The organism is Lunatimonas lonarensis (assembly GCF_000390185.1).
GTDB lineage: Bacteria > Bacteroidota > Bacteroidia > Cytophagales > Cyclobacteriaceae > Lunatimonas > Lunatimonas lonarensis.
Genome location: NZ_AQHR01000114.1, coordinates 57,672 through 102,595 on the forward strand (window position 1 = coordinate 57,672; position 44,924 = coordinate 102,595).

Consider the following 44,924-nt stretch of genomic DNA (forward strand, 5'->3'; position numbering starts at 1 on the left):
AAAAAACCTATTTTATTAAACATCAAATAACGTCTATCCCTAGTTAATGCTTGTCATGTAAGGTGCTGTCTACGAGGCTCAAGTCGATTCTTTACGGCATCAAAAAAGCAAATTTACCTCGTACCATTTTTTGAACACTACCACTCGGTTTTTAGCAATTCAAATCCTTTTGTTTAATATTAATGAATATTAATTAAACATTTTTTCTCCAAATCTCTTTATGGTATTAGGTGATCGCCAAAATTTTATTTTATCATTCTCCCTAACAAAAAATAATTTAACCTATGAACACCCTTTTAACCGCAGATTTGGTTGGTCTTGACAAGATCATCAACAGCGACCCAATTGCTATAACCTTTTTCATTGGGTACATGGCTATGTTTGCATCGGCTGTCTTCTTCTTTGTAGAACGAAGCTCCGTAGATGGGAAGTGGAAAACTTCCTTGCTGGTATCCGGTCTGATTACCGGAATTGCTGCTGTCCACTACTACTACATGCGAGACTTCTACCTGGAGACAGGGCAAAGTCCAACTGCATTTAGGTATGTGGACTGGACACTCACCGTGCCACTGATGTGTGTAGAGTTTTACTTGCTGACGAAGCCCTTTGGAGCCAAGGGCAGCACGTTGTTCAAACTGATCCTGGCCTCACTGGTCATGTTGATTACAGGCTACATCGGGGAAACTTCCGGTATCGAAAACAACATTTTGTGGGGTATTCTCTCCACCTTGGGCTACCTCTACATTGTGTACGAGGTGTTTGCTGGGGATGTGGCCAAACTGGCGAAATCGTCTGATAGTCCGGCATTGGGTCAGGCCATGTTTCTGTTGAAGATTTTCATCACGCTGGGCTGGTCCATATATCCAATCGGCTACATGGTTCTCCCAGGAAACCTGCTCTCGGGTGCATTTGAGGTGAGCAGCATCGATCTCTTCTACAATTTGGCAGATGCCATCAACAAAATCGGCTTTGGCTTGGTGATCTACTCGGTCGCTATCGCAGAAACTGCGAAGGCACGGAAAGCTGTAGTTGCCTAACTTGAAAAAGCTATCCCTGTCCTGTGGGAAGGGATAGCTTTTTTCATCCAAAAACCCTGGCAAAAAACAAACCCTTCCCAAGAAAACCTATGAATCCCACAAAAGCTACCTATGATTTTATAATCAGCGGCTTTGGCTGTGCGGGTATGAGTTTGGTATATTATTTAGCTCATAGTAAATTAAGAAATTGCAAAATCCTCATTCTCGACAATTCGTGCAAGGAAACCAATGACAGAACGTGGTGTTACTGGGCTGAAAAGCCATTGAATATCCACCCGGCTACCGAGCCGATCATTAGTTGGCAGACCATTGCCCTTTCAAACGGAAACACACGCATAGAAAAATCCCTGGAGAACCTGCGCTATTTCCACCTCAAATCCTCCGATTTTTACCTGGCAATCCGTGGCCTGCTCAAAAAGTTCCCCCATATCGAACTCCTTCAAGACAGCGTGGTGGAGTGCGCAGAAACCGATGAAGGAGCCTATGTACAGACAGCGAATTACGGTGTTTTTCACGCCAAAAAAGTATTCAACTCCATACCAAACTTTTCACTGAATCCTTCTTCAAAACCCATTTTAAAACAGGTATTCGTAGGTTGGAAGATCAAAACCACGGCACCCTGCTTCGATCCGCATACTGTAGTCCTCATGGACTTTGTGCAGAACACTCAGAACCAAACTGAGTTCTTTTATATTCTGCCGTTTTCATCCACCGAGGCACTGGTAGAATACACGGCATTTAGCGACCAAGAACTCGACCAATGCCAAATGGAAGGGATGATTGATCGCTTTATCAGAAATGACATTGGCCAGAAGGCCTATGAAATAAGCTTTCGGGAGCAAGGAAGTATCCCTATGACCACTCAGGAACTGTCAGCCTACCGATTTGAACACATCATACCCATGGGCACGTTGGCAGGGTGGAGCAAGCCAAGTACAGGCTATACCTTTTACAATATCCAAAAACATTGCCAGCGGATCGTTTCCTGCCTAGAGGAAGAAAACCTCTCGGGCATGATAACCCTGAAAAGAAAACCCAAATACAATTTCTATGACAACATTTTGCTCAACATCGCCAGAAAATGGCCAAAAAAATTACCCGATGTATTCATAAATCTGTTCCAGACCAGTTCCGGGCCCGAGGTATTAAAATTCCTAAATGAGGAAAGCAGCTTGTCGGAAGAAATCAAGATATTGTCTCGACTGAAATTCCCTATTTTTATAAAATCCCTACTCGAATATGAAAAACACTGATATCTGGGGCAAAGTAGTAGGTTTCATCATTGCGGGCCTGTATTTGGTGTTTTTTGAAGGCAACCAGACCTTTGAATGGATTCTATTTGCCCTTGTTCTTTTTACGGTCGGGATTCCACATGGTGCCCTGGATCATCTATTGGCTAATCCCCATATCCAACGACGGGATCTGACCAGGTTTATACTAAAATACCTCGGGATCATTATGCTCTATCTACTAGTTTGGACTATGATCCCCGCACTTGCCCTGATCTCTTTCTTGATCATGTCCGCATACCATTTTGGCCAGAGTCATTATCTACGTGAAAGGTTGCTGATCGGGAAAGGCTTTTGCTATCTCGGTACAGGGGCGTTTTATCTTGGCGCAATTTTACTTGGAAATTTCGAGCAAACGGAATCCATATTATCGCCGATAGTGGCTATTGGCAGCTTTTATGACGTTGGACTACTGCTACTTGGTACCAGTGTAATTGCTGTATTTTTTATACTACGTAAAAACAAACAGATCCATTACCCCATCTATCTGGCCGAAATGCTGATCCTGGGAACGCTGTTGTTTTACCTTCCATTATTGGTTGGCTTTATCCTTTATTTCGGATTTTGGCATGCCCTTCCGAGTATGTCGGAGGAATATCAATCACTAAAATTTTCCCTGGGCGACAACCGGTTAAGTCAATTTTTCCTACGAATGCTGCCATTCACGGCGGCTAGCATTATTGGGATGGGCATTATACTCGTTATCTTATATCCAACCAATACCACACAGGAGCTGACCTTGCTGTTTTTTGTGTTGGTCTCACTGATATCCGCACCCCATATTTGGTATATGAATGGATTTTTGGAAAGCAGACATTAGGGGCTTGCTACGCTTCGTCAAAGAAGTATTTGTAACCTTTAAGGATTTCGAATTTGTTTTGGTCACGATTCGGCATGTCGGATATTCTCTATCCCCCTCAGCAGTGCATCCGGATTAAAGGAAATACTGTCTATTCCTTGATCTACGAGGAAGCGGGCAAAGGCGGGATGGTCACTGGGTGCCTGTCCGCATAAGCCAATTTTCTTTCCATTCTTCTTAGCTGCTAGGATCGCCGAAGAAAGCATGAACGTAACCGCCTCGTTGCTTTCGTCAAACAAATCCGCCACGATGGCCGAGTCCCGGTCTATTCCCAAGGTAAGTTGGGTGAGATCATTGGATCCAATGGAAAACCCATCAAAGATTTTCGAAAATGCCTCCGCCAATATCACATTGCTGGGTATTTCTGCCATGACATACACTTCCAGACCATTCTTGCCACGTTCCAAACCAAAATCAGCCATAACATCCAACACACGCTTTCCTTCCTCTACAGTCCGGCAAAATGGAATCATCACCTTCACATTCGTAAACCCCAGTTCATCCCGCAGTACCCGGACGGCCTCGCATTCCAGCCCGAAACCTTCCTTGTACCGGTCGTTATAATACCTGGATGCGCCTCGGAAGCCCAGCATGGGGTTCTCCTCGGTAGGCTCAAAGGCCCCCCCACCTATCAGTTGGGCATATTCATTGGTTTTGAAATCACTCATACGGACGATCACCTCCTTCGGATAAAATGCAGCGGCCACAATCGCCAAGTGCTCCGAAAGCGTCTCCACGAAATAGCGCTTCTTGTCCTCGTAGTTTTGGGTGATCGCCGCAATGGCTCGCTTGTCGTTTCCATCCGGGAGCGATGCATACTGTACCAGTGCCATGGGATGAATCCGGATCGTGTTCGTTATGATAAACTCCATTCGAAGCAAACCCACTCCTTCGTTGGGGTAAAATGAAAGGCGAAAGGCTTTAAACGGATCTGCCAGGATAAACATCGGTTTGGTTTTGGTGGGCTCCATCACTTCCAGATTCACTTCCTTTTCAGACCATTCCAGCTTTCCCTCATAAATTAGACCTTCATCTCCCTCGATACATGAAACCGTAATCACCTGCCCATCCTGCAGCTTATCGGTTGCATTGCCTGTTCCGACTATCGCATGAATTCCCAGTTCCCTTGCCACAATTGAGGCGTGGCTGGTTCTTCCGCCCTTATTGGTCACAATGCTGACCGCTTTCCGGAGCATGGCGTTCCAATCGGGGTTGGTAATATCTGCCACGATGATATCGCCTTCCTGCACTTTGGGGGCATCAGCCAGCGACCTGACGATGCACACCCTCCCGCTACCTATTTTTGCACCGACAGCCTTGCCCTTCAGCAGTGGCTTTGCCTTGCTATGTAGGGTATACTCGGTGATGCTCACACCCGTGTGCTGCCCATGAACCGTCTCCGGCCTTGCCTGAACAATAAATAACTCATCGGTGATACCATCTTTTGCCCATTCAATATCCATGGGCATGCCATAATGCAGCTCAATCTGCCGACTCCAAGCGGCCAATACCTCCACTTCAGCAAGCGACAAAGAGAAACTGTTTCGCTCCGATTGGCTTGTCCTGACATTTAGGACAGGCTTCTCCCCGCGCTGCCCATACACCATCTTATTTTCCTTCTCCCCCAACCTCTTGTAGATCACAGATTGCTTGCCGTATACGCCTATAGATGGCTTAAAGGCATAAAACTCATCTGGATTAACCGCTCCCTGAACCACATTTTCGCCCAAGCCCCAAGCAGCGGTCAGATAAATAATGTTGTCAAAACCAGTTTCCGGATCAATGGTAAATATGACTCCTGCACTTCCCTTATCAGACCTTACCATTCGCTGTACCCCTACGGACAGGTAGACATGCATGTGGTCAAACCCATTATCTATTCGGTATTTGATTGCTCGGTCATTGAATAGGGAGATATAACACCGATGCACCGCACGAAGAACCTCCTCCTCCCCTTCAATATTCAAAAAGCTATCGTGCTGTCCGGCAAAGCTCGCCGTAGGAAGATCCTCTGCCGTTGCCGAACTGCGAACGGCCACCGAAATGGCCTTCCCTTCCGACAAAGCGCGAAATGCCTGCAAGTATTCCTCCCGCATGTGACCCGAAAATTTCCCGGTACTGATCAATTCACGACAGTTTTTGCCAACCTCCGCCAGATTGCTCAGCTTTTCGGTATCCAGCTGATCAAGTTGGTGCTGGAGCTTATTAAAAAGATCATTTTCATCCAAGAAGTGTCTATAGGCCTCGGCAGTGGTGGCAAAGCCATCCGGAATTCGAATACCAAATGGCTGAAGGGCATGAATCATCTCTCCCAAGGAGGCATTTTTGCCTCCAACGGAGGACACATCTGTATTTCGTAGTGTTCGGAAGGGTATAGTGTAGGTAGACATGATAGTTTATTTTGGGTTTCTTACGGATGAGTGAATATACGTGTGCAAAAAACCAAAAAACATGATCTATATCAGAGATTAAACTGAATTTCAATCAACCATAGGCCACACCCGGTGATACCCTGCTGCATCGTCGGGATTCAACCGACTTAGCTCGGAATCTTTGCCCTGTTTACCACAGATTTGGGTACCAGGCCTACCATTTCGTTCGATATTATAGTAACTTCACTGGATCAAAAACACAGCAGCATGAAATTTATCGTCATCCTTCTTTTGCCATTTTTATGGATGGGTCTTTTATCCTGCGGGTCATCCGGCGAACGTACCTATCCCCAACGCGAGCATATTACCGAATCTGTCTATGCCTCCGGGTCTATCAAGGCCCGCTACCAGTACCAGGCATTTGCAAATGCGGTTGGGACTGTTCAGGAAGTGTTCGTATCGGAAGGAGACACCGTAAAGGAGGGAACACCCATCTTATCAATCTTCAATGAATCGGCAAGGCTCAATCGCGAAACGGCCGAGCTTAACCGTGCCTTTGCCGACAAACAGATCAATGAAACCAAACTACGGGATCTGGAAATAACGATTGCCTACACCAAAACGAGGTATCAAAACGATTCACTGCTCTTCTCGCGACAACAACGCCTGAAAGAACAGGGAATTGGCACCGCGGTAGAGCTGGAGCAGCGACAGCTAGCCTTCGAAAACTCAAAATCCACGCTGGAAGGATTACACATTCGGCGCATTGATCTTCTTAGAGAACTGGAGTTCAACGAACGCAGTGCCTCCAAGAACCTTGCCATCACCCGCGCCTTGGAAAGCGATCTGATCTTGAAAAGCCAAGTGGCCGGCAAGGTTTACGCCCTTCTCAAGGAAAAAGGGGAAATGGTAAATGCCCAAACGCCGCTGGCAATAATCGGCAGTGCCGATGAGTTTTTACTTGAAATGCAGGTGGATGAATTCGATATAGTAAAGATACAGCGGGGACAGACCATTCTGATAACTATGGACAGCTACCGTGGGGAAACATTTGAGGGAATAGTCACCAAAATAAATCCGTTGATGGACGAAAGAAGCAAGAGCTTTCAGATAGAAGGAATGTTTGTCCGACAGCCCCATGTTCTTTATCCTAACCTGACATTGGAAGCAAACATTGTGATCCAACGCAAAGAAAATGCTTTGACCCTCCCTAGAGCCTTTATAGTCAATGAAAACCAGGTGATTACCTCTGCGGGCGACACGCTGATGGTTCAGTTAGGGATAAAGGACTACCAAAAAGCCGAAATCATCTCAGGATTAGATGAAAAAACCGAGGTAAAGAGACCGGCCCGATGAAATTTTCCTTGATTATAGATATTGCCAAATCCCTGATGGCCGCCCGCCTAAAGCAAACGGCGATCGCTGCGACCGGCGTGGTCTTCAGTATCACCATGTTCGTAGCCCTGCTGGGATTTATGAACGGTCTGAACAAATTGTTGGATGGGTTGATCCTCAATCGCACGCCCCATATACGCTTCTATAACGACATAAAGCCCAGCTCAAACCAGCCCATCGAGCTGGATCAACGCTTTGGCTCCTTTTATAACATCATCCGATCCATCAAACCTGCCGCCAGCCGGTTGAACATTTACGACAACGAAGCGATTATGAGAACGCTGAGAGCAGATCCAAGGGTTCTTGGCGTTGCGCCCAAACTTTCCTCTCAGGTTTTTTATAATGTGGGTACCCTTGACATCACCGGCATCATTGACGGCATAGAGGTAGAGGAAGAAAACCGCCTATTCGCTTTCAGCGATTATGTCACCGCCGGGAATTTTATTGACCTAAAAAACACTGCTAACAGCATCATCTTGGGAAAGGGGGTAGCCGATAGGATCATGGCTGATATTGGAGATGTCGTGCAGGTCACTACCTCCCAGGGCAACCGAATCCAACTAAAAGTCGTCGGTTTTTTCCAGTCTGGACTGGGCGACTTGGACAATGTTCAAAGTTATGCGGCCATTTCAACCGTCCAAAAAATGCTTGGTGAGCCCGCTTCGTTCGTGACGGATGTACAGGTGAAGCTAAACGATTTCACGCTGGCCCCCGACATGGCGGCGGAATACCGTGAAATATTCCAGATTGATGCCGATGACATACAGACGGTAAATGCGCAGTTCGAGACAGGAACACAGATCAGGACCTTGATCAGCTACGCCGTAGGCATCACACTGCTCGTAGTGTCTGGATTTGGTATTTACAACATACTAAACATGATGATATATGAAAAAATGGACACCATTGCCATCCTGAAGGCAATTGGGTTTTCCGGCACGGATGTCAATCGAATATTCATCACGATTGCGCTGACGATAGGTGTGATTGGAGGAGCTTTGGGACTGGTGTTTGGCTTTATGGCGGGTTTAGGTATTGAACGGATTCCTTTTGAAACGGAAGCGCTTCCTACGGTAAAAACCTTCCCAGTAGATTTCAACCCCAAATACTACCTCATCGGTGGTCTATTTAGCTTGATAACCACTTACTTCGCCGGATATTTCCCGGCACGCAAGGCCAGCAGCGTGGATCCTGTCGAAATAATACGAGGCAAGTAACGACAAGTTGGATGATAACAAACCCTGTAAAAATTGGCGGTACTGTTTCAATTTATCTATTGGCCAACGAAAGGGCACTGCCGTCAACGTCAGGCCAAGTCTAAGTTTTAACCCCACAGTCCCAATGAGAGGAAAACCAGTAATTGAAGCCCACGGCATAAACAAATATTTCTACAGTCCCGACAAAACCCAAGTTTTACGCGATGTGAGTTTTCGCGTTACCCGAGGGGAGTTTGTTTCAGTTATGGGGAAATCAGGGTGTGGAAAGTCAACCCTCCTATATATTATGTCTACCATGGACACCGACTATGAAGGGTCTGTTCGTATCGATGAAGAGCTTATTACCGGGAAATCCCAAAACCACTTGGCCGCTATCCGAAACGAAAAAATCGGATTTGTCTTCCAATTCCACTATTTGCTCAACGAGTTTTCTGCGTTGGAAAACGTCATGATCCCCGGTTTAAAGTTAAAACAAAAAAGCCGCCCAGAGCTTGAGCATATTGCCATGGAAAAACTCCGGGTATTTGATATGCAAGACCACGCCTTAAAAAAAGCCAATCAACTTTCCGGCGGGCAGAAGCAACGGGTAGCCATTGCCCGTGCCCTAATGAACGACCCCCTCATTATCATGGGAGATGAACCCACCGGCAACCTTGACAAAAAAAATTCAGATATCGTTTTCAATATTTTCAAGGAACTCGCGTCCGAATTTCACCAAACAATGCTGATCGTTACCCATGACCCTGAATTTGCCATGGGCACCGACCGAGTGATCGAAATGGAAGACGGATGTATCATTTCCCAATAGTCTGAGTGGTGTCTACGTTTGGCTCAAAAAACCAATAAAAAAGGGAGATCCAAAAAACAGACCTCCCTTTTTTCCTTATTCTTCATTCTTGATATCCTGTACTTCTTTTCGGATATCCTGCGCCAAATTCTTTAAATCCTGCATGCCTTTTCTTATCCTAGTACCGGCTGCTTGGTTTTTTTTCTCGTAAAATTTCTCGAAATCCGCCTCCAGCGAGGTAACAAGATCTTTCAGTTCACTAAATCTGCTCATAATCAAAAGTATTAAAGTTGATAAAGGTTATAATAATATGACTTTATTCCCCAAAGGAGGTGGCAAGCTCTGTTTGATTATAGTACCCACTGGCCAGTTTATCTTTAATGGCCTCGAATGCAGTGATTGTCTCCTGTACATCATCCAACGTATGTACGGCCGTTGGAATCAAACGCAAAATAATCATACCTTTGGGAATAACCGGGTAGATCACCACAGAGCAGAAAATATTGTAGTTTTCCCTTATATCCTTGCTCAGAGTAGCTGCTTCACCTACTGTTCCATTTAACACGACGGGAGTAACGGGAGAGGTTGTAGTACCTATGTTGAATCCCTTTTCCTTCAAACCGTTCTGAAGGGCATTTACAACTACCCAAAGATTTTGCTTTAATTCAGGCATAGTCCTTAACATCTCCAGTCGCTTCAGGGTGCCCTCCACATAGATCATGGGAAGCGACTTGGCAAATATCTGTGAACGCATATTATACTTCAGGTATAGAATCACGTTTTCATCACCAGCGATAAAGCCACCAATGCCTGCCATCGACTTGGCAAACGTAGAGAAATACAGATCGACTTCATCCTGAACGCCCTGCTCCTCCGCCGCCCCTGCGCCGGTAGCTCCCATGGTGCCAAATCCATGGGCATCGTCTACAAGGATTCTAAAAGAATATTTCTTCTTAAGAGCGGCGATTTCCTTCAGATTGCCCATGTTGCCGGTCATGCCAAATACACCTTCGGTAATCACCAATATCCCACCACCTGTTTCATTGGTAAGACGCTCTGCCCGGGTGAGTTGCTTCTCCAAACTCTCCATGTCATTATGTGAATAGACAAAGCGTTTGCCTATGTGCATACGCAAGGCATCGATGATACAGGCATGACATTCGGCATCGTACACAATAACATCCTTGCGATCGACCAACGAATCAATCACACTCATGATGCCTTGATAGCCATAATTGAGTACATAGGCCTTTTCCTTGCCCACGAATTTGGCCAGTTCATCCTCCAACTTTTCGTGAAGATCCGTCTGACCGGACATCATTCGGGCACCCATTGGATAGGCAGCTCCCCACTTGGCCGCCGCTTCTGCATCAACCCTTCTTACCTCCGGGTGATTCGCCAGTCCCAAATAGTTATTTAAACTCCAGGTCAATACTTCCTTGCCTTGAAACCTCATCCTTGGGGCTATTTCACCCTCGAGTTTTGGGAACGTAAAATACCCTTCCGAGCGGCCTGCGTGCTTGCCTAAAGGACCCAGGTTAGTCTGCAACTTTTCAAATAAATCCAATGTGGTACTAGTTATTGTAAAACAAAACCAAAATTCAAAATGGCGCAAATTTTAACCCTCAAAACTAATACAAAATCCACTCGGACGCAAAAAAACTGCTAGTTTTAGCCTGTTCTTTCCGTTTAACAGGGAATAATGGTTAGCTTCGCAGGGATGCATTCGGCCCGACCAAAAGGGGCCGTCTTCCAGCCGAACCGTTCCGAAAAATGCCCTTATGAAGATAAAGAAACTATTGGTAGCAAACAGAGGCGAAATCAGCCTCCGCATCATTCGATCCGCCAAAGAAATGGGAATTCTTACGGTTGCTGTTTTTAGCGAGGCAGACCGAGCATCACCACACGTCAAAGCTGCGGACGAAGCAGTCTGTCTTGGCCCTGCAGCCGCTGCCGAATCGTATCTTTCCATGGAGAAAATAATAAGGGCCGCCAAGGACTTGGGGGTCGATGCCATCCACCCAGGGTATGGCTTTCTTTCTGAAAATGCGGCATTTGCCCAAAAGGTACTGGACGCAGGGATACTTTTCGTAGGCCCATCCCCCGAATCCATCGCGATTATGGGTAGTAAGCTTCAAGCAAAGACAGCGGTAGCCGCATACGGCATTCCGCTGGTCCCCGGTACGGACGAACCTATCCGAAACGTAGAGGCAGCAAAACAAATTGCCGGTAAAATCGGCTACCCTGTTTTGATAAAAGCAAGTGCCGGAGGGGGAGGAAAAGGCATGCGAATCGTAGAGAAGCCCGAAGATTTTGAAGCACAACTCGAAAGAGCAACTTCAGAGGCGGGCTCCGCTTTTGGGGATCCATCGGTCTTTATTGAAAAATACATCGATGCCCCCAAGCACATTGAAATCCAGCTGATTGGAGACCAATACGGACATATCGTTTATCTGTTCGAAAGGGAATGTTCGATCCAACGACGGCACCAAAAAGTAGTTGAAGAAGCTCCCTCAGCTATATTGACGCCCGAAGTCCGGAAAAAAATGGGCGAAGCTGCCATAGGCGTGGGTAGATCATGCAACTACGTCGGTGCCGGCACGGTGGAATTTTTGGTAGATGAGCAGCTGAATTTCTATTTTTTGGAAATGAACACACGCCTTCAGGTAGAACATCCCGTCACAGAGTGCATAACCGGCATTGACTTGGTAAAAGAACAAATACGTATTGCCGAAGGAGAGCGCTTGTCCTTCAGCCAGGATGATCTCCAAATCAATGGGCATGCCATCGAGGTGCGCGTTTACGCCGAGGATCCCGAAAACCAATTCTTACCAGATACCGGAACATTGACCACTTATTCCCCTCCCAAGGGCCCTGGAATTCGGGTAGATGACGGCTTCGAAGAGGGTATGGAAATACCCATACATTATGATCCAATGATAGCAAAGTTGACCGTACATGCATCGGACAGGGAGTCTGCCATCGAAAAAATGAAACTGGCTTTGGTTGATTTTAAGGTCTCGGGCATCAAAACAACCATTCCATTTTGCGAATATGTCCTTCGACACCCCGAGTTTATCAATGGGAAGTTTACGACCAAATTTGTGGAAAAACATTTCAAACCCTCTGTACTTTCCCCTTCATTTTCAGAGGAAGACCTACAGGTGCTGGCAGGGTTTGCTGCATTTTGGAAGGAGCAGGCAGAAGTGAAAGCAAATGCCACCCTAACTCCTGTTTCAGGAAAAATGATAGCTAGCAAGTGGAAAAGCCGTAAAGTACAATGATTGAGTCCCCTCTTTTTAACCTGAATACCAGCCACCGAATTGTATTGGCATCTAACTCGCCGAGGAGAAAGGAGCTGTTAGCCGGGTTGGGAATCGCTTTCGATGTTAAAACCTTGGATGTAGACGAACAATTTCCGGCATCCGTAGAGGCTGAAAAGGTCGCTGGTTTTCTAGCAAACAAAAAAGGCGATGCCTATAAACGGCATATTCAGCAAGGGGAAATCTATATTACAGCCGATACGGTAGTGATTGTAGATGGAACAGTGCTGAACAAACCTGAAAACAGCACGGACGCACGAGCCATGCTGCAGTCCCTCTCAGGAAAACCACACACGGTAATCACCGGCGTTGCCATTTTGGACCAAAGCAGAAGAACCCTATTGGAAGATCGAGCAACCGTTCACTTCACTGCGTTGACAGATACGGAAATCGATTATTATATTGATCACTATTCTCCGTTCGACAAAGCAGGCGCCTATGGGATCCAGGAGTGGATAGGATACATCGGTGTGGAAAAAATCGAAGGTTCCTTCTACACTGTCATGGGACTACCCGTCCATTTGGTTTATAAGACTCTAAAAAATTGGTGATCAAAATACTCAAAACGGAACCGAATTCCTCCAGAATCCGCTGACAAATTCCTGCCCTACTAGTAAAACCTTACATCACACTTGGGATTCACCTTTTTAAAATTGTCAACAGCCCGTTGATTAATACGCGTATTAAAACAGACGAGGCGTTCCAGATTGATAAGATGCGTAATTGGTTTAAGTGATTTGACATTTGTGCTTGCAATATCCAGCTCCCTCAGATCATAGAGTGTCTCAAGTCCCCTAAGGCGGCTAATGTTTGTACCAGATAAAATCAATCGCTTGAGCCTGTTGAGCCCGCCGATCGGGCGAAGATCCTCTACACCGGTATTGGATAGATCCAACTCCTCCAAAGAAACCAAATTGGAGAGTGGCAACAGGTCCCTTACCGGAACTTGCGACATCTTCAATGACTGTAGGTTCTCCATGCGGGTCACAGCAGAAATATCGTTCAATGGTGCATTAAAGATGGAAAGGGTACGAAGGTTGAAAAACACCAAGGCAGCCTCTAGGTCAAATACCTCATTGTTTTCTATGATGACCTCTGTCTTCGAGGTCATGTAGTGTAATTGCTCCGAGGTAGGAGACGCGTCCAGATCAAACTGCCCTCGGAAGATCCCCATCCATTGATCATTCAGGGAGCCCCACCAGGCCATCAATTCATCCGTTCGGTAAACGACGGTCGCGCCCGGAAGTAAAACAGCCAACGCTTCCGCTTCCCATTTGGGCACGGCAGTATCATCCAGGTCAATGTATCTCAATTTGGATAGCCCTTTCAACGGCTCCACGTTTGCGACACCAGTCCCCTTTAAAAACAAGTATTCCAATCCGTTTAGCCCGGCGATGGCCTCTACGTTTGTCACCGAAGTTTGACTGGCTCTCAATGTCGTCAGTGTTTTCATTTCAACAAGAGGCGACAAATCCTGAACCTTCGTCTGATCGAACGCAAGGAAGTAAATCTTTTTGAATTTTAAGACAGGACGCAAATTGGTCACCTCAGAACCTGAAAGGTTCAATGAATCGATACCAACAAGTTCTGACAATTCCTCAACCGAAGGATTTTGGAAATTCATGCTCGGAAAAACACTGATAAGTGCTTTATTCCATCCCTCAGGAAGGGTTTCCCACCAGGTTTGGAGATTTTCGACGTTGTGAATCAGCAAGATTCTGCGATTCCGTCGCGCAAACTCAACGGCACTTTCTTCGGATATCGTAGATCTATCGGCGTATATCCGTCGCACATTGGTCGATCCGTTCAGGGCAGCCAATGAGCTGACTTCGGTTCCATTGATATTTATTTTCCACAACTGGGGCAGTTCCGCAAGAGGGCTCAAATCGAGTATATTCGTCCCCTCTAAAACAATCTCCTCTAAGGAGCTTAATTCGGCTAAGAATCCAAAATTAATCAGAAAATTATCTTTCAGATTCAGAGATTTCAGTCGCTTGAGCTCACTGATGTTTTCAACGTTATTGAAACCGCTGGCCTCCAAATCGAGGCTTTCGAGGGCCTTAAACTGGTTAAGTACTCCAAAACCTAGCAATGATGTGTTGGCCAACCGCAAGTCGACGAGATTCCTCAGGTTCAATAAATCATCAATATCCTTTACACCCGTATTGGAAATATTCAAAAAAGTAAGACGGTCGGAATATTTTATAAACTGAATATCCTCCGTAGGTGTGTTTGAAATATCCAAATAGGATAAAAACGTCACGTTGCTGATAGGCGCAAGCTCCCTGATATTTGTTTTACTAATATCTATGTATTTCAATTCATTAAAAGCCTGTATGGGACTGAGGTCTATGATCAGCGGATTTCCCGACAGATCCAATGTATCTAAACTACTGATTCGATACAAATCATCGACCGTGATGGAATCCTGTTCCTGATACCCAAATTTTCGTCTAAGGTAATTGCCCCATTCGTAGGAGAGCGTACTCCACCACTCGGCCAATTCTTCGTCTCTACTCAACCGGGTAGTATAAATACTCGCTATTTTGAGCTCCTTGGATTTGCTGTCAAAATTGATTTCAACAAATCGGTTTTTGGTATTTTCGATTTTCTCGTTGTTGATACCTACCCCTCTCAGGGTTCTATCCATGGCTATCTCAAAAAACAAATCTCCTTTGTCGTTCAGCTTGGGCTTTACTTCCTTCACTTTAAACTGAAATTCGACGTCCTTGAAAAAAAACTCCACATCCTTAAGGTAGGCAGTGATATTTTTATTGGTGATCACCTTTCTGTCAAGAAGAAGATCATCCTCAACCTGAACCTGATCATCACGGAATATCTTTTTGTAACTTTCTCGGATTATTACATCCTTATCCCTGGCAGGAGTATCTTTACTGCCAACTGTATTTAAAAAATACTGAAGAAACCGAACCTGATCCTCCACCTCTTGGGACAGGTCTTTGATTTCTTGCTTGGTAAATCCCTTAATATCCTGTGCGTTCACTCCGGAAACACACCCTAGAATCATAAGGAACAAAAAAAACCCTATTTGCTTAGTTACTGTCATAGATGTATTTCAGTACAACTTCTTTATCCCCTTCGGAAAGTTTAACCAGGTTAGAAATCAACCAGCCAGTATTGAATCCCGGTCTGTTAAATTGGGAAAGCTCAAAATACCATTTGTCGATTTGAAAAAAATGGTATTTAACTTCCTTCACTGTCACAAATTTCAAGTTGCCGCGCTTGATCTCATAAATAAACAAGCTGAGGTAATCTGGCCTGAACTCCTTCGGCGTGTAGGATTCCGGCTTGGGGTCATCCTGCATAGCCTTTCGTAAATTCATAAAACCAAGCTCGTGACTAAGTGGATGCAGGAACTTCTTCTGGTCACCCTTCGGCTTATCAAAGGCATTTTTGAATGGTTCAAACAGAACGTTTTCAATCACCCATTCATACCCAAGCCCCTCAGGCTGCAACTTCAAAAACAATACCACATCTTGAGACCTACCTCCATACGTGAACACGGTTGATGCCTCAGCAAACCACTCTCCGCCATGAAATGTCAGGTACTGTGGGAAGTTATCAGAAGTCACATAGTTTAAGAACTCCCGCTTCAAATCTACGGGAAGATCAGATGTTTCGTTGTCAAAAAGTATGTTGATAAAAGACCGTCTTAAATCCCTGTTACGGTAATTTTCATCACCGGGATTGTAGCGTTTATCCCCCTCCTTGCTTTCTTCTCCGTTAAATCGTCTAAAGAATTGGTTAACCTGTTTGGTAGATGCTGCGAATCTACCGTCATCCTTGATTGCTCCGGGGCTGTTAAAAATCTGCCCCGGAGCACTCTGAAAGGATGAAATAAATAATAATACTAGAATTATTTTTAATCTCATGCTGATGTCTCGGTCACCCTCACGTCGCCAAGCATAACATCCCAGAATTCGATGGTTCTACCGGCGATCTGCGTCTGCTTCTTCTCAACGTAAATGGTTATGTCCTTTTTGGTTGTATCCCTGTAGTTCAATCCAGCTTCAGCAGAAGTACCCTCAAAACGCTGATAGATCGTGATCACACCGACAAATCGGCCATCAGGCTGACGCTCCAGGTCACTAATATAGTGAATATCATACCAGCTGATGTTCACACGATCATAGTTTAACGCCATTAGTCTTTCAAAATACCTGCGGACTTTGTAGTAAGCGATCTCGCTACGGTTGATAGAAGAAACTCCCATTTCCGCATCAGGGGCAAACAGCTCCTCTGCACGGTCCATTACCCTGGTAGCTTCAGAGAATTGGGTTTCTTTACTTCCGATGATACTGATATACTTGCTAAGGTCCTTTACTTTCTCTAGAGCAAGTGAGTCGATTGCCTGCTTTCTGGAAGGACTGATGTTATCATTTTGTGCCAAAGCCACCATAGAGGAAGCCATGAACAGAATTAGTAGGGACAGGATATGTTTTTTCATGATTTCGTGTATCTTTTATCTGTTTGTAGATTATCTTCTTCTTAATTCGAGTTCGGTAACTCTACCACTACCATCTAACCGGATGTCACTGATAAAGTTTAGGTTTTTCTTAGTGTCTTTTAAGTAGTTAAGGTACCTGTCAATGGTGGTAGGCTCATCGTAATCTTTGATACCGGACTCTTCGTGGATAACAATCAAAACAGGGGTATTAGGGTTTGAGAACATACCCAATGCTTCTCTGATCGTATTGTTCGCGCTATTGACGTTAGGCGCGTTCACGATGGAGTTGAAATACCCTTCCAACTTACCTGCTGCTACTTCTTCGGCAGACGGGGTAGGTGCTGCAGGCCTGGGAGCTGGGGCCGGCTCTTCAACGGGTACTGGAGCAGGGGCAGCTTCCACCACCTTTTTCTTGCTCTTACAGGCTCCTAATGCCAATAATCCTATTAGCATCATGGTTAACAACCGATTCATGGGGAAATTGTAACTTCTTCTTTTCATGTTTAGGATAATAGATAGTGTGAGAATTTTAAGTGTTCACCAAATTGGATTTTACTTTTTGGTTTGTTCAACCGCTTTTGGAATAGATGCTGGAATATTACGTAATGATTTAGGGTGGTTTAAGGGTTAGACCCAATTTTTGCGTTTAACGCATGTACCGACAGATATTTGCCTTATCGGCTAATTGAATGTCAATATGTACGCTTTCACGGTGCGAATATATAAGAATCTTTGATATTCGTAAAAACATTTTTCCAGTGGTGAAAAAATGTTTTAATCGAACAATTCAGCCAATTTGTTTTCGAGCGTCATGCCCCGCAAATCCTTTGCCAAAATGTTTCCCTCGGGATCAATCATGTAGGTAGCAGGGATTGCGTTTATCTGATAGGTGGCGGCTGCATCTGAGTTGAAATACTTGAGATCAGACACCTGAGTCCAAGCTAACCCATCTTCCTCAATAGCCCTCACCCACATCTCACGCGTTCTGTCCAAGGAGACGCCGAATACCTCAAAACCCTTATCTTTATACTGATTGTATAAGCGCACCACGTTGGGATTTTCATCCCGACACGGCTTGCACCATCCCGCCCAAAAGTCGATCAGTACGTACTTGCCCCGTAGGTCCGACAATTTCACCAGATTCCCTTCCGGATCAGGCAAGGCTATCTCCGGAGCGGGCTGTCCAATGGAAAGTGCCCTCATTTCGTCCAGCTCCTGCTTCCACGATTGGATCATCTTCATATCCGGGTAGCGGGTGTACAGAACAGAAACCAGGCTGTCCAAATAACCGAAGTCATTGCGTGGATTCAACATCCCCAAACCAGCCAGCGCGGCAAAACTTCCCTCCATCTCATTGATCACGCCTTTTAGACGTTTTGAATGGTTGGATTCGAGCTCCATGGCCTTTTCCTGAATACCTCGAATGGCCTGCTGATCCCTATCCCCCATGGCCTGGTAATACTCGTCATTCAACTGGTTGATCTCATCTTGGTATTGTATGGTCAAGTCGTCTATCTTTCGAAGCATCTTGCTATCCTTGGAACCACCTATTTCCAGTTCCTCTGATTCGAAATCATAGGAAACATGCGCATCCTCATGATAAAGTGCCAACCGAACTGTCTTTGCATCAAACAAATTAAGGTCAAAGAACGTGGGCTCGTCCAAAGCGACCTCGTATTCAAACCGTCCGCTTTTGTCCAATTTTAGGGTATCCAATACAGCAGACCCTTCTTGATTGTACTGGGATAGGACCAGTAAACCATCAGGTGCATTTTTTATAAGTCCGGTAATCTGCACACTTCCGGTAAATTCACCCTCCTTTCCCCCGCAGGCTGTTACCAATACTAAAAGAAGAGACAGGAATACTACTGAGTTGCTAACTATATATTTCATTATTTCTTTCTTAATCTAACATTTCGGATAACAACTTGGAAGCAACCTTCGGATCGGCCTTCCCTTGGCTCTTTTTCATCACTTGCCCCATAAACATGCCCATCAAACCCTTCTTCCCTGCTCGGTACTCCTCTACCTTTTGGGCATTTTCCGCGAGCACCTGGTCTACAATCGGCTTCAGGGATCCTTCGTCGCTTTGCTGTATGAGATTAAGCTCTGTCGCAATTTCAATGGGTGCCTTTTCCGGAGACTTCAACATTTCCGGGTAGATCTTTTGGGACGCAGCGGAAAAGCTCACCTTGCCATCGTCGATCATCCCGATCAATGACGCCACGGCTACCGGGCTAATTGGAAAATCCGCAATGTGAAGGGTTAATTCATTCAGATAAGATTTGATCGGCCCCATCATCCAGTTTGATGCGGCCTTGTAATTTGACGTTAATGCGCAGAGTTCCTCAAAGTAGAGGGCTATTTCTTTGCTATCCGTCAAAACACCGGCATCGTATTCAGGCAACCCGTAAGTGGTCACAAACTTCTCGTAGAGTTCCCTGGGTAATGGTGGCAGCGTCTTTTGTATAGAAGCCAGCCACTCCTCGGATATCACCACAGGACTTAGATCAGGTTCGGGAAAATACCTGTAATCGTTCAGGTCCTCTTTGGTTCTCATACCACTCGTGGTACCAGCTGCAGCATCAAAAGTTCGGGTTTCCGATACAATTTCCTCTCCTTGTTCCTCCAAAATTATTTGTCGCTCGAACTCATGCTCTATCGCCCTGGCGACATTTCTGAACGAGTTCATATTCTTTACCTCAACCTTCTTACCCAACTGAGTGGAGCCTTTCAGACGTATAGAAACGTTGGCATCGCAACGAAGCGAGCCTTCCTCCATGTTGCCGTCACAGATATCGAGGTATTTGACAAGCTTTTTGATTTCGGTCAAAAACTGATAGGCCTCCTCTGAAGAACGCATATCCGGTTCTGACACGATTTCTATCAGCGGCACACCGGCTCGATTAAAGTCTACCAACGTGTCCACCTCCCCGGCCAAGTGAATGGATTTGCCCGCATCCTCCTCCAGGTGAATCCGAGTCAGCGCTATGTTCTTCCTTTCACCACTTGACAAAATAATAGGTACCGATCCACCTACGCAGATCGGATCTTTGTCTTGGGTCACTTGGTAGCCTTTTGGAAGGTCCGGATAAAAATAATTCTTCCTGGCAAAGATATTTCTGCGGGTGATATGGCAATCACAGGCCAACCCCATTTTGACAGCAAACTCAACCGCTTTTTTGTTGACCTTTGGCAAGGTACCTGGATGACCAAGGGTAATAACGGAAATATTGGTGTTTGGAAGGTTTCCGTACATCGTAGAATCCGCGGTGTACATTTTGCTGTTTGTCAATAACTGCGCGTGGACTTCCAAGCCAATGACCAATTCATATTTTTCCTTAACCGCTGGTTCTAAGATTACTTGCTTTTTTTCTTCAATCATATTCAATTCGCTGATTCGGGTACCAAAAATGGGAGAGATTTGACCTAAAACCAAATCTTTAAAGGCATTAATTCAACCGCTTATAAGGAAAACAGGTTTCTGGCATGGCCTGCTGCCGCCGAAAGCCCTTCGGAATTCTTTCCGCCAGCGGTGGCGAAAAAGGGCTGCCCTCCACCTCCGCCCTGAATGTGTTGTGCCAATTCCCTAACGATCTTCACCGCATCAAGTTGTCTTTCGGAGACCAGTTCGTCAGAAATCACCACGGCGAGCTGGGGTTTATCCCCTACGGACGCGGCAAAAATTCCCACGAATCGCTCCCTCTCATTTTTCAGTTCATAGGCCAGCTTCTTAAGCGCATCGGAATGGGGCAACACTACCTCCGCCACCAACACTTCCATTCCATCTTTCACGCGGATTTCCTCGATTAGCTTGGCTTTGATATGCCCGGCCTCTTTCAGTTGTAGGGCATCCAACTCCTTACGAAGCTCTGCCTTTTCTTTCAGCAGCGTGGCAACACTCTTTTCCAGGTCACGTGGCGATTTCAACATCTCCTGGACACCCCGTAACGTTTTCAGCTGCTCCCGCACAAATAATTCCGCCTGGCCTCCGGTTACAGCCTCAAGCCGCCTTACCCCGGCGGAGATGGATCCCTCTGAAATGATCTTGAAGAATCCAACACACCCCGTAGCGGGTACGTGTGTACCCCCGCAAAGCTCCACGGAATAGTCACTACCAAACGTAATCACCCGAACATAATCACCGTACTTCTCACCAAAAAGTGCCGTTGCGCCCATGGCCTTGGCTTTGTCAATCGGGACGTTTCTCATTTCCTGCAACGCAATATTATCTCTGATCTTATTGTTCACAATTGTTTCCACCTGTTCGATTTCCTCCTCACTCATCTTTGCAAAATGAGAAAAATCAAACCGTAGGAGCTCCTCATTCACGAGAGAACCCCGCTGCTGCACATGATCTCCTAATACTTGCCGCAGCGCTGCCTGCAACAAGTGGGTTGCAGAATGGTTTTTCATAATGAGCTCCCTGCGGTCCCTGTTTACCTCGCTGATAAACTCCAACGTAGGATCAACAGGTATTTTATCCACAAGGTGTACAATCAGTTCGTTTTCCTTGCGGGTATCCATCACCCGCAACGTTTCGGCCGCACTTCTGATGACCCCTTTATCACCAACCTGCCCCCCACTCTCTGCATAAAACGGAGTTCGGTCCAGTACTACCTGAAACTTCTTCCCTTTTTTCTCAACAATCTCCCGATACTTTATGATTCGGCTGGAGGTAAAAAGCTCGTCGTAACCAATGAACTCCGTACCTTCCTCGTCGCCTACCAAAACCCAGTCCCCCGTTTCTTGTTCGGCTGCCGCACGGGAACGATCCTTTTGCTCCGCCATTGCTTTGGCAAAGGCGACCTCATCCACCGAGTATCCCTGTTCCCTGGCAATCAGGGATGTCAAATCCAACGGAAATCCATAGGTATCATACAGCTCAAACGCCTGCTGTCCGGAAATTACACGTAGGCCCGCCTCGTCAAGCTCTGACTTTATTTGATCCAAAATACGAAGGCCCTTATCGAGGGTACGCAAAAAGGACTGCTCCTCTTCCAAGATAACCTTTGAGACAAAATCCAACTGCTCCGCCACCTCTGGGAAAACGGCACCAAAATTTGCCGCCAGCGTTGGCATAAGTTTGTACAAAAACGCTTCGCGGAACCCCAAAAAGGTATAGCCATAACGGACTGCCCTGCGAAGTATCCGGCGGATAACATAACCAGCTTTATTATTGGACGGCAATTGTCCGTCTGCAATGGTGAATGCAATGGCACGGATGTGATCTACTATTACCCTAAAGGCGATATCTATTTGCTCCTCCTGGCCGTATTTTTTACCCGACAACTGTTCAACCTCCGAAATAAACGGTGTAAAAAGATCGGTGTCGTAGTTCGATTGTTTCCATTGGATGGCACGCACCAGACGCTCCAGTCCCATCCCGGTATCAACATGCTTTGCAGGCAGCTCTTTCAGTGCACCGTCCTGGGTCCGGTTAAACTGGATAAAAACCAAATTCCAAATTTCAATAACCTGGGGATGATCTTGGTTTACCAGATCACGGCCGTCTGTGACAGCCCGCTCCTCCTCTGATCTAAGATCAATGTGTATCTCCGAACAGGGGCCGCAGGGACCTGTTTCCCCCATTTCCCAGAAGTTGTCTTTCTTTGACCCAAAAAGCACCCGGTCATTGCTGACCCAATTTAGCCAGAGATGCATGGCTTCTTCATCCCGCGCAAGTCCGTCTCCAGCATCGCCACCAAACACGGTGACATACAGGCGATCGACGGGCAGTTTGTACACCTCGGTAAGCAATTCCCAGGCCCATTCGATAGCCTCCTTCTTAAAATAGTCCCCAAAAGACCAATTCCCCAACATCTCAAACATGGTATGATGGTAGGTGTCTACCCCTACCTCCTCCAAGTCATTGTGCTTACCTGAAACTCTTAGGCACTTTTGGCTGTTAGCTACCCTCGGAAACACTGGTTGCTCATTTCCCAGGAAAAGATCTTTGAACTGATTCATCCCCGCGTTTGTAAACATCAGGGTTGGATCATTTTTAACAACGATAGGCGCAGAACGAACAAATTGGTGGTCTTTGGATTCAAAAAAATCAATAAATGTTTTCCTTATTTGCTTTGCGTCCATGATTTGATAGCTTATTTGACTATATTGGAAATTGTGTCGGTAAATTCTATATATTTGCCGTTCGTAGGTTGCACGAAGACAGGCATATCTCTCCCAGAGATTCCGGTTGCTGAAAAGGAACACAAAATTAGGAGTTTTAACATTCAATTCACTACATGAGTAGAATAAAATATTATTACGATCCCAAGACCTGTAAGTACGAAAGATATGTGCGGAGTAAGTGGGATATCACCCTCAATGCGCTTGGTTTTTTATCCTTATCCTCGCTTTTGGCAGTTGGAATCTTAATCGTCTTCAGCCATTATTTCGACAGCCCCAAAGAATTGCTGTTGAAAAGAGAAAACAAAGAGCTCAAACTTTATTATGAGCTTATGGATCAGGAGGTTACCCGCCTTACAACGATGATGGGAGATCTACAGGAACGGGATGATAACCTGTACCGGGTGATCTTCGAATCAGAACCTATACCAAACACCGTACGAAGAGCAGGGTATGGAGGTACAGACCGGTTTAGGGAAGTTAAGGACAAAGGGCTTAACCAGGAAAAGATGATCATCTCCGTGATGGAAAAGCTGGAAAGCCTGAAAAAGCAAATGTTCGTGCAGTCCAAATCCTACGATGAGCTTTCGGCAACGGCTCTAAACAAGGAAGAATACTGGGCTTCTATCCCCGCCATCCAACCCATCCATAACGAAGAACTCAACCGATTGGCTTCCGGGTATGGCATGCGGATACACCCGATATTAAAAGTACGAAAAATGCACACGGGCGTAGACTTCTCAGCTCCCAAAGGTACTCCTATCTACGTTACAGGTGATGGCGTGGTGAAAACCGTGCGTACCGAGTTTGGTGGATATGGAAAGCATATTGAAGTGGACCACGGATTTGGTTTCGTGACCCGATATGCCCACATGAACGATTTTGGTGTCCGAGTGGGCCAACGCGTAAAAAGGGGGGATCAGATCGGTACGGTGGGAAATACGGGCTCCTCCACCGCCCCTCACGTGCACTATGAGGTAATAAAAGACGGCAAATACATGAACCCGGTCAATTACTTCTTCAAAGATCTGGAACCCGCCGAGTTTGACAAAATTCTGGAACTTGCCTCCAGAGAAAATCAATCCCTGTCCTAGACGACAGAGTTGATCCAAAGAAATTCAATTCCGAAACCTTCCATGGAACCCGGATTTTTTCCTGGTATCCATGGAAGGTTTTTTTATGCAATTTGTTTAATTTTGAGAAAAAGGGTCAGAAATTGCCATATAAGGAACGGGACATAGAAAAGAAATACTTCTCCATTGGAGAGGTGGCTGAGCACTTCAAGGTTGCTACATCGCTAATCAGGTACTGGGAAGGGGAGTTCGACATTATCCGTCCGAAAAAAGACAAAAAAGGAAACAGAAGGTTTACAACGGATGATATTGAGAAAATCCGTCTGATATACCACTTGGTAAAAGAAAAAGGATATACGCTGCAGGGAGCGCAGGAGATCATCAAAAAAGACCTCCACCACATCCCCGACAAGGCCGCTATGATCAACCGATTGAATCAAATAAAACACTTTTTAATAGAAATCAGGGACAGTCTAAATGGAAAAACCGATAGGTGAAGATCTCTTATATGCGGTAGCACTCAGCCTTGTTCCCCAGCTTGGCCCGGGAATCTATAAAAACATCATTAGTTACAGTGGTTCCGCAAAACGATTTTTCGAACTACCCCGAGGCAAGGCCTCTAGAATACCGGGGATAGGGCCCAAACTGCTAGTACAACTCCAGGCGAAGGACACTTTTTTAAGGCAAGCAGAGGTTTTATTGGAGGAAGCGGAAAAAGAAGCCGTTTCCGTAGTAACCTACTTGGATCCCGCGTTTCCCCAGCGCTTGAAAGCCTTTCCGGACGCTCCTATTTTATTGTTTACACGAGGCAATGTAAACCTAAATCCGGGCAGAACGGTGGGGCTGGTCGGAACCCGAAACGCCACCGCCTATGGCAGGGCCATGACGTCCAAAATTGTGGAAGACCTCGCCCCCTATCAGCCCACCATAGTAAGTGGGCTGGCCTACGGCATCGACATTGAGGCTCACCGGGCAGCTTTACAACATGGGCTTCCAACTATAGGGGTATTGGGAACCCCCATCAACAAAATATACCCCGCCCATCATGGACAGACCGCCAAATCTATGATGGAAACCGGCGGGCTCGTGTCTGAATACCGAATTGGTTCACCCCTGAATGCCAGTAACTTCCCCCAAAGAAACCGGATCATTGCCGGTCTTTCCGATGCCGTCGTGATTGTCGAAGCCGCAAAAAAAGGAGGTGCCCTTATTACGGCGGAAATCGCTTACAGCTATAACAAGGAAATCTTTGCCGTGCCGGGAAACCTGCAGGCTACGTATAGCGAGGGATGCAATAACCTTATCCGCACCATGAAAGCCGCCATCTACATGGGGCCGCAGGATATTGCAGGAGCTTTTTCTTGGACAACGAATGCAGAGGATCTCCAGCCCCCAATCGTGCACCTCAACTGGGACGACTTTGAGCCCATGGAACGTGCCATTCTCCAGATTCTTACCGAGGAAAAAGAAGTGGACATTGACCAACTTAGCTGGAAAAGCCAAATACCTATTCCACTGCTGGCTTCCAAACTCCTGAACCTTGAATTTCAGGGTTTGTTAAAATCCCTTCCGGGAAAAAAATACCAACGAACCACTCCAAGAAACCGTTGACGGGCAATGGTTACCGTCCATTTGGGTTTAATCAAAACACCTCCTTGGCGATTCGATAGGTAGCGTCGGCCTTGCTCATCGTATAGTAGTGCAGGGAGGGCACCCCTGCCTTTACTAGTTCTTTGCTCTGCTGGATCGCCCACGCAATGCCAACCTCCTTTACATCCGCATTGGACTTGCACCTCTCAAGCTCCTCCATGAGGCCGTCCGGCAGGTCCAGAAAGAATGTTCTGGGCAGATTGACTATTTGGGAAAGTGATGTGATTGGCTTTAAACCGGGAATGATCGGCACGTCAATCCCGGCCGCCCGCACTTTCTCCACATACTCAAAGTATTTTTGATTGTCAAAAAACATCTGCGTAACGATGTATTCGGCACCCGCGTCAATTTTTTGCTTCAGGTACTTCAGGTCATACTTTAAGCTCGGCGCTTCAAAGTGCTTTTCAGGGTACCCGGCCACCCCAATACAAAAGTCTGTGTGAAAACCACTTTCCGTCTCGTCATGAAGGTAGACCCCTTTATTCATATCCGAAATCTGCTTCACCAGCTCCCATGCAAAACTATGGCCGTCCCGCTCTGCGACAAACCTTCCTACCGACTTGTCCGCATCCCCCCTAAGAGCCAGCACATTCTGGACACCGATAAACTCTAGGTCAATCAGGGCATTTTCTGTTTCTTCCTTCGTAAAACCGCCACAAAGAAGATGAGGAACCGGCTCCACCTGAAAGCGGCTCATTAAGGCCGCACAAATCCCCACAGTGCCGGGTCTTTTTTTGGTACTCACTTTCTGTAAAAGTCCTCCGGGATGTTGCTTGTAGATGAACTCCTCCCTGTGATAGGTCACATCAACAAACGGAGGCTTAAACTCCATCAGCGGTTCGATGCCTGCCAACATATCGTGCAGACTCTGACCCTTTAACGGAGGAAGAATCTCAAAGGAAAACAGGGTTTTTGAGGCTTGGGAAATATGTTCGGTTATTTTCATGCGTCAATAAGCGTTTTTTTGAATTTGATGTTGGTGCGACAGACTTTGAGATACCCTTCTATGCGGGATTGAACACCCCGGGCATATAGCCTAAATTTGGAGACAACCACCGCTCCGCCTGCTCTTTGGAGATGCCCTTTCTTTCGGCATAATCAATCACCTGGTCCTCGCCTATTTTTCCTAATCCGAAATAGGCACTCTCTGGGTGGGCAAAATAGAATCCACTGACAGAGGACGCGGGATACATGGCAAAACTGTCCGTCAACGTCATCCCTATACGCTCCGCCTGTAGGAGATCAAACAGCGTTCGCTTTTCAGAATGCTCCGGACAGGCTGGATAGCCCGGAGCGGGACGAATCCCAAGATAGGACTCCTGGATCAATTCGTCGTTGCTTAGCATTTCGCCGGGCGCATAGCCCCAGTAAACTGACCTGACCAAAAAATGTACATACTCCGCGCAGGCTTCCGCCAGCCGGTCTGCCAAGGCCTTTAGCATAATATCATTGTAGTCATCCCCGTCATCTGCAAACTCCTTCAGTTTGGTCTCTATCCCCAAACCCGCGGTTACGGCAAAACACCCCAAATAATCCGGCTGGCTGGGATGGATGTAATCTACCAAGCTACGGTTCGGCACACCCTTCCCCTTTTTGCCCTGCTGACGGAGAAAACAGAATTTCCTCTCCACTTCCCCCGCAAACTCCTTCGCTATGTACACATCCTCTCCCTCCCTTTCTACCGGAAAAAGCCCAATAACCGCATTGGCGGAAACCCACTTTTCGGCAATCAACTGATCCAACATGGCGTTGGCCTCTTCGTACAAGCGGCGTGCCTCCGCACCCACTACGGGGTTATCCAATATCTTTGGGAACTTGCCGGAAAGCATCCAGGTGCTGAAAAACGGCGTCCAGTCTATGTAGTTCCTCAAAACTTGAAGATCAATGTCCTTTAGGGTAGTCACCCCAAGCTTTTTGGGTTTCGCAGGCGTATAATTCTCCCATTCTATTCGGGTAGCATTCGCCTTGGCTTCATCAAATGTCGCCAGTTGCTTCGCCTGTTGTTTGGACTCGTGCTCTTCCCTTAACCGCTGGTACGTTTCCTTCATCTGTGCCCGGAAGGCATCCTTTGTTGCTTCATGGATAGATTCCCCTGCGACGGGAACCGACTTGGATGCGTCTGCCACGTGTACGACGGCACCGGAATAGACCGGATCAATCTTAACGGCGGTATGTATGCGGGAGGTGGTAGCCCCGCCAATAAGCAGGGGAATAGTCATACCCCTACGCTCCATCTCTGCGGCCACATTGACCATTTCATCCAGAGAGGGCGTGATAAGACCACTCAGGCCCACAATGTCCACCCGTTGGGCAATGGCCTCATCCAAAATCCGCTCAGCCTCCACCATTACCCCCAAATCAATGATCTGATAACTGTTACAGGCCAATACCACACCTACGATATTTTTGCCGATGTCATGGACATCTCCTTTTACGGTCGCCAACAGGATTTTCTTGATCGAAGAGGAGCCGTTTTCAACATAACCCTCATCTCCCGCTTTGGGCATAAAGGGCTCCAAATAGGCTACGGCCTTTTTCATTACCCGCGCGCTCTTTACCACTTGGGGCAGAAACATTTTACCCTCCCCAAATAGATCCCCAACCACGTTCATCCCATCCATGAGGGGGCCTTCTATCACTTTAAGGGGATCACCCAACTGCTGCCGGGCTTCCTCGGTATCCTCTACGACGTAGTCGATGATTCCTTTCACCAAGGCGTGCTCTATTCTTTTTTCAACGGGATCGTGCCTCCATGAGTCGTCCATTTTTGCCTTCTTACCACTCGCCTTGACCGTTTCGGCAAACTCAAGCAACCGCTCGGTGGCATCCTCACGCTTATTCCAGATGACGTCTTCCACATGCTCCAGCAGGTCTTTGGGTATGTCGTCATACACCTCTAGCATGGTCGGGTTTACGATACCCATATCCATGCCGTGCCGGATGGCGTGGTACAGAAACACCGCGTGCATCGCTTCACGAACCGGGTTATTCCCGCGAAAGGAGAAACTCACGTTACTTACCCCACCACTAACTTTCGCGCCGGGTAGGTTTTGCTTGATCCATTTGGTCGCACGGAAAAAATCAATCGCGTTCGTCCTATGCTCGTCCATGCCCGTTGCTACCGGGAAAATATTGGGGTCAAAAATTATGTCCTGTGGATTAAAGCCGATGCGTTTGGTCAGCAGGTCGTAACTTCGCCTGCATATTTCTATACGCCGCTCGTAGGTATCTGCCTGTCCGGCCTCGTCAAAGGCCATGACCACCACCGCTGCACCAAATTTCTTAACGATCTTGCCCTGCTCCAAAAATTCGCTTTCCCCGTTTTTTAAACTAATGGAGTTAACTATCCCTTTACCCTGCAGGCACTTTAGGCCGGCCACAATAATGGAAAACTTGGAACTGTCCACCATGATGGGGATCCGGCTGATTTCAGGTTCCGAAGCAATCAGGTTCAGGTACTTTACCATGGCGGCCTCTCCATCCAGCATCGCCTCATCCATGCACACATCCAAAATCTGCGCACCGCCCCGCACCTGATCCAAGGCTACCTCTAGGGCCTGATCATAGTCCCCGTCCAAAATCAACCGGGCGAATCTCTTGGAACCGGTTATATTGGTACGTTCTCCAATATTTACAAAGTTAAGTTCCGGTGTAAAGACCAGCGGCTCCAGTCCGGACAGCTTAAGGAAATTGGTATTTATTGGTTTTGCCTTCATCATTCCTATTCTTCAGTCTCCTGCAAAACCACCTTTCTGGGAGCGTAACTTCCCGCTGTTTCGGCAATCAGTTTGATATGATCGGGCGTAGTGCCACAACACCCGCCAAGAATATTAACCCAGTTTTGATCGAGGAATTCCTCTATCTGCTCTTTCATTTCCTGGGGTCCCTGATCATAGGCACCAAATTCATTGGGAAGACCCGCGTTGGGATAAACACTCACCAGAAAGGGCGCCTCCTCGGCCAATACCCGAAGGTACGGACGTAATTCCTTGGCACCAAGTGCACAATTCAAGCCCACACTGAACAACGGCACATGGGAAATCGAAATGAGAAAAGCCTCGGTAGTCTGCCCGGATAAGGTTCGACCGGAAGCATCGGTGATGGTTCCGGACACCATGATGGGAATCCCTCCCTCCGACGGTGCCAGGGGTATTCCCCTTTGTTCAAATACTTCCTGAATGCCAAAAAGGGCCGCCTTTGCATTCAAGGTGTCAAAAACGGTTTCGATCAATAAAATATCCACCCCCCCATCCAAGAGGCCATTTACCTGCTCCGCGTATGCTTCCACCAATTGGTCAAAGGTAATGGCCCGGTATCCGGGATCATTCACATCCGGGGAGAGGCTTGCCGTTCGATTGGTGGGCCCTATCGCTCCTGCTACAAACCGCGGCTGATCCGGCGTCAAGGCAGAATAATGAGCAGCGGCTTCCACAGCTACCTTGGCGGCTTCTACATTGAGTGAATAGGCCAAGTGTTCTAGTCCATAATCTGCCTGCGCAATGGATGTGCTGCTAAAGGTGTTGGTTTCTATGATGTCGGAACCAACCGCCAAATAGGCCTCGTGTATCTCCTTAATGATATCGGGCCGGGTAATGGACAGCAAATCATTGTTCCCCTTGAGGGGTTTGGACACATCAGCCAGGGAGGCATTTCTGAAATCCGCTTCGGTAAGGGAGTATCGCTGAATCATGGTACCCATGGCACCGTCCAGAATAAGAATTTTACGCTCAGCTTGCTGTAACAGCAGATCGGTTCTTTGCATGAAATTGGCGTTTGTTTATCTAAGCTTCACCAAGAAAGAACCGATGGAAAAATGACATGGATATCATTTCCGGCTCATCTCTTTCCGGCATCTCCGGAACGGGAATTAGCACCTTGTTTTGCTCAGGTTGCTAAGACATCTTCGGGCCCTACCCTCCGTCTTTCTTGATAAGCGATTTCAAAAGTAACAGGAATTTTGCGAAAAAATTTCAGGTTTGGACAAAAAAAATCAGAAAACAGGAGATTGTATCGAAGTAACAGAATAGGAGCCCCCAAAACTCCATTGCCGATCCTACCACTTAGCCAACCAAATGCAAACAAAATGAATCTGCCTAAAATGCATGGCGGAGCAGATTCCGGTAGTCGAGAAGTAAGATAAGCTTAATTTCCATCCCAGATCAACTCTACCCACTCGGGATGGTCGACAAATGGGTTTCGGTTTCCTTGGTAGTCGCGGTAAATCCGATCGTTTCGCTCACGCTCCATCTCGTCTACGGGATCCAGCCCGTGCCACTCCAGCAAGGTCGACAATTTGCCCAAAATAGGGGATTTGTTTTGGCGCGGCACGATGCTATCTACCAACTCCAGGTCATAATCAGGGCCTTCGTACCGTACCGCCATATAAAACAACATGCGGGCTACGTCCCCCTTCACATCATCGGGGGGCTCCCAAGTCCAACTTCCCGCGCCAATCTTACTCAGGGTCTCCACTTCCCCCCGGTTGTCGAAAAAAACGCGGTCGGCCCAGTGAAATGAGCGGGTATTTCTGGCAGAATTGACAGACCTATCCGTGGGTCTAATGTGATGCAGATCGGTGTAGGCAGTGTCCGTGGGGTTGGGGAAACCGTGGGATTTGGGCCATACATGCTCGCGATTCCAGGCATCGATGAGTGTATACCCAGCATCCTCGTAGCGAAACCGGGTACCTCTGTCACGAAAGGCCGCTGCCTGCGATCTTCTCGTATAAAGCAACAGCACATTGCCCTCATTTGAAGGACATCGGTCTAGTTCCGGCAGGATGTTCCAGAGCTCTTGGTAACTGAAGGTACGATGGTTTCTGATCGTAAGGTGAAGCACTCGCTTCAATTCCTCGCCTTTCAGGTTTTCCACAGGCGGGTAGAAGCCTTTTGGGGTGACGAAGCCCTTTTCCTCTTTTTGTACCCCGATCGACTTCCCGGGTTCAATCTTGGTCCCTGCACAATACAGCAAAAACGCAGACGCCAAAACCAGGGCGATAAACAGGAAAAACCTTTTGTTCATGTATTGCTCACTATCTGTTCAAGGGTCATAAACTGTTCCGGTCGGAGCCGCTTGTACCTACCTATGATGGGTTCATTGGCATCACATCTTCCCAAACCGCCCATAAAACGGGTGATTTGCCAACCAGCGACATACGCTGTTTCAACGAACGTAGCCGAATTACGGTTTGGGGCTTGGGGTGATTTTTTCGACAGAATACCGTTCCAAAATTTCACCTATTCTTTTTTGCCAAAACTTAGAACCCTTCATTTTTCAATCACCTGTATATTAACGACCTAACAATCGGTTTTCACAACTTGGCCCAAGTATTTAATTGGCAGGCGGAAGAAACTTATTCCCTCCAAGCTCTACTATACAGCATTTACTTTGTTAAAAATTGCAGAATGGATGATTTTTTTGTTTTTTTAGCTGCAAATCAACCCAATTATCAACCTAGGTGCAGGCCCTTTCAATAGTAGAACACCGGCTAATCAAGCATATGCTGATTTGGATACTATTTTTTCTTCCAGTCAGCACGATGCAAGCTTTCACGCTGGCAGCGATGGAAGCGAAATGCGACAGTATCAACTACTGGTTTGAAGAAACTGAGCGACTGTGGGCTGCCCGTGAATTTGAGTCATGCAAACAGGCCGCAAAAAATTACTTTCAATGTGCCAACCAAGATACAAAGCCGGAAAAGGCGGCACTTATAGCACGAAGAGCTTCGCGTTCTGCCCTGAATTTAGGGCGATTCGAAGAAGCCCTTCGAAACGCCTTGCTTGGTCTTCAATGGGCTGAAAAGAGCAAAGACCCCAACTTACTTGCGTTTCAATATGCAGATATTGCCGTTATTTATCATGATTTTGAGGAATTTGAAAATGGCACTCGTTACGGGAAAGAGGGATTATTCAAAGCCCAGGCCTCAGACGCAGACACCAGGCATCAAGCATATATCCTCAACAGCATTGCCATCAACTTTGATGACTGGGGGAAACCGGATTCCGCCTTACATTACCATTACAAGGTTTTGAAACTAAACCCACTACCCGATTCACTTGATATCCAATTTACTTTCAACAATATCGGAAACACGCTATTGAAGACCCATCGATTGAAAGAGGCTGAACCATTCCTCTGGACATCTATTCGTCTAGCCAAAAAGCAGGACAATTATTACAATCAAAGCTCATCATTCACCAATTTAGGACAAGTCTACCAACAACTCGGAAAACATGAGGATGCCTCTCGCTTTTTTGACAGTGCTCTGGTATATGCCAAACTTGCCAATTCCATTGAAAAGCTCCGGGACACCTACCTGGACCGATCCAACTTCCACAAAGCTCTTGGCCAATACGAATTGGCTTTGGAAAATCAGGGGATGTACCAACAACTACGTGACTCAATCTATCAAATAGACCGTTTGAGGATGTTTTCGGAACTGGAAGCCCAATACCAGGGAAAAATCAAGGACCAGCAAATCATGGAACAAGAACAGGAAATAATCATCCAAAAAGCCAATTTCAACAAAATTGTTTTGATCAGCAGCATCCTTTTACTTACGATTATTTTCCTTACCATCATCCACTTTTTGAATCAAAACAGATTTAAAAAGCAACAATTACTCCTACAGAAAGAAAAAGAAATCGAAATAAAAGAGGCTTATATCCATGCTGCGTTGGAGTCCCAAGAAAGCGAACGAAAACGCTTCGCACAGGATTTACACGATGGGTTTGGCCAGTTGATTTCCGCTTTGCGCTTGAATATATCGAGGCTTCAGCACAGTTCCGGCCAACTGGAATCGCGTATGGAGGTTGTTGAGAAAAGCGAAGGTATCCTCGCAGAGATGCATAAAGAAATCCGAAACATTGCCTTCAATTTGATGCCTGCCACCTTGATCCAATTTGGATTGAAAGAAGGCATACGGGAATTTGCCCAGCGACTGAACCAATCCGGAAAAATCAGCATAGAAGTAAGCGTGTTTGGTATGGAGGAACGATTTGGAGAGCTTCAGGAAATATCGCTCTACAGAGTCGTCCAAGAATGGGTCAATAATACCATCAAATATGCCTCTCCCCAAAAGATATCCATACAGCTGACCCGCCATGAGGATGAACTGTCCCTGATTATTGAAGATGACGGGAAAGGATTTGATCCAAGCATCCTTGAAAATGCTTCCGGCAATGGTTGGAGAAATATCCAATCTCGTCTTCAACGAATAAATGCACGCTGGGAGGTAGACTCAACGATAGGTAGAAGAGGCACTACTTTTATTGTAGACATCCCGATCAAAGAGTTTGAAACTGAAGCAGGACATCGCTTTTTATCGACTACCGGCAGGCCATAAATACCCACCAGTACGGATTTACAGGCATCATCCAATCAATTAACTTGCCTGTATGGAAAAAAAAGCCGCACTATTCGACATCTTTAAACAAGCTAAAAAAAAACAAGCCATGAATGTATTTTTGGTAGACGATCATGCCATTCTTTTAGACGGAATCAAAAGCCTACTAGCCAAGGAAGATAGTATCAAAGTAATTGGCGAGGCAGATTCAGCAGAAAAAGCATTGGATTTTATCAAACATCATTCGGTAGATTTGCTGATAACAGATTTTAATCTATCCGGAATGGATGGGCTTGCCTTAGTGCGAGTAGTCAAAAAAATCAGTCCAGACACCAACATAATCGTCCTCTCCCAACACGATGAAACACACCTGGTCAAAGAAATCCTCAAAGAAGGGGTAGCGGGTTACGTTCTGAAAAACGACTCGCATAGGGAATTGCTCCAAGCGATAGAGGCTGTGAAAAAGGGCAGCATCTATCTGAGCAACGATATCAACCGCATCATCATACAAAGTTTGCGATTCCCCGATGAGGAACGTCTACTGACCGATCGTGAGCGGGAAATACTCAAACTCATTGCCCAGGAAAAGTCCAACAAAGAAATCGGAGAAACACTTTTTATTTCTGAGCGCACCGTAGAAACCCATCGCAAAAACATCTTCCGGAAAACAAAAACTTCTTCACTCGTTGGATTAATTAAGTTTGCCTATGCGAATAGTTTGATCTAACCCAAGATCCAGATAAATCGACTCTTTGAGTCATTTGCGCTAGCCTTTGATTCCTCCGCGGTCGATTTTTAGAACACAGATTTTCCGTGATTTCCAGGCCATCCATGGATGTAAAAAAGAAGCCGGGCACGGGTCCCGGCTTTGGTCCGGTAAGTCACCCTTACTTTCCCTTGGCCCCAACGACCAATGCTTTGGCAAACTCCTGAGAGTATTGGGTAAATAAATCTTTTGCCGCTGCAATGTAATCTTCCTTGGATATGGATACTATCCTGGGGTCAAAATCCACATTAGGTCTTGATTTCAAAGAAAACATTTTACTGAACAAGCTTTCGGCTTTAGCCTTGTCCGAATAAATTTTACCATTGTATTCTTTGTTAGAGACAAAGTCACTTTTTAACCTGGCAGGAGCCCCCAATGGCCCACCTTTCGGTGTGATAAAATCAAATGCATTGTACGTAATGCTCATCTTTGGCAAAACCTTCATCTCGGCCGTGGTGGTCTTCCCTTTCCTTCCAGCATCCACATCGACATCCAATTCAACCGTAGCAAAGTCAATGACAATGTTCTGTAAAATCATCCCTGCCTTTGTCTCCTCATGTACTTTCTTGATCATGCCGTAAAATGCGGGACCCCCGCCCTTCATCAGTGATTTTTCATCGAACATGAAAATGGTGTTTTGGGGATATACCTTGATGGCATTGGCCCCAATGTCATCATCACTTGCCTTTCCTTGTTTCTTTTCGGTTTTATCACTGTATTTTTCCAGAATTTTTTGATAACTATCCATTTTATTGACAGTTTCCAAATCCAGGACATTGAATCCTGCCTTCCGTATTTCATCCTCCAATATCCCATGTAGTTCATCGGCTAACTGTTGAAAATCCGCCAACTCCATCCCTGCTTCCAAAATCGTGGTTACCCGCGCAGATCCAGATTGCCTTCCACCGTACTGTTTGCCTTTGCTATGCGCCGCAAAGTTGTTTTGAAGGTTACTCAGCTTTGACTCCTGCTGCACTTGCGTGGTTTCTACATAGGTCTCAAAACCAATCTGCAATTGAGGGATGTAGAAGGACTCTTGGTTTTTCAATGACTTATTGTGCATTCCTTTAGCACCTATGCCATCAAATAAATCCTGGGCGAGCAACGGACCGGCTGTAATCATAGCCACTGCCATGGTGAGTAAGATCTTGTTCATTTTTTTGGTTTTTTCGTTGGGGAAATACTTTAAACTCCCCAAAATTGGGTAAAAGCATAACCCCAAACCATCCCCTCAATCAGGCATCTTTACATACCCACTGGCACGGATAGGTCTAATTAAAAAAGTTAGATCCACTCTTTTTTTAGAGTGGTCTCTGGCCTCCACTTTTAGTATTCAATAATAGCAAGCGCTGTGAGGAAAGGGCAAATTGAGCGGTCAATGCCTTCTAATGCCAAGAGTTGCATCATTATCCAAATTGCTATACCAATGAGTATAGCGGGCCAGTTTGGCTTGTCCTTGGACTTCATTTCGATCACTGCTTGGGGTTCCTTTGGCTGGAACGTAGCTACTTCCCATTCTCCCGCCATATGAACAAAAAAGTTTGGGGACATTTTCAAACTTTTTGTCTTCGGGATAGTCCTTACGACATGGAAAAAAATCATCCCGGTTGGATGGCAACCTGCCTCATGCAGGCAGCAGTTTCTAATATACCTTGGAGAGCATGGGGGAGGGTCATTTGGCCCTATACTTTTTTTCGAATGGACGGGATTGGCACTTTTAGAGCACCCCTACATTTGGCAAGGTACGGGTGGGATTGCAGGCGCATTTGGCTTGGGCTGTGGCCTCATGTTGCTAGCCAAAAAAATACAGGATAATGGATGCGATTCGTCTTTCGGTTGACTCAGGGCTTTTCATTTTGGTATGGTTGGTGCAGGTCATCATCTATCCTTCTTTTGACCAAATAGCAAGGGAAAAACTGACTTGCTGGCATCGATTGTACACCCAAAAGATTCTCTATTTCGTGGGACCCATGATGTTTGTTCAGACCGGGTTGATTGCCTGGCAAATCCTGCTTGATCCGCTGGTTTTCATGGCAGACGGATTGCTTTTAGCAGGGATTTGGATCAATACCTTTTTCATCGCCATACCCATCCACGAGTCCATTGATCGAGAGGAAAGCCTGAAAGGCTATCTACACAAACTACTCCGGGTCAATCTCTGGCGAAGCTGGATGTGGACTGCTTTGTTTCTGATTTCTTTGGTCAGGGTACTGGCGTAATCCTTTGGGTTGCTCAAGATGAAGGACTCCCATTACTTACACAATCTAAAAACCATCCTGATCCACTTGCGGGATCCAAGGAACCAACGATTCGATCCGGAACATGCCGGAAAATCAACCCCCCAGCCAATGGGTAGGGGATGCTGTGCCCAAATGCAGGGAAAATCCCCGAAAATATGCCAAAAGCAAGAAAAACCAGCTCCTGAAATCCACCGACCAGTCTACCATTCCACCTAGCCGCCGCTTCACCCGAAGGATGTCAGTCAACCCGCCTCCCGGAGGGCAGGCAGCCACTAGACAAATGCCTTGCATTCATAGATTCCATAAAAAAAAACATTATCTATAAAAAGCCCTGATAGTTGAATGCATCAATCAGGGCTTTTTTGCAGGGGCTTTTCCCTAGTGGGCTAAATGTTATGCCTCGTTTTTCTTGAATTGATTTTCATAGTATTCATAAACTTGACCATTTTCAAAACATAATTGAAAAAATTTGTTAATAGCAATTCTGTATAATATGTTATTGGAAATAGTTGTCAGAGAGTGTCTTTTTCTTAGATAATGTGCAATTAATTGGCAACAATAATCCGCAAGTAGATGTCCATAACAATGCTTCAATGTGTCAATGCTATATCTTTTACCAAAGGCATTTACATTACGCTTCTTTAATCCTTTGATTACCAATTTTGAATTTAAGTCTGATTCTTTAATGTGAGGCAAATCTACCGGTGCACATTCTACACAAAACATATAACCCGTTTTTCCCGGGAAATAAGAAGAATTTCTTTTGAACAGATAACCATCTGCATTAACTGCAACTTTCATTTTATCTATGAAATCGTTTAGGTTAACATCAATGTCATTGTTCTCTATTTGAACAGCAGACAATTCTTGTATAACTCCTTTTAAAACATTTTTATTCCAAACATCATTTTCCCAACTATAGCCATTTTTATAGAAAACTTGAGGATGTTTAGTTTGTTTTTTCAATACCTCATCAAATTCGTTGCCCATTGCCATCATTATAGTTTTTAACTGTCCATTCACAATATCTATTACGATGTCCTTAATTGTGCTTTTGGAGCCTATTGATTTAAATTTGATTTTTTTGTCGGCTAAGAATTTTCCAAATATATTCCTCCAAAAAATTATATCTTCAGTTTCAGCACTTTACTTACCTGCATAAACTTCCTGTTTGTTGTAAGAAACACTTCCACCTTCAAGAAATACAATCAAGTCAACATTGTGAAATAGATGTTGATTATTCGAACCGCTTATTGTTCTAGTAAATGCACTCATTTTATTGCCTCCTCAACTTTAATTACAGAATCATAAAACTTTCCTACAATGTCAAGAGAATGAGTTGCGTATATTATTTGCGAGTTTGGATTCACATTTTTCAAACTGCTAACAAGTTTTTCCTGCCATTCCACGTGAAGAGATAATTCAGGTTCATCAGCAATATAAACGTGGCTATTGTTTTCTTGAAGCAAACTTTGTCCGAGAATTATAAGTAGTTGCTTTTCGCCTGACGAAAGGTGTATTAATGGGAATATTTTGCCACTTTGAGTTTCAACAAGTAATTCATTTCGTTCATTAATGAATATTTTCTTTCTTTGAAAGAGATGATTAATTTCATCTAAAAAAGTGAATTTAGGTTTGTTAATGTTAATTTTCTTCTCATTCAATAAATTCCACTGCTGAACAACTGAATGAATTCGTTGAGTTCCAATTAAAGATGATAAATGATTTAAGTTAACACTTTCCTTTTTCAGTAAAGCGTCTTTAGCGGATTCAAATGATTTGAAATGTTTTTCGAGTTTTGTGTTAAATTCATTTTCTCTCCGTTTGAACAATAAAAATATTTACTTTAAAGAATCTTTCTCTTTTTCTGGTTCTAATTCATTTGAAATAGATAGAATTTAATCTTTAGATTCATCTTCAATTAGAGATAAAAAAATATTCTTTTGAAATTTCTCAGTCTCTAAGGAGTAGCGCCTATCTAAAACACCAAAATATTTGACTAAGTCAGTTGATTTCTCTTTAATTTTCTGATCTATAGTTGATTCAAAACTTTTGTCATCGTTGTTTCTGCTTGATCCACTTGTCCTGTGTATTGATAACCACGTTAGGTTAACTATGTCTTTTAAGGCCATATTGATATCTCGCTCAATTTGACCACTTCTCATATGTAATTTATGAATGGGATATTCTTTTGGATATCTAAATAATCCCTCCTCTTTTAATTCGTTTAATCTGAAGGTCTTTATCTTCGTTTCATTTGGCGTTTTGATTTTGAAGATAATATTGGAATAGGGAGAATTTTCCTTATCAGTTTTTTCAACTTCTATAAATGTTGGAGTCCAACGGATGTACCTGTCCTTTATTTTCAAAGCCCAGAGCCCCCAAAATGGTGGGAAAGTAATCGCTTGTTGACACGGGAAGGTTCGTTTTCCTGCCTCCCTGCACTTGAGAGGGCCACTCCAGCACGGCAGGAACCCGTATTCCTCCTTCATAGAGACTGCGCTTTCGCCCCTTGAAGGGGCCTGCCGAACCTTGGGCCCGGTTGGCCTGTTCGCTTCCTTCCGAGCCATTATCGCTACAAAACCAAATCATGGTATCATCCGCCACACCCAATTCGCGGAGGGTTTCCCTCAACCTACCAATCTGCCCGTCCATGGCAGTGATACTGCCGAAATAATGTTGCTTGTCTTCGGATAAGTCTGGATAAAGGGCCCTGTATTCAGGCCCTGCCAGCACCGGAAGGTGGGGGGTATGAAACCAAATCACGGCAAAAAAGGGGGTATCCTTAACCGCGGCCTCTTTTATAAAGGGAATTACCCTGTCCATAATAACCCGGGAATCGTCCCCATCAAGATTATCGGTGGCCTTACGGCCTTCCCCAATCCAATAATAGGTGCCAAAATGCTCCCCCGGTGTCCGATCTCCAATGTCACCTGCACTTTTATCCGGGGTTACCATCGGGTTCCAGGTGGGCACCTTGGACTCTGTGGAAAAGCAGACATCAAACCCGTTTAGCCAAGGTGGGGAATAATCCTTTGCTCCATCGGATCCGCCTCTGTTGGCATCTTTTTCGGTAACAGTCATGGTTCCCAAATGCCACTTTCCAAAATGGCCGGTGGCATAGCCTTGGCCTTTCAACGCCTCGGCAAGCGTTATTTCCTCAGGTTTCATATGGCCCACATTGGCATGGGTAATCCCATACCGCTCAGGATGCCTACCGGTAAGTGCACTGCCCCGTGTGGGGGAACACACAGCCGAGGCTGCGTAGAAGCGGTTGAACTGAATACCGTTTCTGGCCATGTCATCCAGGTTTGGGGTCTGAATGTAAAAATTGCCGTTAAAGCCCACATCCCCCCAGCCCAAGTCGTCAGCCATTATTAGGATTACGTTGGGCTTCTCAGGGATACTTTGGGCGTAAACTGGCACAAAAAGTACCAAAACCAAAAAGACGCTGACGAGTATAGCGCACCAAATTGGTCTTTTCTTGGATTTGATTTCGATCACTGGCTAGGGTTATTTTAGGTGGAAACCTCAAGTTAATGCATAATTCCCGTTAAGTTATCCCTTTTATAAAAAAAGGGATTTCAGGTTTTCCAACAAGAATGTCTTATCCTTTTGCGACCACCTATCCAGAGTGCCGTGATTTCTACTATTTTCCTCCGTTGTAGAAGCTGATTACCTAAGGGATTCACATAAATCAACGTTGACACCAAAAAATGTCGGAATCGCCTCCGTAGAAAAACCCGAAACCTCGACGCGATTAACAGCGGGCTTCGGTCACTGGCAATTCCAGCTCATTCATTTAAACACCAATCCTGCTTTATCCTCTATCCTTACCTCAATCAAAATCCAATCCAGCATAAATCAACGCTACACTATCTCTAAATTCTTTGTCCTCAAAATCCGATATATATGTTTTGGGTAATTGGTTACCCCCTTTCGCCCCGATCAACAACGCGGTACATCTACGCCTAAGCATCGCCAGTACCTCTTGCTTATCTTCATCGCTCGCAAGATTATGTCTTTCATTGGGATCATTCCGCAAATCATAAAGCTCTTCATAAATGGGCTTTTCACCCAAAAAGGGGGCTATCGATGAGAGTATATGATGTTGATCATTTTCTTTGTTATAGTACCGAATATACTTCCAGTCCTTTGATCGGACAGCCTCCATTCTTGGGTAATTTTGCTCCATAAAGAGGTTCTCGCTAAAAAAATCACTTCTCCAATCTGTATGGGTATTTTCAAGGATAGGTTTTAGGCTTTTTCCTTGCATTTCGGCGGGTATGGCAATGCCCGCAAAATCAAGAAATGTAGGCGCAATATCGATAGTTAGCGTTAACTCGTCCACAACTTTCCCTTGGTGTACACCTGGGGCATATATGATCATGGGGATTTTTAAATCTATGTCGTAGAGGAAGGTCTTGCCGGCCAGGCCATACTCCCCATGAAAGAGTCCGTGATCCGAAGTAAACACAATGATGGTATTGTCAAGGATTCCCTGTCTTGAAAGTTCCTCCACGATTTTCCCCACGACCTGATCTATGCCTGTTACGGTTTGGATAGTTCTAATCTGATTCTCTTTGAGTGATTTTGCCGTTTTCGTCCAGTTATAACTTGGCAGGTATTGTCCGTTATAAACATGCACCGGCAGCTTGGGGGTTTGGATGGAATCATAGGCAATATAATCGGCAGGCAAGGGAATCTGATGTGTCTGATCACGATAGGCCGATCGATACAGCTCCGGGTCATCCGGCAGCTGTTTCATCGAGTTGGTACCGTTGCTATGAGGAACGTTAAAGTTGATCATCAGGCAAAATGGCTGATCTGTGGGACGGGTCCGCAGAAAGCTTTGGGAGGTCTCCAGTGCCTCGTCAATACCCAAGAATTCATCTACTGCCTCTTGAATAATATCTATCTGATTGTCCGCTCTGGCGTCTTTGAAAATATCGTGCACATTCTTGGGATAAAAGGAAAGATGCCCATGCCCTGCCCGCCAATAATCGAATGACTCCTCCATAACGCCACTTTTATACCCCAGTCCCTTTTCGCTTTTCCCGACAGGCGTGTGATTCTTGCCCACCCAACCGGTGTAGTAACCATTTTCACGAAGGAGCATGGGGTAGGTTTGGGCATAAGCTTCTTCCGTCATGACGGAATTGGATCCAAAAGTGACTCCATGCCTTCTTTCGTACATTCCTGTTAGGATAGACGTTCTACTCGGCGTACAAATGGCAGAAGTGACAAATGCATTGCGAAAAAGTGTTCCCTCAGCAGCCAGCTTATCCAGATTTGGAGTTTGAACAACAGAGTTGGCCCCAATCGCCCCCAAGTAATCCCACCTCATATCGTCTGCCAGCACAACAACAATGTTTGGTTTCTTGACCTGCTGATCGAATTCTTTACAATTTGTCAAAAAACCTAACGTCCCTAGGAGCAAAAGCAGGATCAAATGGTGTTCTCTTTTCCTATTCTTCATAAATGACTTCCTGATTAGGCTTATCAAGGCAATTTCTCGATATAGACATAGTACGCTGGATAAACTCTTTTTTCGGAGTCAATGAGCTGGGCTTCCATATCGTACTTGCCTGCGGAAACATAGCCCGTAAAAGTGACTTCTTCCTGCCCCACTTCGATATTTTTGGTTCCTTCCAAGTTCGCTACATATACATAGGCTTGTTCGAAATCTTCTTTTTCACTGCCTATCTTCGCCCTTTCGAGCTCCACAATTTTTTCCCCGGCAGGGAAAACCGTATTAATTGCCAGGCCACTTTCCCGTGGAAACCTGCGCAGGGAAATGGCATATTCGCCATCTTCCACAAATTCGATTTTCCATCGCCCGGTAGCCTGTGCCGCAGAAGTGGCGCCGTTTTGATGCCATGCCGACCCATGCTTCCCTGTCAACATATCGTGGGCATTGATTCGGCTGGGATTCTCCTTCCCTGCCCCTACTTTTATATACGCATAGCGTTCATTTGGCCCCTCACTCATTATGGACTGCCACCATTTTTCATACCCCAACGCTAATTTTTCCACCACCAAAGGGTGCTGGTCAATGACATTCTTAGACTGGATTTTATCATTCGTCATGTCATACAGTTCTTTGCCATTCACCAACCTCCATCGATCATCCATGACGGAATAATCTTTGTACTTGACCAGATTTTGCAGTCGCTGGGTATCCACGTACATGATTCTATCGGGCCAAGACTTGGTGGTTTCCGTCAGTAAAGGTTTAAGGCTGATGCCATCAAGCGGCTTCACAGGATTAAAATCTAATCCAAGAAGATCCACAAAGGTGGGAAGCAGATCGTAGTGGGCCACCAAATTGTCAATGTCTCTACCTCCTGTCAGCTGTCCGTCCGGCCAACGGATAAACAGGGGTACCCGGTGGCCACCTTCGTACACGGATCCTTTAGCGCCCCTCAAGCCACCGTCGAAAATTGCATTTCCACCCGCAGTGCCATTGTCGGTGGTAAATATCAGGATGGTATTATCCCTCAACCCCAACTCTTCCAGTTTCTGCTCCAGCCGCTTAAAGTTGTCATCTATGTTGGTAATCATCCCATAGAATCTTTTGAACCGCTCCGGGAGCTCATCCTCGCTGTACTCTTTGTAGACATCCATATACTCCTTGGGTACGTTTAGCGGCCCGTGTGGTGCATTTGTGGAGATGTAGGCAAAAAATGGTGTATCCTTATTCTCTTCTATAAACACCATCGCCTCCGCAAAAAACACATCCGTACAATAGCCTTCGTACTTTTCAAGCTCGCCGTTGTGCCAGTAGGTATCATCGAAGTAATCGTTATCCCAATAGTCCGGACCCTGGCCAATGCCCCCTCCCCCATGCCTTACCACTTCATGAAATCCCCGGTCTTCCGGACGAAGTGGAAAATTATCACCCAGGTGCCATTTGCCAAACATGCCGTTGGTATATCCATTTTGGGCAAAAACCTGCGGAAGGATCACTTCATCTTCGAAAAGCAGCGATCGTCCGGTGATGGTATGGAAAACATTCAAACGATTGGTATGTCTACCTGTCATAATCGCACCCCTGGTCGGCGCACAGGTGGTAGAGACATGATAGTTTGTAAACCTCACCGCATCCCCATAAAATGCATCCAGGTGGGGCGTTTTAATAAGGGGGTTCCCCATCGCTCCTATATCCCCCATACCTTGGTCATCGGTGATGATCAGGATGATGTTGGCTTTTTCAGACCTGTTTTGGGCGAATAAAGGAACAAAGATCGTGGAAACTAAATAGGAAGTAATTAAGAAAGCGTACCAGTAGAGCCTGTTCTTGTATTTTTGTTCGATCATAGTGTTTGGGGGTATTTGGGGTAAAAAATTCAATTTATCGTATAATTTGGAAAAATTTATCCCTACTTATAAATATTTAGCCCTATTGAGCACTATTGAGCCGACTAAAAAAAATGGATTCCAATTCGTTTCCTCTTCGGGAAAACAGTAGGACTCGACAGGTCTTTCCCTGTAAAGAGACTTACCAGCTTATCCCAGGGTTTCTGGGAACTAGTTTCTACCCAACAGATGGATGATCCGAATTAGTGGTCGAGGGTGGCTCAAAGCCAGCGTATGAATACTGACTCTGAGTGCTGTATTCACCTTTAAGTGTAAAGGATTTGGTTTATTTTCATGTAGTAACTTAGACGTGATAGAACAAAAATTAGAAAAATCCAAGTTAAGGAATGGGAACGGATCACATGATTCTCTTCGTTTCATTCGGTCATCCATTGAAGTTGATCCCAAAATTCCGGCCCATCATTTTTTTGCGGTGTTCCAAGCGTACTTCGCCCATTTCGGATGTATGCGGTAAGAAGCGATTTCAATTCATGAGCTTTGTCGGGATGGCTTTCAATAATATTTTGCCTTTCTGCCGGATCATTTTCCAAATTATAAAGCTGCATCACAGGCAACCCGGTCAGCTCATTGGAACGCGGAGCGCTCCAGCCAC

At 45.6% G+C, this 44,924-nt stretch carries 37 protein-coding genes, 1 pseudogene and 1 riboswitch; of the genes and pseudogenes, 14 read left to right on the forward strand and 24 right to left on the reverse strand.

Annotated features, from left to right (window positions below):
- The first annotated feature begins 284 nt into the window (after positions 1-284).
- The 3 genes from ADIS_RS20955 to ADIS_RS20965 all read left to right on the forward strand — a co-directional run bounded on the left by ADIS_RS20955 (position 285) and on the right by ADIS_RS20965 (position 3,146).
- Positions 285-1,037 (forward strand): bacteriorhodopsin-like, encoded by a 753-nt coding sequence (locus ADIS_RS20955; protein WP_010856736.1) that lies wholly within the window; start codon positions 285-287, stop codon positions 1,035-1,037.
- An 89-nt stretch (positions 1,038-1,126) separates the two neighbouring features.
- On the forward strand, positions 1,127-2,290 hold the full coding sequence (locus tag ADIS_RS20960; protein ID WP_155907666.1) for a lycopene cyclase family protein: 1,164 nt from the start codon (positions 1,127-1,129) through the stop codon (positions 2,288-2,290).
- Entirely contained in the window at positions 2,277-3,146 is an 870-nt protein-coding gene (locus ADIS_RS20965; RefSeq protein WP_010856738.1) for a Brp/Blh family beta-carotene 15,15'-dioxygenase, read from the forward strand. Before ADIS_RS20960 ends, ADIS_RS20965 begins: the two co-directional genes overlap by 14 nt.
- A gap of 62 nt (positions 3,147-3,208) precedes the next feature.
- Here ADIS_RS20965 and ppsA read toward each other — a convergent pair whose 3' ends face one another.
- Positions 3,209-5,575 carry a phosphoenolpyruvate synthase gene (gene ppsA / locus ADIS_RS20970; protein WP_010856739.1) on the reverse strand — a complete coding sequence of 789 codons (2,367 nt, stop codon included), beginning with the start codon at positions 5,573-5,575 and terminating at the stop codon, positions 3,209-3,211.
- A 249-nt stretch (positions 5,576-5,824) separates the two neighbouring features.
- On the opposite strand from ppsA, the gene ADIS_RS20975 reads away from it, so the two are divergent.
- The 3 genes from ADIS_RS20975 to ADIS_RS20985 all read left to right on the forward strand — a co-directional run bounded on the left by ADIS_RS20975 (position 5,825) and on the right by ADIS_RS20985 (position 8,977).
- Entirely contained in the window at positions 5,825-6,913 is a 1,089-nt protein-coding gene (locus ADIS_RS20975) for an efflux RND transporter periplasmic adaptor subunit (RefSeq protein ID WP_010856740.1), read from the forward strand.
- Positions 6,910-8,169, forward strand: a complete 1,260-nt coding sequence (locus tag ADIS_RS20980) for an ABC transporter permease (protein ID WP_010856741.1) — start codon at positions 6,910-6,912, stop codon at positions 8,167-8,169. The genes ADIS_RS20975 and ADIS_RS20980 overlap by 4 nt, the downstream gene beginning before the upstream one ends.
- Before the next feature lie 124 nt (positions 8,170-8,293).
- Positions 8,294-8,977, forward strand: a complete 684-nt coding sequence (locus tag ADIS_RS20985; RefSeq protein ID WP_010856742.1) for an ABC transporter ATP-binding protein — start codon at positions 8,294-8,296, stop codon at positions 8,975-8,977.
- A gap of 75 nt (positions 8,978-9,052) precedes the next feature.
- Here ADIS_RS20985 and ADIS_RS20990 read toward each other — a convergent pair whose 3' ends face one another.
- Together ADIS_RS20990 and ADIS_RS20995 are read right to left on the reverse strand one after the other, a co-directional pair.
- Complete coding sequence (locus ADIS_RS20990; RefSeq protein WP_010856743.1) at positions 9,053-9,229, reverse strand: hypothetical protein; 177 nt, start codon at positions 9,227-9,229, stop codon at positions 9,053-9,055.
- A 43-nt stretch (positions 9,230-9,272) separates the two neighbouring features.
- Positions 9,273-10,523, reverse strand: coding sequence for an aminotransferase class I/II-fold pyridoxal phosphate-dependent enzyme (locus ADIS_RS20995; protein ID WP_035807215.1), 1,251 nt, complete (start codon positions 10,521-10,523; stop codon positions 9,273-9,275).
- A 214-nt stretch (positions 10,524-10,737) separates the two neighbouring features.
- Between ADIS_RS20995 and accC the strand changes: the two genes are divergently transcribed.
- Both accC and ADIS_RS21005 read left to right on the forward strand, forming a co-directional pair.
- Positions 10,738-12,240, forward strand: a complete 1,503-nt coding sequence (accC, locus tag ADIS_RS21000) for an acetyl-CoA carboxylase biotin carboxylase subunit (protein ID WP_035807196.1) — start codon at positions 10,738-10,740, stop codon at positions 12,238-12,240.
- Entirely contained in the window at positions 12,237-12,830 is a 594-nt protein-coding gene (locus ADIS_RS21005; RefSeq protein ID WP_010856746.1) for a Maf family nucleotide pyrophosphatase, read from the forward strand. Before accC ends, ADIS_RS21005 begins: the two co-directional genes overlap by 4 nt.
- 59 nt (positions 12,831-12,889) lie before the next feature.
- On the opposite strand, the gene ADIS_RS21010 is transcribed toward ADIS_RS21005, so the two are convergent.
- From ADIS_RS21010 to alaS, 7 genes are all read right to left on the reverse strand, one after another.
- Positions 12,890-15,346 carry a leucine-rich repeat domain-containing protein gene (locus ADIS_RS21010; protein ID WP_010856747.1) on the reverse strand — a complete coding sequence of 819 codons (2,457 nt, stop codon included), beginning with the start codon at positions 15,344-15,346 and terminating at the stop codon, positions 12,890-12,892.
- Positions 15,333-16,172: a hypothetical protein gene (locus ADIS_RS23500; protein ID WP_010856748.1), complete on the reverse strand. Its 840-nt coding sequence runs from the start codon at positions 16,170-16,172 to the stop codon at positions 15,333-15,335. The genes ADIS_RS21010 and ADIS_RS23500 overlap by 14 nt, the downstream gene beginning before the upstream one ends.
- Complete coding sequence (locus ADIS_RS21020; protein ID WP_010856749.1) at positions 16,169-16,747, reverse strand: hypothetical protein; 579 nt, start codon at positions 16,745-16,747, stop codon at positions 16,169-16,171. Before ADIS_RS21020 ends, ADIS_RS23500 begins: the two co-directional genes overlap by 4 nt.
- A 30-nt stretch (positions 16,748-16,777) precedes the next feature.
- The gene (locus ADIS_RS21025; protein ID WP_035807197.1) at positions 16,778-17,248 is read right to left on the reverse strand and encodes a hypothetical protein; all 471 of its coding nucleotides are present in this window, start codon (positions 17,246-17,248) and stop codon (positions 16,778-16,780) included.
- Positions 17,249-17,521: 273 nt separating this feature from the next.
- On the reverse strand, positions 17,522-18,640 hold the full coding sequence (locus ADIS_RS21030) for a TlpA disulfide reductase family protein (protein WP_035807198.1): 1,119 nt from the start codon (positions 18,638-18,640) through the stop codon (positions 17,522-17,524).
- A gap of 10 nt (positions 18,641-18,650) precedes the next feature.
- On the reverse strand, positions 18,651-20,132 hold the full coding sequence (gatB, locus tag ADIS_RS21035) for an Asp-tRNA(Asn)/Glu-tRNA(Gln) amidotransferase subunit GatB (RefSeq protein ID WP_394330322.1): 1,482 nt from the start codon (positions 20,130-20,132) through the stop codon (positions 18,651-18,653).
- An 80-nt stretch (positions 20,133-20,212) separates the two neighbouring features.
- Entirely contained in the window at positions 20,213-22,840 is a 2,628-nt protein-coding gene (alaS, locus tag ADIS_RS21040; protein WP_010856753.1) for an alanine--tRNA ligase, read from the reverse strand.
- A 155-nt stretch (positions 22,841-22,995) separates the two neighbouring features.
- Here alaS and ADIS_RS21045 point away from each other — a divergent pair, with 155 nt between their 5' ends.
- From ADIS_RS21045 to dprA, 3 genes are all read left to right on the forward strand, one after another.
- The gene (locus tag ADIS_RS21045; protein ID WP_010856754.1) at positions 22,996-23,973 is read left to right on the forward strand and encodes a M23 family metallopeptidase; all 978 of its coding nucleotides are present in this window, start codon (positions 22,996-22,998) and stop codon (positions 23,971-23,973) included.
- 122 nt (positions 23,974-24,095) lie between these two features.
- On the forward strand, positions 24,096-24,449 hold the full coding sequence (locus tag ADIS_RS21050; protein WP_035807200.1) for a MerR family transcriptional regulator: 354 nt from the start codon (positions 24,096-24,098) through the stop codon (positions 24,447-24,449).
- Positions 24,430-25,563 carry a DNA-processing protein DprA gene (dprA, locus tag ADIS_RS21055; RefSeq protein WP_010856756.1) on the forward strand — a complete coding sequence of 378 codons (1,134 nt, stop codon included), beginning with the start codon at positions 24,430-24,432 and terminating at the stop codon, positions 25,561-25,563. Before ADIS_RS21050 ends, dprA begins: the two co-directional genes overlap by 20 nt.
- Before the next feature lie 31 nt (positions 25,564-25,594).
- On the opposite strand, the gene metF is transcribed toward dprA, so the two are convergent.
- From metF to ADIS_RS21080, 5 genes are all read right to left on the reverse strand, one after another.
- Positions 25,595-26,548, reverse strand: a complete 954-nt coding sequence (metF, locus tag ADIS_RS21060) for a methylenetetrahydrofolate reductase [NAD(P)H] (RefSeq protein WP_010856757.1) — start codon at positions 26,546-26,548, stop codon at positions 25,595-25,597.
- A gap of 58 nt (positions 26,549-26,606) precedes the next feature.
- Positions 26,607-29,318 carry a methionine synthase gene (gene metH, locus ADIS_RS21065; RefSeq protein ID WP_010856758.1) on the reverse strand — a complete coding sequence of 904 codons (2,712 nt, stop codon included), beginning with the start codon at positions 29,316-29,318 and terminating at the stop codon, positions 26,607-26,609.
- A 5-nt stretch (positions 29,319-29,323) separates the two neighbouring features.
- The gene (locus ADIS_RS21070) at positions 29,324-30,364 is read right to left on the reverse strand and encodes a homocysteine S-methyltransferase family protein (RefSeq protein WP_010856759.1); all 1,041 of its coding nucleotides are present in this window, start codon (positions 30,362-30,364) and stop codon (positions 29,324-29,326) included.
- A gap of 71 nt (positions 30,365-30,435) precedes the next feature.
- A riboswitch (SAM riboswitch) is annotated at positions 30,436-30,538 on the reverse strand.
- A gap of 206 nt (positions 30,539-30,744) precedes the next feature.
- Entirely contained in the window at positions 30,745-31,623 is an 879-nt protein-coding gene (locus ADIS_RS21075) for an endonuclease I family protein (RefSeq protein WP_010856760.1), read from the reverse strand.
- Positions 31,620-31,838 (reverse strand): hypothetical protein, encoded by a 219-nt coding sequence (locus ADIS_RS21080; protein ID WP_010856761.1) that lies wholly within the window; start codon positions 31,836-31,838, stop codon positions 31,620-31,622. The genes ADIS_RS21075 and ADIS_RS21080 overlap by 4 nt, the downstream gene beginning before the upstream one ends.
- A 302-nt stretch (positions 31,839-32,140) precedes the next feature.
- On the opposite strand from ADIS_RS21080, the gene ADIS_RS21085 reads away from it, so the two are divergent.
- Positions 32,141-33,946 (forward strand): tetratricopeptide repeat-containing sensor histidine kinase, encoded by a 1,806-nt coding sequence (locus tag ADIS_RS21085; protein WP_162141590.1) that lies wholly within the window; start codon positions 32,141-32,143, stop codon positions 33,944-33,946.
- A gap of 109 nt (positions 33,947-34,055) precedes the next feature.
- Positions 34,056-34,673, forward strand: coding sequence for a response regulator (locus ADIS_RS21090; protein WP_238325474.1), 618 nt, complete (start codon positions 34,056-34,058; stop codon positions 34,671-34,673).
- Positions 34,674-34,833: 160 nt separating this feature from the next.
- On the opposite strand, the gene ADIS_RS21095 is transcribed toward ADIS_RS21090, so the two are convergent.
- Positions 34,834-35,868 (reverse strand): hypothetical protein, encoded by a 1,035-nt coding sequence (locus tag ADIS_RS21095; protein WP_035807202.1) that lies wholly within the window; start codon positions 35,866-35,868, stop codon positions 34,834-34,836.
- A gap of 658 nt (positions 35,869-36,526) precedes the next feature.
- On the opposite strand from ADIS_RS21095, the gene ADIS_RS21110 reads away from it, so the two are divergent.
- A complete protein-coding gene (locus ADIS_RS21110; RefSeq protein WP_010856767.1) occupies positions 36,527-36,931 on the forward strand; it encodes a hypothetical protein in 405 nt (134 codons plus the stop codon).
- Positions 36,932-37,045: 114 nt separating this feature from the next.
- Here ADIS_RS21110 and ADIS_RS21115 read toward each other — a convergent pair whose 3' ends face one another.
- The 8 genes and pseudogenes from ADIS_RS21115 to ADIS_RS23195 all read right to left on the reverse strand — a co-directional run.
- On the reverse strand, positions 37,046-37,243 hold the full coding sequence (locus tag ADIS_RS21115; protein ID WP_010856768.1) for a hypothetical protein: 198 nt from the start codon (positions 37,241-37,243) through the stop codon (positions 37,046-37,048).
- 102 nt (positions 37,244-37,345) lie between these two features.
- The gene (locus tag ADIS_RS21120) at positions 37,346-37,942 is read right to left on the reverse strand and encodes a hypothetical protein (RefSeq protein WP_155907670.1); all 597 of its coding nucleotides are present in this window, start codon (positions 37,940-37,942) and stop codon (positions 37,346-37,348) included.
- A 281-nt stretch (positions 37,943-38,223) separates the two neighbouring features.
- On the reverse strand, positions 38,224-38,784 hold the full coding sequence (locus ADIS_RS21125; RefSeq protein WP_051113371.1) for an AAA family ATPase: 561 nt from the start codon (positions 38,782-38,784) through the stop codon (positions 38,224-38,226).
- Between the two features lie 66 nt (positions 38,785-38,850).
- Positions 38,851-39,321: a hypothetical protein gene (locus tag ADIS_RS23065; protein WP_155907674.1), complete on the reverse strand. Its 471-nt coding sequence runs from the start codon at positions 39,319-39,321 to the stop codon at positions 38,851-38,853.
- Positions 39,269-40,456 carry a sulfatase-like hydrolase/transferase gene (locus ADIS_RS21135; protein WP_238325475.1) on the reverse strand — a complete coding sequence of 396 codons (1,188 nt, stop codon included), beginning with the start codon at positions 40,454-40,456 and terminating at the stop codon, positions 39,269-39,271. Before ADIS_RS21135 ends, ADIS_RS23065 begins: the two co-directional genes overlap by 53 nt.
- Positions 40,457-40,790: 334 nt before the next feature.
- Positions 40,791-42,431 carry a sulfatase-like hydrolase/transferase gene (locus ADIS_RS21140; RefSeq protein WP_010856773.1) on the reverse strand — a complete coding sequence of 547 codons (1,641 nt, stop codon included), beginning with the start codon at positions 42,429-42,431 and terminating at the stop codon, positions 40,791-40,793.
- A 23-nt stretch (positions 42,432-42,454) separates the two neighbouring features.
- Positions 42,455-44,272: an arylsulfatase gene (locus ADIS_RS21145; protein WP_010856774.1), complete on the reverse strand. Its 1,818-nt coding sequence runs from the start codon at positions 44,270-44,272 to the stop codon at positions 42,455-42,457.
- A gap of 416 nt (positions 44,273-44,688) precedes the next feature.
- Positions 44,689-44,924 (reverse strand): annotated as a pseudogene (locus ADIS_RS23195) (arylsulfatase); the annotation flags it as partial.

What these genes read in the sequence shown, in the direction of transcription:
- ADIS_RS20955 (WP_010856736.1), top strand. Translation starts at nt 285, where the DNA reads ATGAACACCCTTTTAACCGCAGATTTGGTTGGTCTTGACAAGATCATC.
- ADIS_RS20960 (WP_155907666.1), top strand. Translation starts at nt 1,127, where the DNA reads ATGAATCCCACAAAAGCTACCTATGATTTTATAATCAGCGGCTTTGGC.
- ADIS_RS20965 (WP_010856738.1), top strand. Translation starts at nt 2,277, where the DNA reads ATGAAAAACACTGATATCTGGGGCAAAGTAGTAGGTTTCATCATTGCG.
- ppsA (WP_010856739.1), bottom strand. Translation starts at nt 5,575, where the DNA reads ATGTCTACCTACACTATACCCTTCCGAACACTACGAAATACAGATGTG.
- ADIS_RS20975 (WP_010856740.1), top strand. Translation starts at nt 5,825, where the DNA reads ATGAAATTTATCGTCATCCTTCTTTTGCCATTTTTATGGATGGGTCTT.
- ADIS_RS20980 (WP_010856741.1), top strand. Translation starts at nt 6,910, where the DNA reads ATGAAATTTTCCTTGATTATAGATATTGCCAAATCCCTGATGGCCGCC.
- ADIS_RS20985 (WP_010856742.1), top strand. Translation starts at nt 8,294, where the DNA reads ATGAGAGGAAAACCAGTAATTGAAGCCCACGGCATAAACAAATATTTC.
- ADIS_RS20990 (WP_010856743.1), bottom strand. Translation starts at nt 9,229, where the DNA reads ATGAGCAGATTTAGTGAACTGAAAGATCTTGTTACCTCGCTGGAGGCG.
- accC (WP_035807196.1), top strand. Translation starts at nt 10,738, where the DNA reads ATGAAGATAAAGAAACTATTGGTAGCAAACAGAGGCGAAATCAGCCTC.
- ADIS_RS21005 (WP_010856746.1), top strand. Translation starts at nt 12,237, where the DNA reads ATGATTGAGTCCCCTCTTTTTAACCTGAATACCAGCCACCGAATTGTA.
- ADIS_RS21010 (WP_010856747.1), bottom strand. Translation starts at nt 15,346, where the DNA reads ATGACAGTAACTAAGCAAATAGGGTTTTTTTTGTTCCTTATGATTCTA.
- ADIS_RS23500 (WP_010856748.1), bottom strand. Translation starts at nt 16,172, where the DNA reads ATGAGATTAAAAATAATTCTAGTATTATTATTTATTTCATCCTTTCAG.
- ADIS_RS21020 (WP_010856749.1), bottom strand. Translation starts at nt 16,747, where the DNA reads ATGAAAAAACATATCCTGTCCCTACTAATTCTGTTCATGGCTTCCTCT.
- ADIS_RS21025 (WP_035807197.1), bottom strand. Translation starts at nt 17,248, where the DNA reads ATGAAAAGAAGAAGTTACAATTTCCCCATGAATCGGTTGTTAACCATG.
- ADIS_RS21030 (WP_035807198.1), bottom strand. Translation starts at nt 18,640, where the DNA reads ATGAAATATATAGTTAGCAACTCAGTAGTATTCCTGTCTCTTCTTTTA.
- gatB (WP_394330322.1), bottom strand. Translation starts at nt 20,132, where the DNA reads ATGATTGAAGAAAAAAAGCAAGTAATCTTAGAACCAGCGGTTAAGGAA.
- alaS (WP_010856753.1), bottom strand. Translation starts at nt 22,840, where the DNA reads ATGGACGCAAAGCAAATAAGGAAAACATTTATTGATTTTTTTGAATCC.
- ADIS_RS21045 (WP_010856754.1), top strand. Translation starts at nt 22,996, where the DNA reads ATGAGTAGAATAAAATATTATTACGATCCCAAGACCTGTAAGTACGAA.
- dprA (WP_010856756.1), top strand. Translation starts at nt 24,430, where the DNA reads ATGGAAAAACCGATAGGTGAAGATCTCTTATATGCGGTAGCACTCAGC.
- metF (WP_010856757.1), bottom strand. Translation starts at nt 26,548, where the DNA reads ATGAAAATAACCGAACATATTTCCCAAGCCTCAAAAACCCTGTTTTCC.
- metH (WP_010856758.1), bottom strand. Translation starts at nt 29,318, where the DNA reads ATGAAGGCAAAACCAATAAATACCAATTTCCTTAAGCTGTCCGGACTG.
- ADIS_RS21070 (WP_010856759.1), bottom strand. Translation starts at nt 30,364, where the DNA reads ATGCAAAGAACCGATCTGCTGTTACAGCAAGCTGAGCGTAAAATTCTT.
- ADIS_RS21075 (WP_010856760.1), bottom strand. Translation starts at nt 31,623, where the DNA reads ATGAACAAAAGGTTTTTCCTGTTTATCGCCCTGGTTTTGGCGTCTGCG.
- ADIS_RS21085 (WP_162141590.1), top strand. Translation starts at nt 32,141, where the DNA reads ATGCAAGCTTTCACGCTGGCAGCGATGGAAGCGAAATGCGACAGTATC.
- ADIS_RS21090 (WP_238325474.1), top strand. Translation starts at nt 34,056, where the DNA reads ATGAATGTATTTTTGGTAGACGATCATGCCATTCTTTTAGACGGAATC.
- ADIS_RS21095 (WP_035807202.1), bottom strand. Translation starts at nt 35,868, where the DNA reads ATGAACAAGATCTTACTCACCATGGCAGTGGCTATGATTACAGCCGGT.
- ADIS_RS21110 (WP_010856767.1), top strand. Translation starts at nt 36,527, where the DNA reads ATGGATGCGATTCGTCTTTCGGTTGACTCAGGGCTTTTCATTTTGGTA.
- ADIS_RS21115 (WP_010856768.1), bottom strand. Translation starts at nt 37,243, where the DNA reads ATGCAAGGCATTTGTCTAGTGGCTGCCTGCCCTCCGGGAGGCGGGTTG.
- ADIS_RS21120 (WP_155907670.1), bottom strand. Translation starts at nt 37,942, where the DNA reads ATGGGCAACGAATTTGATGAGGTATTGAAAAAACAAACTAAACATCCT.
- ADIS_RS21140 (WP_010856773.1), bottom strand. Translation starts at nt 42,431, where the DNA reads ATGAAGAATAGGAAAAGAGAACACCATTTGATCCTGCTTTTGCTCCTA.
- ADIS_RS21145 (WP_010856774.1), bottom strand. Translation starts at nt 44,272, where the DNA reads ATGATCGAACAAAAATACAAGAACAGGCTCTACTGGTACGCTTTCTTA.